48 protein-coding genes and 2 pseudogenes (1 of these 50 cut by a window edge) are annotated in these 57163 nt (G+C 68.1%); 17 read left to right on the top strand and 33 right to left on the bottom strand.

Translation table 11 applies throughout. The annotated features are described in order from the left end of the window. Positions 1-209: the end of a GFA family protein gene (locus tag C7416_RS00245; protein WP_111516584.1), read on the top strand. 280 nt of this gene lie to the left of the window's left edge; only the last 209 of its 489 coding nucleotides appear in the window; its start codon lies off the left edge, out of view; its stop codon occupies positions 207-209. A gap of 61 nt (positions 210-270) precedes the next feature. Here the strand turns inward: C7416_RS00245 and cysK are convergent, their stop codons facing one another. Next, complete coding sequence (cysK, locus tag C7416_RS00240; RefSeq protein WP_012356944.1) at positions 271-1188, bottom strand: cysteine synthase A; 918 nt, start codon at positions 1186-1188, stop codon at positions 271-273. A gap of 179 nt (positions 1189-1367) precedes the next feature. Here cysK and C7416_RS00235 point away from each other — a divergent pair, with 179 nt between their 5' ends. Continuing rightward, a complete protein-coding gene (locus C7416_RS00235; RefSeq protein WP_111516583.1) occupies positions 1368-2132 on the top strand; it encodes a sulfite exporter TauE/SafE family protein in 765 nt (254 codons plus the stop codon). A gap of 44 nt (positions 2133-2176) precedes the next feature. On the opposite strand, the gene C7416_RS00230 is transcribed toward C7416_RS00235, so the two are convergent. The 3 genes from C7416_RS00230 to C7416_RS00220 all read right to left on the bottom strand — a co-directional run bounded on the left by C7416_RS00230 (position 2177) and on the right by C7416_RS00220 (position 6629). Next, complete coding sequence (locus C7416_RS00230) at positions 2177-2794, bottom strand: DUF938 domain-containing protein (RefSeq protein WP_111516582.1); 618 nt, start codon at positions 2792-2794, stop codon at positions 2177-2179. A 99-nt stretch (positions 2795-2893) separates the two neighbouring features. Beyond that, positions 2894-4354, bottom strand: a complete 1461-nt coding sequence (locus tag C7416_RS00225; RefSeq protein WP_111516581.1) for an alpha/beta hydrolase family protein — start codon at positions 4352-4354, stop codon at positions 2894-2896. A gap of 280 nt (positions 4355-4634) precedes the next feature. Then, positions 4635-6629, bottom strand: a complete 1995-nt coding sequence (locus tag C7416_RS00220; RefSeq protein ID WP_111516580.1) for a PhoX family protein — start codon at positions 6627-6629, stop codon at positions 4635-4637. A 268-nt stretch (positions 6630-6897) separates the two neighbouring features. Between C7416_RS00220 and C7416_RS00215 the strand changes: the two genes are divergently transcribed. Next, positions 6898-7515, top strand: coding sequence for an IMPACT family protein (locus tag C7416_RS00215; RefSeq protein ID WP_111517432.1), 618 nt, complete (start codon positions 6898-6900; stop codon positions 7513-7515). Beyond that, a complete protein-coding gene (locus C7416_RS00210; protein ID WP_111516579.1) occupies positions 7508-7816 on the top strand; it encodes a 2Fe-2S iron-sulfur cluster-binding protein in 309 nt (102 codons plus the stop codon). The genes C7416_RS00215 and C7416_RS00210 overlap by 8 nt, the downstream gene beginning before the upstream one ends. A gap of 6 nt (positions 7817-7822) precedes the next feature. Here C7416_RS00210 and C7416_RS00205 read toward each other — a convergent pair whose 3' ends face one another. The 3 genes from C7416_RS00205 to C7416_RS00195 all read right to left on the bottom strand — a co-directional run bounded on the left by C7416_RS00205 (position 7823) and on the right by C7416_RS00195 (position 9617). Then, entirely contained in the window at positions 7823-8209 is a 387-nt protein-coding gene (locus C7416_RS00205; protein ID WP_111516578.1) for a type II toxin-antitoxin system VapC family toxin, read from the bottom strand. Continuing rightward, positions 8206-8451: a type II toxin-antitoxin system Phd/YefM family antitoxin gene (locus C7416_RS00200; RefSeq protein WP_012356952.1), complete on the bottom strand. Its 246-nt coding sequence runs from the start codon at positions 8449-8451 to the stop codon at positions 8206-8208. The genes C7416_RS00205 and C7416_RS00200 overlap by 4 nt, the downstream gene beginning before the upstream one ends. A gap of 68 nt (positions 8452-8519) precedes the next feature. After that, positions 8520-9617: an extracellular catalytic domain type 1 short-chain-length polyhydroxyalkanoate depolymerase gene (locus tag C7416_RS00195; protein WP_111516577.1), complete on the bottom strand. Its 1098-nt coding sequence runs from the start codon at positions 9615-9617 to the stop codon at positions 8520-8522. A gap of 132 nt (positions 9618-9749) precedes the next feature. On the opposite strand from C7416_RS00195, the gene C7416_RS00190 reads away from it, so the two are divergent. Continuing rightward, positions 9750-9947 (top strand): DUF3606 domain-containing protein, encoded by a 198-nt coding sequence (locus C7416_RS00190; RefSeq protein WP_111516576.1) that lies wholly within the window; start codon positions 9750-9752, stop codon positions 9945-9947. Positions 9948-10001: 54 nt separating this feature from the next. Here the strand turns inward: C7416_RS00190 and C7416_RS00185 are convergent, their stop codons facing one another. Next, positions 10002-12515: an esterase-like activity of phytase family protein gene (locus C7416_RS00185; RefSeq protein WP_111516575.1), complete on the bottom strand. Its 2514-nt coding sequence runs from the start codon at positions 12513-12515 to the stop codon at positions 10002-10004. 286 nt (positions 12516-12801) lie between these two features. On the opposite strand from C7416_RS00185, the gene C7416_RS00180 reads away from it, so the two are divergent. After that, positions 12802-13551 (top strand): carbonic anhydrase, encoded by a 750-nt coding sequence (locus C7416_RS00180; protein ID WP_111516574.1) that lies wholly within the window; start codon positions 12802-12804, stop codon positions 13549-13551. 220 nt (positions 13552-13771) lie between these two features. Here C7416_RS00180 and C7416_RS00175 read toward each other — a convergent pair whose 3' ends face one another. From C7416_RS00175 to C7416_RS00165, 3 genes are read right to left on the bottom strand one after another with little or no spacing between them, the layout of a single operon-like run. Then, positions 13772-14527 carry a sulfite exporter TauE/SafE family protein gene (locus C7416_RS00175; protein ID WP_111516573.1) on the bottom strand — a complete coding sequence of 252 codons (756 nt, stop codon included), beginning with the start codon at positions 14525-14527 and terminating at the stop codon, positions 13772-13774. A gap of 10 nt (positions 14528-14537) precedes the next feature. Continuing rightward, positions 14538-14894 carry an antibiotic biosynthesis monooxygenase family protein gene (locus tag C7416_RS00170; protein ID WP_111516572.1) on the bottom strand — a complete coding sequence of 119 codons (357 nt, stop codon included), beginning with the start codon at positions 14892-14894 and terminating at the stop codon, positions 14538-14540. A 16-nt stretch (positions 14895-14910) separates the two neighbouring features. After that, positions 14911-16065, bottom strand: a complete 1155-nt coding sequence (locus C7416_RS00165; protein ID WP_111516571.1) for a cytochrome P450 family protein — start codon at positions 16063-16065, stop codon at positions 14911-14913. Between the two features lie 206 nt (positions 16066-16271). Between C7416_RS00165 and C7416_RS00160 the strand changes: the two genes are divergently transcribed. Continuing rightward, the gene (locus C7416_RS00160) at positions 16272-16691 is read left to right on the top strand and encodes an META domain-containing protein (RefSeq protein ID WP_111516570.1); all 420 of its coding nucleotides are present in this window, start codon (positions 16272-16274) and stop codon (positions 16689-16691) included. A 14-nt stretch (positions 16692-16705) separates the two neighbouring features. On the opposite strand, the gene C7416_RS00155 is transcribed toward C7416_RS00160, so the two are convergent. The 4 genes from C7416_RS00155 to czcI form a co-directional block, all read right to left on the bottom strand. Next, a complete protein-coding gene (locus C7416_RS00155) occupies positions 16706-19876 on the bottom strand; it encodes a CusA/CzcA family heavy metal efflux RND transporter (RefSeq protein ID WP_111516569.1) in 3171 nt (1056 codons plus the stop codon). 13 nt (positions 19877-19889) lie between these two features. After that, positions 19890-21176: an efflux RND transporter periplasmic adaptor subunit gene (locus C7416_RS00150; protein WP_111516568.1), complete on the bottom strand. Its 1287-nt coding sequence runs from the start codon at positions 21174-21176 to the stop codon at positions 19890-19892. Between the two features lie 16 nt (positions 21177-21192). Next, complete coding sequence (locus tag C7416_RS00145; protein WP_111516567.1) at positions 21193-22458, bottom strand: TolC family protein; 1266 nt, start codon at positions 22456-22458, stop codon at positions 21193-21195. 115 nt (positions 22459-22573) lie between these two features. Next, positions 22574-22948 carry a cation efflux protein, CzcI family gene (czcI, locus tag C7416_RS00140; RefSeq protein ID WP_111516566.1) on the bottom strand — a complete coding sequence of 125 codons (375 nt, stop codon included), beginning with the start codon at positions 22946-22948 and terminating at the stop codon, positions 22574-22576. A 268-nt stretch (positions 22949-23216) separates the two neighbouring features. Between czcI and C7416_RS00135 the strand changes: the two genes are divergently transcribed. Continuing rightward, positions 23217-23597, top strand: coding sequence for a hypothetical protein (locus C7416_RS00135; protein ID WP_111516565.1), 381 nt, complete (start codon positions 23217-23219; stop codon positions 23595-23597). A gap of 66 nt (positions 23598-23663) precedes the next feature. Here the strand turns inward: C7416_RS00135 and C7416_RS00130 are convergent, their stop codons facing one another. The 11 genes from C7416_RS00130 to C7416_RS00080 form a co-directional block, all read right to left on the bottom strand. Further along, positions 23664-23879, bottom strand: a complete 216-nt coding sequence (locus C7416_RS00130) for a zf-HC2 domain-containing protein (protein ID WP_092314587.1) — start codon at positions 23877-23879, stop codon at positions 23664-23666. Between the two features lie 41 nt (positions 23880-23920). Beyond that, positions 23921-24514, bottom strand: coding sequence for a sigma-70 family RNA polymerase sigma factor (locus tag C7416_RS00125; protein WP_111516564.1), 594 nt, complete (start codon positions 24512-24514; stop codon positions 23921-23923). A gap of 77 nt (positions 24515-24591) precedes the next feature. Then, a complete protein-coding gene (locus C7416_RS00120) occupies positions 24592-26214 on the bottom strand; it encodes an ATP-binding protein (protein ID WP_111516563.1) in 1623 nt (540 codons plus the stop codon). Between the two features lie 52 nt (positions 26215-26266). After that, entirely contained in the window at positions 26267-26941 is a 675-nt protein-coding gene (locus C7416_RS00115) for an alpha/beta hydrolase (protein ID WP_111516562.1), read from the bottom strand. Positions 26942-27057: 116 nt separating this feature from the next. Continuing rightward, on the bottom strand, positions 27058-27861 hold the full coding sequence (locus C7416_RS00110; RefSeq protein ID WP_111516561.1) for an IclR family transcriptional regulator: 804 nt from the start codon (positions 27859-27861) through the stop codon (positions 27058-27060). 126 nt (positions 27862-27987) lie between these two features. Further along, positions 27988-29322, bottom strand: coding sequence for an MmgE/PrpD family protein (locus C7416_RS00105; RefSeq protein WP_111516560.1), 1335 nt, complete (start codon positions 29320-29322; stop codon positions 27988-27990). 12 nt (positions 29323-29334) lie between these two features. Further along, on the bottom strand, positions 29335-30198 hold the full coding sequence (locus tag C7416_RS00100) for an alpha/beta fold hydrolase (protein ID WP_240988228.1): 864 nt from the start codon (positions 30196-30198) through the stop codon (positions 29335-29337). Next, the gene (locus tag C7416_RS00095) at positions 30195-32297 is read right to left on the bottom strand and encodes an acetate--CoA ligase family protein (protein WP_111516558.1); all 2103 of its coding nucleotides are present in this window, start codon (positions 32295-32297) and stop codon (positions 30195-30197) included. Before C7416_RS00095 ends, C7416_RS00100 begins: the two co-directional genes overlap by 4 nt. A gap of 4 nt (positions 32298-32301) precedes the next feature. Beyond that, positions 32302-33096 carry an enoyl-CoA hydratase/isomerase family protein gene (locus C7416_RS00090; RefSeq protein ID WP_111516557.1) on the bottom strand — a complete coding sequence of 265 codons (795 nt, stop codon included), beginning with the start codon at positions 33094-33096 and terminating at the stop codon, positions 32302-32304. A gap of 48 nt (positions 33097-33144) precedes the next feature. After that, positions 33145-34140 (bottom strand): tripartite tricarboxylate transporter substrate binding protein, encoded by a 996-nt coding sequence (locus C7416_RS00085; protein ID WP_111516556.1) that lies wholly within the window; start codon positions 34138-34140, stop codon positions 33145-33147. Positions 34141-34386: 246 nt separating this feature from the next. Beyond that, the gene (locus C7416_RS00080; protein WP_111516555.1) at positions 34387-35382 is read right to left on the bottom strand and encodes a Bug family tripartite tricarboxylate transporter substrate binding protein; all 996 of its coding nucleotides are present in this window, start codon (positions 35380-35382) and stop codon (positions 34387-34389) included. Positions 35383-35626: 244 nt separating this feature from the next. Here C7416_RS00080 and C7416_RS00075 point away from each other — a divergent pair, with 244 nt between their 5' ends. The 3 genes from C7416_RS00075 to C7416_RS00065 all read left to right on the top strand — a co-directional run bounded on the left by C7416_RS00075 (position 35627) and on the right by C7416_RS00065 (position 42165). Beyond that, complete coding sequence (locus C7416_RS00075; protein ID WP_111516554.1) at positions 35627-40846, top strand: trifunctional serine/threonine-protein kinase/ATP-binding protein/sensor histidine kinase; 5220 nt, start codon at positions 35627-35629, stop codon at positions 40844-40846. Between the two features lie 96 nt (positions 40847-40942). After that, complete coding sequence (locus C7416_RS00070; protein ID WP_111516553.1) at positions 40943-41632, top strand: ArsR/SmtB family transcription factor; 690 nt, start codon at positions 40943-40945, stop codon at positions 41630-41632. A 26-nt stretch (positions 41633-41658) separates the two neighbouring features. Next, positions 41659-42165 (top strand): DUF6630 family protein, encoded by a 507-nt coding sequence (locus C7416_RS00065; protein ID WP_111516552.1) that lies wholly within the window; start codon positions 41659-41661, stop codon positions 42163-42165. A 63-nt stretch (positions 42166-42228) separates the two neighbouring features. On the opposite strand, the gene C7416_RS00060 is transcribed toward C7416_RS00065, so the two are convergent. After that, positions 42229-43314 (bottom strand): Zn-dependent alcohol dehydrogenase, encoded by a 1086-nt coding sequence (locus C7416_RS00060; protein ID WP_111516551.1) that lies wholly within the window; start codon positions 43312-43314, stop codon positions 42229-42231. A 90-nt stretch (positions 43315-43404) separates the two neighbouring features. After that, entirely contained in the window at positions 43405-45081 is a 1677-nt protein-coding gene (locus C7416_RS00055) for a phospholipase D family protein (protein ID WP_111516550.1), read from the bottom strand. 483 nt (positions 45082-45564) lie between these two features. On the opposite strand from C7416_RS00055, the gene C7416_RS00050 reads away from it, so the two are divergent. Both C7416_RS00050 and C7416_RS00045 read left to right on the top strand, forming a co-directional pair. After that, positions 45565-47097, top strand: a complete 1533-nt coding sequence (locus C7416_RS00050) for an amino acid permease (protein ID WP_111516549.1) — start codon at positions 45565-45567, stop codon at positions 47095-47097. 68 nt (positions 47098-47165) lie between these two features. Further along, positions 47166-48842: an amidohydrolase gene (locus C7416_RS00045; RefSeq protein WP_111516548.1), complete on the top strand. Its 1677-nt coding sequence runs from the start codon at positions 47166-47168 to the stop codon at positions 48840-48842. Positions 48843-48939: 97 nt separating this feature from the next. Here the strand turns inward: C7416_RS00045 and C7416_RS00040 are convergent, their stop codons facing one another. The 5 genes and pseudogenes from C7416_RS00040 to C7416_RS28810 all read right to left on the bottom strand — a co-directional run bounded on the left by C7416_RS00040 (position 48940) and on the right by C7416_RS28810 (position 51673). Further along, complete coding sequence (locus C7416_RS00040) at positions 48940-49365, bottom strand: cupin domain-containing protein (protein ID WP_111516547.1); 426 nt, start codon at positions 49363-49365, stop codon at positions 48940-48942. A 48-nt stretch (positions 49366-49413) separates the two neighbouring features. After that, positions 49414-49626: pseudogene (locus C7416_RS00035) on the bottom strand (AraC family ligand binding domain-containing protein); the annotation flags it as partial. A 169-nt stretch (positions 49627-49795) separates the two neighbouring features. Continuing rightward, entirely contained in the window at positions 49796-50716 is a 921-nt protein-coding gene (locus C7416_RS00030; RefSeq protein WP_111516546.1) for a dioxygenase family protein, read from the bottom strand. Between the two features lie 126 nt (positions 50717-50842). Continuing rightward, complete coding sequence (locus C7416_RS00025) at positions 50843-51397, bottom strand: cupin domain-containing protein (protein ID WP_111516545.1); 555 nt, start codon at positions 51395-51397, stop codon at positions 50843-50845. Positions 51398-51487: 90 nt separating this feature from the next. Beyond that, positions 51488-51673, bottom strand: coding sequence for a hypothetical protein (locus tag C7416_RS28810; RefSeq protein ID WP_146604235.1), 186 nt, complete (start codon positions 51671-51673; stop codon positions 51488-51490). Positions 51674-51753: 80 nt separating this feature from the next. Here C7416_RS28810 and C7416_RS00020 point away from each other — a divergent pair, with 80 nt between their 5' ends. The 4 genes and pseudogenes from C7416_RS00020 to C7416_RS29260 all read left to right on the top strand — a co-directional run. Further along, positions 51754-53916 carry a TonB-dependent siderophore receptor gene (locus C7416_RS00020; RefSeq protein ID WP_111516544.1) on the top strand — a complete coding sequence of 721 codons (2163 nt, stop codon included), beginning with the start codon at positions 51754-51756 and terminating at the stop codon, positions 53914-53916. Positions 53917-54684: 768 nt separating this feature from the next. Next, positions 54685-56208, top strand: coding sequence for an NCS1 family nucleobase:cation symporter-1 (locus C7416_RS00015; RefSeq protein ID WP_111516543.1), 1524 nt, complete (start codon positions 54685-54687; stop codon positions 56206-56208). A 57-nt stretch (positions 56209-56265) separates the two neighbouring features. After that, a complete protein-coding gene (locus tag C7416_RS00010; RefSeq protein ID WP_018005616.1) occupies positions 56266-57000 on the top strand; it encodes an aspartate/glutamate racemase family protein in 735 nt (244 codons plus the stop codon). Positions 57001-57038: 38 nt separating this feature from the next. Continuing rightward, positions 57039-57163 (top strand): annotated as a pseudogene (locus tag C7416_RS29260) (allantoinase); the annotation flags it as partial.

Raw genomic sequence — 57163 nt, 5'->3', positions numbered from 1 at the left:
GGGATCCGCGCTGGCCCGAGCTGCTGTATCCCCATGCCTCGGCCATCGACACGCCGCTGCCGCGCCCGCCCGAGGTGGTGGAGGCCTCGCTGGACTCCGTCGCGCCGTGGGTCGACGTGCCGCGCGGCAAGGGCCATGTCCGCTGCGACACATGGCCGGAGGAATCGCTGGCCGACTGGCACAAGCGGCACGGCCTGCTGTCGCGCTGAATGGCGGGCGGGCGCGACAGGAACGGTTTCGTTCAAGCCGCGCGCACGCCGCCGACGTCCCTCAGGCGGGCAGGAAACCTTCCACCGTCAGGTAGCGCTCGCCGGTGTCGTAGTTGAAGCCCAGCACGCGCGCGTTGGCCGGCAGCTCCGGCAGCTTCTGCGCGATCGCCGCCAGCGTGGCGCCCGACGAGATCCCGACCAGGATGCCTTCCTCGCGCGCGCAGCGGCGCGCCATCTCGCGCGCGGGCTCGGCGTCGACCTGGATCACGCCGTCGAGCAGCGCGGTGTCGAGGTTCTTCGGGATAAAGCCCGCGCCGATGCCCTGGATCGGATGCGGCGCCGGCGCGCCGCCGGAGATCACCGGCGAGGCCACCGGCTCGACCCCGAACACCTTCAGCTGCGGCCATTTTTCCTTCAGCACCCGGGCGCAACCGGTCAGGTGGCCACCGGTGCCGACGCCGGTGATCAGCGCGTCGAGCCCCTCGGGGAAATCGTTCAGGATTTCCTGCGCGGTGGTGCGCGCATGCACGTCGGCGTTGGCGGGGTTCTCGAACTGCTGCGGCATCCACGCGCCCGGGGTGGCGGCAACCAGTTCCTCGGCGCGCGCGATCGCGCCCTTCATGCCCTTCTCGCGCGGGGTCAGGTCGAAGGTGGCGCCATAGGCCAGCATCAGGCGGCGGCGCTCGACCGACATGCTGTCCGGCATTACCAGCACCAGCTTGTAGCCCTTGACCGCGGCCACCATCGCCAGGCCGATGCCGGTGTTGCCCGAGGTCGGCTCGATGATGGTGCCGCCGGGCTTGAGCACGCCGCGGCGTTCGGCGTCTTCCACCATCGCCAGCGCGATGCGGTCCTTGATCGAAGCGCCCGGGTTGCTGCGTTCAGACTTGATCCAGACCTCGTGGCCATTGCCGAACAGCCGGTTGATGCGGATATGCGGGGTATTGCCGATCGTCTGCAGGATGTTCTGGACCTTCATCGTGTTCTCCGTGGCGGGTGCGATGCAGCGAGCCAGGGGCCGCGCAACGCAGGATCGAATGACCCCGCCGATTTTAGTGCAAAGCGCCGGGCCCGCTCGCGTATGATTGAGGCCGCCGCGCCCTGCCCCCGCTTTCCCCGGAATCCGGCCTCAAATCCCCGCATTGCCCCCTTGCACCGATGCCTGACCACCTGCTGGTGTCCTCCCTGCTGATCTTCGGACTTGGTGGTTTGCTCGGCGCGGTGGGCGGGCTGTTCGGCATCGGCGGCGGGCTGATCGCGATTCCGGCGCTGGGGCTGCTGTTCGGCATGGACCAGCAGCTGGCGCAGGGCACCGCGCTGGTGATGATCGCGCCCAACGTGCTGATCGGCTTCTGGCAATACCGCAAGCGCGCCGACATTGCGCTGCGCACGGCAGTGGTGCTGGGCTTGTCCGCGGTGCTGGCGACCTGGCTGTCGGCGCGCGCGGCCACGGCGATGGACGCGCAGCTGCTGCGGCGGATCTTCGCGCTGTTCATGATCGGCATGGCGCTGTACTTCCTGTGGCGGCTGCTGCCGGGGCGCGCGGTGACGGCGCCGCAGGCGCGTGTGTCGGCGCGCTGGATTCCGCTGGTGGGCGTGGTCGGTGGCTTGTTCTCCGGCTTCTTCAGCGTGGGCGGCGGTGTGGTCGCCGCGCCGGCGCTGGTCGGCCTGTTCGGGCTGCGCCAGGCCGCCGCGCAAGGCCTGGCGCTGGCGCTGGTGACGCCCGGCGCGGTGGTGGCGCTGGCCACCTATGCCCATGCCGGCCAGGTCGACTGGGCCAGCGGCATTCCGCTGTCGCTGGGCGGCATGCTGACCATCTCGTGGGGCGTGGCGCTGGCGCACCGGATGCCCGAGCGCCGCCTGCGCGCATTGTTTGCGGTGTGCCTGATCGCCACCGCGGTAGTGATGCTGGTGCGCGGCTGAATCCGGCGAATCGTGCGAATGCCGCGCATCCCGCGCACGGCGCCCTACTTGCGCAGCACCAGGCAGAAGTTGTTGGCCGGCATCGGCACCGGCTCGTCGCAGCGCAAACCCTGCGCCGCGCCCAGTGCGATCACGGCCTCCATGTCGCGCACGCCCCAGTCGGGGTCGGCGGCGCGCAGCTGCGCGTCGAAGGCGGCGTTGCTGGGCGCGGTATGCGCGCCGCCGCGACGGTAAGGACCGTACAGGAACAGCACGCCACCGGGCCCCAGCAGCTTGCCGGCGCCCGCGAACAGCGCCTCGGCCGCGGCCCACGGGGCAATATGGATCATGTTGATGCAAACCACCGCAGCCGCGGCGTCGATGCCCCACGGCTGGTGGCAGACGTCCAGCGCCAGCGGCGCGCGCACATTGGCCAGGCCCGCGTGCGCGGTCCATGCCGCGATCGACGCGCGCGCGGCGGCGTCCGGATCGCTCGGCTGCCAGGTGATGCCAGGCAGCGCCGCGGCAAAGTGGACGGCGTGCTGGCCGGTGCCGCTGGCGATTTCCAGCACGGTGCCGGTGGCTGGCAGTACCTGGCGCAGCACGGCGAGGATGGGCTCGCGGTTGCGTTCGGTGGCGGGCGCCATGCGGCGCGCGTCGGGGTCGTGGGTCGGGCCGGTCATGATGGCATGCGCAGGCGGTAGCTGGGGAATGCGGCTAGCGTAGCAGAATTGGCGCGCGGGCCCGCCGCGCGCCACTGCGCTACGCTGCCAACCCGCCGCTCAGCCCGGCGCGCACGGGAACGCCTGCGCCACCGACGGCCGCAGCGCCGCCGTGGTCTGGTTTTCCTCGCCGCTCGCCAGCGTGTTATCGGTGAACTTGCAGCCGTAGGACGGGCTGGCCACGGTGGCGGCGTCCAGGACCTCGTCGCCGGCCGGCTTCACGCCGTTCTGTTCCCAGTTGACCATGTCGTCGAAGGCCCTGGCCTCTTCCGCCACGGTGAAGTCGCAATGGCTGACGCCGCGGATGGCGCGCTGCACCAGCCATTGCGCGGTGCCGTTGGCATCGGCGCGACGCTTGTAGATCTGCTCCATGCTGAACGGCACGTACATGTCGCCCAGCGTATGCAGCGTCACCACCGGCACGCCGATGCGCGCATTGGTCCTGGGAATCCAGCGCAAGCCGTCGCTGCGCGCGCGGTTGGCTTCGGCGCTGCCGCTAACGCGGAAGATGCCCGCGTTGAACGACTGCTCCGCCGCCGACTGCGCCGGGTCGTTGTCGAACTGGAAGGTGATGCCGGTGGTGTTGACCACGTTCTGCGTCAGGATGCCGTTGACCGAGCCGTCCTGGCCGAAGGTGCTCCACACCGCGTCCTGCAGCCCCTGCGCGCCCGGGCCGCCGAAGCCCCAGTCGAACAGCGGCCGCTGCCCGCCGGTCAGGTTGCGCACGATCGCCTTGAGGGTATCGCCCTGCGCCGTGGTCTGGCCCGGATACGTGGTGAACAGCGCCGCGCGCACCGCCGGCGCGATCTGCGCCCAGTTGGCCGCCGGCCATGCCGTTACCGGATAGCCGGCCAACTGCTGCGCGGCGGTCTGGTAGGCGCCGAAGTAGTTGAACAGCTCGGTATCGCCGAGCACGCCGCACATCGGCACCGCGCCGTGGTAGCGCACCTTGTGGTTGGCGGCCTGGATGTTCTCTTCATCGACCGCAGCGGCCGAGATATGGCCGCCCATCGAATGGCCGATGATGTAGAGGCGCGCCGGTGCCGCCAGCGTGCGCCCGTTCTGCGCGGCAATGCGCGTGAAGGCCAGCGCCAGGGCATTGGTGTCTTCCACGCCGGCGCGCACGTCATAGTAGTTCTTGGCATAGCTGGACGCGGCCCAGGCGTAGCCGTTGGCCAGCAGGTGCCGGCGGATCCTGGGCGGGGTCACCGACAGGGCCGCGCCGGTGCCGGCATAGCCATGGGCATACATCACCAGCCGGCCGTTCCAGTTCTTCGGCACCTCGATGCGGTAGCCGGCGCCGTCCTGCACGCCCCACCAGCGGTCGGCCTCGGGCGCACCGGCCAGCGCCGCAAACGGCAGCGTGGCGGCATCCATGCTGAAGGTGCGGTCGTCCTGCGGGCGCTTCTCCTCGGCCTGCGGCGGCGGGGTCTGCGCCGGTTCGTCGTCATCGCCGCCGCAGCCGTATAGCAGCGTGGCGGCGAGGCACAGCATCGCGGCTTTCCCGACAACTCGTTTCATGCCTGGTCTCCTTGTTATGCGGTTCTTGTTGTCCTGGCGGATGGCGCGCCGGCGGCGAAGTGCCGTGCCCGGCGCCCCCACCACTGTAGGACACGGCAGCGCAAGCCGCATGGAGGCCATCCTCGACACGCTGGGGCCGTTGCAACGGATGCGGGTTAGCCCCGGCTCGCCTGAACCAGTGCCGCGTGTTAGCGGACCACGGACGCATGATCGCCGGCCGCGACCCAATGCAAACGGCGGGCCGAAGCCCGCCGTGGTCATGGCCGCACGTTGCCGCGCGTCAGGCCTTGCCCAGCCTGACGCCGGTCGGGTCGCCGGTCAGGTAGCCGACCGCCGCACCGAAACGGTCCTTGTAGTTGGCGCGCACCAGCGGATCGAGTTGCGCCTTGACCTTGTCGTGCAGCGGGGACTCCCAGTCGCCGACATGCTGGAAGTTGCTCATCACGTAGGTCCAGCCGTTGATCTCGTCCACCGCATGCAGGCCGGTGGATTCGGCGCCGGCCGGGCACGACAGCACGCGGCTGAGCACCCTGGTGTCGACGTTGTACGCCCACAGGAAGTTGTTGACGTGGGTGTTGCTGTCCTCGCCGACGAACAGCGTGCGCAGCTTTTCCGAGAACTTCAGGTTGTCCGGCGTGGCCACCTTGTCGGGGTTGGCGAAGTTGCCCAGCGCATCCTGCTGCTTCATCTTGCCGCCGCCGAGGTCTTCGCTGATCAGCGCCGGCACCGCGGCCATGTCGACCGGCACCCATTCGCTCGCCATCGCCGTGCCGCTCTTGTCGGCCTGGCCGCCCTTCAGGTTCAGTTCATAGACCGCGCCGGAGTACGGGCCTTCCACCTGGATGTCGCCGGCATTGGCGGCATTGCCCGCCAGCATGCTGGATTCGATGCGCGACATCGCCGAATAGGCCTTCTTGTCCTTGATGTTGACGGTGGTGCCTTCCATCTTGGTAAAGCCCAGGCTGCCGCCGACCAGCGCGGCATAGCGGTGCGTTTCCAGGAACGCCGCGGCCTTTTCCATGCCCGGCACCAGCTTTACCCAGTTGGGCTTGCCGTTGTAGAGGATGCGGGTGTAGCTCGCGTCGGCCGGGTCGGCGGTCTTCACGTCCATGATGTCGGCCAGCCGGATGCCCCCGTCGACCAGCGCGCGGATCTCTGCGCTGGTGGCGTGGCCCAGGCGGATCCACGACAGCGTGGCGCTGCCCGGGCCGGTGCCCGAGGTCTGGTGCCACTTGGCCACGTACAGCGTGCCGGCGGACAGGTCGCGTGCCTGGTCGGCGATAAACAGGAACAGGCCGCCGTTGGTGGCATCGTCGCCCATCAGCACGGTGCGCTCGTCCGGCATGACCTGCACCAGCTCGTGCGAGATGCGGCCCAGGCAATAGTGCTTCTTGATGGTGCCGGTGCCGTCCGGGTGCACCGTGACTTCCGGCAGGTGGCCGTAGTTGTAGGCGTTGGCGCGTGCCGGGTCGCCGTACAAATTGCGGCTGTAGCCCTGCAGCTGCGTGACCGCGTTGGCGTCCATCAGGTCGGTCTCGTATTCCTCGCTCGACAGGTGCGTGTTCCACGGCGACAGGCTGGCGCCGCAGGTGATCCACAGCCCATTGACGCCCGAGGTGTCGACATTGTGGTACCTGACCGGGGTCAGCTTGCCGGTGGCCGGGTCCTGGTCCAGCGTCAGCACCGCGATCGGCGACGGCAGCAGCCCGTACATGCTGGCATTGCCCTGGTTGCGCGTGGTGTATTCGAACTGCACCACGGCGAATACGGTGTTGCCCTTGACGCCCGGCACGGTGGGATTGGCCAGCGTCAGCAGCGAGCTGCCGTCCGGTGCATCGGAAAAGAACTGGCGTTCCTTGCCGGCGACCGAGGTATCGATGATCGGCTGGTTGTTGATGTCGTAGTAGCCGCCCGCCACGACGGTGCCGCCCTTGCCGTCGGGCAGCGTGTCGCCGGTGACGAAGAAGGGCTGGTAGGCCAGCTTGTAGGTCTGGCTGCTGCCGTCGCTGAAGGAGACCTTGAGGCTGGAGCCGACCGTGGTGGTCGCCATGGCTTCGGGCGTGGCCAGCGTCGGCGCGCTCATCGGCACGAACTCGGCGCTGGTGAAGGTGGCGGCCGGGCCGGGTGCCGGCGCCGGGGCCGGCGCCGGCGCGGCGTCATCGCCGCCGCCACAGCCTGCCAGCAGGCTGGTGGAGGCGAAGCCGAGCGGCAACATGGGCGCGCCGGCCAATAGCTTCAGGGCCTTGCGACGGCCAGCATTGGGTTGTTCAAGCATGTTTTTGATCCGGGGAAAGGAAAGGGATGGTTCACTGCATGTTTGCGCCAGTCCCGGGGGCGGGACCAGGCACCTGTTGCACAGGCGGCGGCGGGCGTCATCGCGCACGTCCGGGGCGGATCGTAGGCGCCGTTTGTGACAGCAAGTTGACGATGCAACACAAAGCGTTGCCGGCTTCGGGCCAGCACGGTCCACTGCGGTACACTGCCGCCTTGCTTCCGCGGCCCGGCCGGCGCGGATTTCCGTCCCAGTTCCGCGCCGCTTGCCCGTGCCCACCTACACGCTAGCCAACCCCGTCCACGCCGAGATCGAGATCCGCAAGAGCCGCTTCCTGGCGCTGGCGCTGCCGGTTGCCGACCGCGACGCCGCCATGGCCGCGTTGCAGGCGCTGCGCGCCGAACACCCCACCGCCACCCACGTGTGCTGGGCGCTGCTGGCCGGTGGCGCCTCGGGCATGTCCGACGATGGCGAGCCTTCCGGCACGGCCGGCCGGCCGATCCTGGAAGTGCTGCGCCACCACGACCTCGACGGCGTGCTGGCGGCGGTGGTGCGCTACTACGGTGGCGTCAAGCTGGGGGCCGGCGGGTTGGTGCGCGCTTACACCGACGCCATCGCCTCGGCCCTGAAATGCGCCGAACGGGTCGAGCGCATCGCCTACGGCACGCTGGCCGTCGCGGTCGACTATGCCGACGAGCCGCGCGTGCGCCGCTGGCTGGACTACGAGGCGCCCGCTGGCTGCACGCTGGCCGAGACCGGCTACGGCGCGCTCGCCACGCTGGTGCTGCGCATGCCCGCGACGCAGCTCGATGCCGCCCGCGATGCCTTGCGCGACGCCACCCATGGCCGCGCCCAGTTCCCGCAGGCGGAGGACGACGGCCATGGCTGACATGGAGCGCGCGGACGAAAGCGCCGAATTCACCGCACAGGTGCTGCCCGGCCCGGCCCGCTTCACCGCGCCGGCGGCGCTGAGCCTGCTGGAGGCGGCCTTGCTCGAAGGCGTGGCGCTGCCAAATTCGTGCCGTAACGGCACTTGCCGCGCCTGCGCCAGCCGGCTGCACGCCGGGACGATCCGTTACCGGGTCGAGTGGCCGGGGTTGAGTCCGGACGAAAAGGACGAGGGGCTGATATTGCCCTGCGTGGCTTGTCCGGAGAGTGATGTGGTGTTTGAGCCGGTCAGTCTCGGCTAGCTGCGATCAGACCAGCCGAATGGGCCCAGGGTATTGGCCAACAAGCGGGTCCGAGGTCAGCAGCGTCAGGCCTTCCACGGTTGCCTGGGCGACGAGAAGCCGGTCAAACGGGTCCTTGTGAATCGGCGGAAGGCAATCAATCGCCACCGCATGATCACTTCGGATCGGCAGCTCACTGTAGCCGTTATCAAGCAAGCCTCTGCGAAAGACCCGGGCGTTGATCTGGAAGTCCGCACGGCCAAGCCCTTGCTTGATGGCGATCTCCCACAGGCTGGCGGCGCTGAAAACCAGCACCGTGTCGTCGGCATTCAATAGCGCATGCGCGTCTGGCGAGATGCGCTCAGGCGTCAGAGCCATCCACAGCAGCAGGTGCGTATCCAGCAAGAGTTTCATGACTCGCCGCCAAACATGGCTTCAATCTCGCGCTGGCCCATGCGATCGAAATCATCGGGCACCTGCCCCTGTCCGGCCATGAATCCCAACCGCTTGACCTGCGCTTTCTCCGGCACATGCAGCGCCACGACTTTCACAAGGGGCTTGCCTGCCTTGGCGATCACAAAAGGCTCGCCGTTGGCCGCCTGATCGACCAGCCGCGAGAGATGGGTCTTGGCCTCGTGGATGTTGATGGTTTGCATGACGCGCCTCACTAAACTAAGTCTACTTAGTTTAGTCCATTCATCATCCTGCGGCAATCGCCGTTCCTCTAAACCCCAACCGCCAGAAAAAACCGCAACGCCAGCTTCAACCCATCCGGCCCCGCCGGGTCCGAGAATGCATGCCCGCCGGCGCCGCCGCTCCACGCGTGGCCGAGGCCTTCCACGCGCACCAGCCGCAGGTAGGGCGAGTTGCCCTCGTACCAGTCGAACACATCGATGGCGTGGCGCATGCCGCGCTGGATGCGCCGCGACGGCACGCCGGCCAGCGGCGGAGTGCCTTCGGGCTGCAGGTGCATCCACATGCCGGCGGCGGCGGTGGCATTGCCGAAGTCGACCACGTGGTCGGCACCGCCATGCAGCAGCAGCAACGGCGGCGGCCGGCGTCCCGCCAGGCCGAAGCGCAGCGCCTGCATGGTCTTGGCATCGGGACCGCGCTGCCCGCGCATGGCGCGCGTGGCCTGCGCGGCATTGGCCGCACTCCACGGCACGGCGCCCGAGTGCGAGCCCACCGCGGCGAAGCGCGACGGATAGCGCAGCCCCAGCATCAGCGCCATCGCCCCGCCAGCGGACAGGCCCAGCACGCTGATGCGGTCCGCCGCCACCGGATGGCGGCGGCAGGCCTGGTCGATCAGCGTCATCAGCAGCCCGGCTTCCACGGCGCCCTGCGCCGCGGGCCGGAACCAGTTCCAGCAACGCTGCGCATTGGCCTGCGAGCTCTGCTCGGGCAGCAGCACCACCCAGCCGGATTCGCGCGCCACCGCGGCGGCGCGCGTGACCGCGGCAAAGCTGGCGGCGTCCTGGCCGCAGCCGTGCAGCAGCACCAGCATCGGCGCACGGCGCGACGCGGTGGCGCCGGCCGGGACAAAAATGCGGTAGCGACGCGGCGCCAGCGGCGCGCCCCAGCTGCCCTCTTCCCAGCGTCCGCTGCCACGGCTCTGCGGCGCCGCCACCGGCGACACCACGCCGGACAAGGCGCGCTGCGTCGCGGCCGTGACTGCAGCGGATTGCTTCACCGCGTTGCGCACGATGGCCTCGGTCATCGGCTTGGTCAGGTTCTTGTTGACGGCGCGCTGCATCTGGCGCGCATGGCGGGACGCGGTCTTGTTCAGCGTGGACCAGAGTTTCGCGCCGGGTGAGCGGGGCATGCGGCTTCCTGTGCAAGGGATCACCGCCACATGATATGCGCTGCGGCCGTCGCAACTTGCATGCAACGCGCGGCTGATGTCTGCCTACAATGCAAGGACCGTGTCGCCCCCAGACACGAACCGGAGGCAAGCATGAGCGATGTGAGCGAGTTCAGGCCCCTGGATCCGGGCCGTATCAACCTGATGGATCCGCTCGAAGTGCAGTACTGGTGCAGGGAGCTCGGCTGCAGCACCAGTGACCTGGAAAACGCCGTCGACCAGGCCGGCGATCATATCTCGGCGGTGCGCGCGCAGCTGGAACAGCAGCACGCGGGCGCCCGCTCCGGCTGACATCCCCACCCTGGCGGGGATGCCAGCACGCAGCGTCTTGCGCAGCCTGGCGTCCTAGCCGCCCAGGTTGAGCGCCTTGGGCAGCCGGATCTGGATGAACTCGCTGTCATCCGGCATCTTGCTGCCGACATGCCGCCCCACGCTGAACGGGAAGTTGTTGTCGTCGATCACCAGCAGCGTGGTCGCGTCCAGCACCAGCACGTCTTCGATGGTATTGAACGGCATGCCGAACGGATCGCCCAGCGCCACGTCGCCCGGGACACCGCCGGCGCTGATGCCGGACGGGTCGCGCAGCGCCATCAGGTTGGCCAGTTCGGACTTGGCGACGTAGTCGCCCGGCTTGCCCAGCGTCACCTGGAACAGCTTCTTGAAGCCGTTCAGGTCGCCCTGCGAGCCGTCGCGCTCGATGACAATGCCCTCGCCGGCATTGAACAGGATGAAGTCGCCGATATTGGTGCCCTTGTCGTCGAGCCGGTACTTGTATTGCACCCCGGTGTACCGGCGCGTGGCGATATCGAACTCCGAGATCAGCAGCGTCTTGCCGTCGTGGCCGGCCAGCGGCAGTTCCAGCAGCGGATAGAGCTTGTTGCCGTCCGGGCTGATCGCCATGCCCTCGAAGCCGCCCGAGCGCTTCGCGCGCATGGGGTTCGACGTCACGGTGACGCGGTACGGCCAGTACAGGCCCGCCATCCACGGCGTGTTGGCGCCGGCCTCGTCCTGCATGTTGGTGCCGTCGTCGCTGTTGGCCGCGTCGCCATAGATCGGGAAGTCGCCGAACAGGTACACCGTGCGGATCGCCGGGAACTTCTCCTGCACGCGCAGCAGCGTGCGGAAATCGAAGCTCTGGATATCGGCGCGCTGGGCCATGCCGGCGGCACTGATCACTCGCGCCAGCGTGTCGGCCATCGGCTCGGCGCCGACGGTGCGGTCCTTGTAGACGTTGCCCTTGCCGTCCTTGTCGCTGCGCGGGTTGAGCTTGGTCTCCAGGTTGAAGCGCACCGCCTGCGCGTTCTTCGCGCGCTGCGCCGCCTGCGGATGGCCCTGCCCCGCGCCGGTGCTGTAGTACGCGACATAGGCGCTGACCAGGTCGAACACATCCTGCGCGCGCGGTACCACGTACGGGCTGGCGTAGCCCTTGCCGGCCGCCACCGCCGCCGACACCGGCGACAGCGCGGCATCGTTGCGCTGGCTCGGGCCGCGGAACAGCTTGTCGCAGATGTAGGTGGACTGGATCTGCGCCGCGGTCAGGTTCTTGATCAGCACTTCGTCGGCGGTGCCGTAGGGCGCGCCGTCGGCGCGGCGGCACTTGACCGATTCGATATAGGGATCGTGCTTGAGCACCGCGACGCCGTCGGCGGTGATGCCGACATCGGTCTCCAGCGTGGTCATCAGGTTGTCCAGCGCGGCTTCCATCGCCGGCAGGGTGTTCTCCGGGCGCAGGTCGCGCGCGCCCCGGTGGCCCTGCGCGTCGAACCTGGCGGCATCGATCAGGCCGTCGGCGGTCAGGTAGTCGCCGGCCTTGCCGTCGCCGTTGGCATCGTAGGCGGCGACGGCCGCGTAGAGCAGGTCGGGCCGGTCCGAGATGATGCCGTTGACGCCGGCCTTCAGCAGCTCGGTCATCCTGGCGCTGTCGTTGACGGTCCAGGTCACCACGCTGTAGCCGGCGGCCTTGACCGAGGCCACGTCGAGCGTGTCGGACACTGCCGGCACCAGCCCCGGCTGCGGGTTGCCGCCGCGCGCGTAGTGCGCGTCGGGGCTCGACTTGGCGCCGTTCACGTCGTACTTGAGCTGCACGTGGTACGGCGCGAACACCGGCGCGCGCGTGCCGCCATGCGCGAAGGCATGCGCGCGCACCGCGTTCATGATGCGCACCGTCGTGGCCTCTTCGTTGAACGGGTTCTGCGGCGAGCGGATCTCCTTGCCGGCGTTCTCGAAATCCGGCAGCGGGATCGGCGCTTCCAGCAGCACGCCGTTGGCATCGGTATGCAGCAGGAACGGGCCGAACTCATCGCCGAACCACAGCGTGCCGTCGCTGGCGCGCTGCATGCTCTCGATATCGAAGTCAGCGCCGGTCAGCACGCGCTCGCTGGTGAACTGGTTTGCGATCGCGAACTTGACATGCCGGTTCGGATCCTTCAGCTCGATAAAGCTGCGCACCGCCACGCTGCCCGCGCCGCCGGCCGCAGTCTTGAACGTGGGCGCCACCGTGTAGACGCGCAGGTTGAAGTCAGCCGAGTTCTCCAGCGAGCCATAGCCGTTGTCGGCCATCACCATGAAGCTGCCGTCCGGGTTGCGCAGCACCGCCGAGAAGCCCTGCACCGGCTGCGACGCGAACGGCGCAGTCTGCCCGTTGAGATCGCCGGTGACATAACGCCCCGACTGCGGCCCGCTGGCAAAAGTAGCGGCGGGCAGCACGGCGCGGCCCACCAGCGTGGGCGCGCTGACCGTAGGCGTGCCGTTGCCGCTGTCGTTATCGTCGCCGCCGCATGCCGCCAGCAGCGATGCCGCCACCGCGGCGCTGGCCAGTGCCGCGCGGGTCCGGCGCGAAGGGAAGACGCTCAGGCGCATTGCAGGTTCCTGGAGTTGGGCAATGCGCCATGGTGGTGTGCCGATATGTCGGCTTGATGTCGCTTGCGTGACAGCATGAGCGGCACGCATCAATCGCGCAGCGGCATGCAGCCCTTACTCGCGTTAAGCGCAGTGCAGACCGGAATTCAGCAATGCCTTATTCGCCGCGCGGCAGTTTTGCTGCATGATTTCCGGCCCGGGCCCGGACCGGCACTCAAGACTGGGACAGATCGATAACACCACGTCGGAAAACAAGGGGTTTATCAACACGAGGACGCATCGACACATGAACACCAAGCTGCCGCTTTTCACCCTCTGCGCCGCCTTGCTCGCACCGGCCGCATGGGCCGGCAACGAACCGCACTGGAGCTACACCGGCCCCACCGGCACCAGCCACTGGGCCGAGCTGGACCAGGCCTACCAGACCTGCGCGCTGGGCAAGCACCAATCGCCGATCGACATCCGCACCGGCAAGGCGCGCCCCGCAGACCTGAAGCCGATCGGCTTCGGCTACGCCGCGGCGCCCGGCACCGTGGTCAACAACGGCCATACCGTGCAGGTCAACCTGCCGGCGGCTGGGCAGATCGAACTGGACGGCGTGCCGTACAAGCTGTTGCAGTTCCACTTCCATACGCCCAGCGAAGAGAAGGTCAACGGCAAGACCTATCCGCTGGTGGCGCACCTGGTGCACCAGAACGCCGAAGGCAAGCTGGCGGTGGTGGCCGTGCTGTTCAAGTCCGGACGCGAGAATGCAGCGCTCAAGCCGGTGTTCGCCAGCCTGCCGGCCAAGGCCGGCGAATCGCGTGAACTGGCTGCGCCGCTGGACGTTGCGGCGCTGCTGCCGGCGCAGCAGGCCTATTGGTCCTTCACCGGTTCGCTGACGACGCCGCCATGCAGCGAGGACGTGCGCTGGCAGGTGCTGAAGACCCCGGTGGAAGTGTCGCCGGCACAATTGGCGGCGTTCCGAAAGCTCTATCCGATGAACGCGCGGCCGGTGCAGCCGCTGAATGGCAGGACGGTGCAGGCGAGCCGCTGAGGGACTACGGCCTAACGCAACACCAACGTGTTTCCAAAACCTGTTGGCGTACTCCCTCTCCCGCAAGCGGGAGAGGGTTGGGGAGAGGGCCAGAGCATCCACGCAGTGCGAACGCCTCGTGCTTGCCACAGGCCGGCCCTCTCCCCCGCCCCTCTCCCGCAAGCGGGAGAGGGGAGCAAACCCTCAGCTTGCGAACACCCCGGTAGCGACCCTTCATCCCTCACCCCACTCCCCGCATCGCCAACTCCCCACCCAACACCAGCAACCCGCAAAAAAACAATTTGCGAAAGCGCTCCGCACTAATCCTGTGGCGCAGCCACTGCCCCAGGAACATCCCGCCCAGCGCAGGCACCAGCGCCAGCGCCGACGCCCCAAGCACCGGCGTATGCAGCAGCGCTCCGCCCAGCGCCAGGCTGACCGCCAGCGCAATGGTCGACACCGTGAACGACAGGCCCAGCGCCTGCACCAGGCTCTCCTTGTCCAGACCCAGCCCCTGCAGGTAGGGCACGGCCGGAATCACGAACACGCCCGTGACCGCGGTAATGCCGCCGGTGACCAGCCCGACCAGCGGCCCGAGCCAGCGCTCGGCGCCGGCCGGCACCGTCAGCTTTACCGCCGCCAGCCCCACCACCGCGTACAGCACCAGCGCCACGCCCAGCGCGGACGTCGCGTGCGTCATCATGCCGGCCGGCACCAGTGCCGCGCACAGCCAGGTGCCGGCGCAGATCGCCGCCAGCATCGGCCACAGTCGCCGCACCAGCTGGCCGAAGCGCGGGCCGCTGAACAGCTGCACCACGTTGGTCACCATCGACGGCGCCACCAGCAGCGCCGCGGCCTGCGCGGGCGGCATCACCAGCCCCAGCATGCCCACCGCCACCGTGGGCAGGCCCAGCCCGACCACGCCCTTGACGAAACCCGCCAGCAGGAAGGTCAGGCCGATAAACGCGGCCTGCGTGCCGATCGACTCCATCGTCATCGCCGCGCCCTCAGCCCGCGTCGCGGTCGTGCACCGCGCGGCTGTCCGCCGGCGCCTGCTCGCGTGCATCGAGCCCGTAGTCGCGCAGCACCTGCGCCACGCGCAGCCGGTAGCCGGCAAACACGCCGCCGCGCCCGGCGGCCTGCGCCTGGCGATGCGCCAGCGTATTGCGCCACGCGATCACCGCGGCCTCGTCGCGGAAGAACGACAGCGACAGCAGCTTGCCGGGGTTGGTCAGGCTCTGGAAGCGCTCCACCGAGATAAAGCCATCGATGGCCTCGAGCTGCGGGCGCAGGTGCGCGGCGATGTCGAGGTAGGTGTCCTGCCGGCCCGGCGCGGGCTCGACTTCGAAGATGACGGCGATCATGGTTGTCTCCGTGAGATCAAAGGAAATGCGGAATGCGCGCGTTCAGCGACGGACGATAGCGGAATGCGCGCGCCAGCGCATCGGGATCGGCGCCGCGCGCACGCAGCGCCGACACCGTCGCCGCAGCCAGCGCTTGCGCCAGCCGGTCGCCGGGACAAGCATGGCGGCCGTGGCCGAAGGTCCATGCGCGCGCATCGTCGGCAAGGCCGCTGGTCGAAGCCGCGGCCAGCAGCACCAGCACCGTGTCGCCGGCCTTGACGGCGTGGCCGCAAAGCTCGGTATCGGCAGCAAGAAAACGGCGCGTGTTCTGCACCGGCGGGTCGTCCTGCGCGACGCGCGCCACCACGCCCTGCAACGGCATCCCGCCGGCCGATGGATTGCGCCCCAGCCACAGCAGAGTATTGCCCGCGAGCCCGGCAGTCGCTTCGCAGGCCTGGACCAGCAGGCCGATGATATTGGCGGCAACCGCCTGCGCCTCGATGCCGGCGGCCTGTGCCGCGCGTTGCAGTGCCGGCAGCGGGCCGTCAGCCGCTATGCTGCTGGCGAGCGACGAGGCCAACCACGTGCCCAGCCACCGCGCCGCCTCGGCGCCGGCGTGCACGGTGTCCGCGTCCGCCAGCGGCGACTGGGCGGCGGCGAAGGCGGCAACCTGCTGCGCGACCTCGTCCGCCGTATCGCGGTCGCGCGCCACCGGCAGGCCTAGCACGGACGCCACCGCGACGACCGGCAAGGCGAAAAGCCAGCGGTTGACCGATGCGGCCGTCATCGCAGCGTGCGCGTCCTCGCCCGTATCCATCATTCGCGCGATTGCGGCGGCGTGTTGCGCCGCGACGCCCGGATCCACGGCCGCCAGCATCGGCATCAGTAGCGCCTTGAGCGGCGCATGCGCGGCGCCATCGTTCATCCGTATCAGCCGGCCGAACAGGTCACCGGCGGCGGTGCCTGCCAGCGCGGGCGGCACCGGCTGCGCGGGCGGACGCACGCGGCAGTCGGGATGGGCCAGCACGGCTGCCACTTCGCGCGGCCCGGCGGCCACCCACAGCCCCAGGCCTTGCTCGCGGAAGAAGGGCCGGGTAGCGGCCAGTTCACGGTAGTAGGGGTAGGGATCGGGATGCGTGACGGCGCTGAGCGGGTCGATCCCGGCGAAGTTGGCGGTGATGGTCTCTGGCATGGCGGCGCGAATCGCATGTGTTGGCTGGCTGCGCCGCAAGTTCGGGCGCACATCGGCATCATGCCGCCGCGGCCGGGCGGGAAGCTTCACGGTGTCGTGAAGCGTCGAATGCACAGCGCTGCGGCCCGCCGATTGGTTGTATGCTTTGAGCACGGCGTGCCGGGCGCCTCGCGCGGCAACGCCATACCAAGTACGGCGGTGACGACATGAAGCGTGTTCACGCACTGGTTGTGGCCGGCCTCATGTTGACGGCATGTGTTTCCACCGGCGTCGACGTGAAGCCCGAGCACTTGTCGAACTTCCTGCCCGGCTTCTCCACGCTCGACGAGGTCACCACGCAGCTCGGCCCGCCCTCCTCGCAAGCGACGCTGCGCGACGGCTCGACCATACTGGTCTATTCGTTCGCCACCTCCCAGCCCCACCCCGAGAGTTTCATCCCCTTCATCGGGCCGCTGTTTGCCGGCGGCGCAATCCGCGCTTCGACGGTGCTGTTCGAGTTCGACCAGAACGGTGTCCTGATGAGCCAGCGCCGCACCACGTCGAGCGGGGTCTCGGGAATGAGCGTGCTGACGCCGGGCGCGCTGCCCGGCACGCCGCCTGGCACGCCGCGCAGCACGCCGCAATAGGCCCCGGGCGCGCGTCACGTCTCCATCGTCGTCACCTGCCCGTCGGCGCGCGCCGCCGCCGGCGCATCGTCGCGATGCGCCAGCCGGTACAGCACCGGCAGCACCAGCAGCGTCAGCGCCGTCGACGACAGGATGCCGCCGATCACCACCGTCGCCAGCGGCCGCTGCACCTCGGCGCCGGTGCCGGTGGCCAGCGCCATCGGAACGAAGCCGAGCGAGGCCACCAGCGCTGTCATCAGCACCGGGCGCAGCCGCGTCAGCGCGCCTTCGCGGATGGCATGGTCGAGCCCATGTCCGGCCTCGCGCAGCGAGCGGATGAACGACAGCATCACCAGCCCGTTGAGCACCGCGACCCCGCACAGCGCGATAAAGCCCACCGCCGCCGAGATCGACAACGGGATGCCGCGCAGCCACAGCGCCAGGATGCCGCCGGTCAGCGCGAACGGAATGCCGGTGAAGACCAGCAGCCCGTCCTTGACGTTGCCGAACATGGCGAACAGCAGCACGAACACCAGCCCAAGCGCCAGCGGCACTACCACGCGCAGCCGCGCTGTGGCGGACTGCAATTGCTCGAAGGTGCCGCCCCAGCTGGTCCAGTAGCCGGCGGGAATCGCCACGCGCGCGCGGATGGCGGCCTCGGCCTCGGGCACGAAGCTGCCGATATCGCGCCCGCGCACATTGGCGCTGACCACGATGCGGCGCTTGCCGTTCTCGCGCGAGACCTGGTTGGGGCCCGGCGCCATCTCCACGCTGGCGACTTCGCTCAGCGGGATATAGCTGGTGCGCGCGCCGGCATCCTTTGGCAGCGGCACCGGCAGGCGCCGCAGCGCGTCGACGTCGGCACGCACCGACTCGGGCAGGCGCACCGCGATATCGAAGCGCCGGTCGCCGCTGAAGAAGGTGCCCGAGACCTTGCCGCCGATGCCGATCGACACCGCGTCCTGGATATCGCTCAGGTTCAGCCCGTAGCGCGCAGCCTGGTTGCGGTCGATCTGCACCGTCAGCATCGGCAGCCCGGTGGTCTGCTCGACCTTGACCTCGGCCGCGCCGGGAATGCCCTGCAGCACCGCGGCGATGCGGTTGGCGGTCTGCTCCAGCACGGCGTTGTCGTCGCCGAACACCTTGACCGCCACGTCCGAGCGCACGCCCGAGATCAGCTCGTTGAAGCGCAGCTGGATCGGTTGCGAGAACTCGTAGTTGTTGCCCGGCAGCTTGCCTACCTCGACGCGGATCGCGGCGATCAGCGCGTCGCGCGTGCGGCGCGGCTCGGGCCATTGCGATTCGGGCTTGAGCATGATGTAGCCGTCGGAGATATTCGGCGGCATCGGGTCCGAGGCAATCTCCGCGGTGCCGGTGCGGGCAAAGATGCGCTCGATCTCCGGGAATTTGGCCTTGAGCGCGGTTTCCACCTGCTGCTGCATCGCCACCGATTGCGTCAGGCTGGTGCCCGGTATGCGCAGCGCCTGCACCGCGAGGTCGCCCTCGTTGAGGCTGGGCACGAACTCGCTGCCCAGACGCGTGGCAATCGCCAGGCACAACACCACGGCGACACCGGCGCCGGCCAGCACCACCGGCGTCGACGCCAGCACGCGCTCCAGCAGCACCGCGTAGCGGCGGCGCGCCCACGCCATCAACCGGTTGTCGCGCTCGGCCACGCGGTTGCCGATAAACTGCGCCACCGCCGCGGGCACGAAGGTTACCGACAGCACCATCGCCCCCAGCAGCGCCAGCACCACGGTAAAGGCCATCGGATGGAACATCTTGCCCTCGACCCCGGTAAGCGCAAAGATCGGCAGGTACACCACCATGATGATCAGCTGGCCGTACAGCAGCGGCCGGCGCGCCTCGCGCGCGGCGGCAAAGACTTCCTGCAGGCGTTCGTCGCGCGTCAGCGCGCGGCCCCGGCTGGCCTGTGCATGCGCCAGCCGGCGCACGCAGTTCTCGACGATCACCACCGCGCCGTCGACGATGATGCCGAAGTCCAGCGCGCCCAGGCTCATCAGGTTGGCGCTGATGCGGTAGTGGACCATGCCGGTGAAGGTGAACAGCATCGACAGCGGGATCACCAGCGCGGTGATCAGCGCCGCGCGCAGGTTGCCCAAAAACAGGAACAGGATGGCGATCACCAGCACCGCGCCTTCCAGCAGGTTCTTCTTGACCGTGGCAATGGCCTTGTCGACCAGCGTGGTGCGGTCGTACACGGTGACGGCCTTCACCCCCGCCGGCAGCGTGCGATTGATCTCGGCCATCTTGCGGTCGACCGCCTGCGACACCGCGCGGCTGTTCTCGCCGATCAGCATGAACACCGTGCCCAGCACCACCTCGCGGCCGTTCTCGGTGGCCGCGCCGGTGCGCAGCTCGCCGCCGGTCTGCACCGTGGCCACGTCGCGCACGCGGATCGGCTGGCCCTGCGCGCTGCCGACGATCACGTCGCCGATTTCTGCGAGCGAGCGCACCTGGCCCGGCACGCGCACCAGGTACTGCTCGCCGCGGCGCTCGATATAGCCCGCGCCGACGTTGTCGTTGTTCTTCTCCAGCGCGCCCACCACATCGGCCAGCGCCAGCCCGTACGAGGCCATGCGTGCCAGGTCGGGCGCCACCACGTAGGCGCGCGCATGGCCGCCGATGGCGTTGACCTCGGTCACGCCCGGCACGTTGCGCAGCTGCGGCCGGATTACCCAGTCCTGGATCTCGCGCAGGTCGGACAGCGTGTAGGCGGTGCCATCGGGCTTGCGCGCGCCGGGGTCGGCTTCGACCGTCCACAGGTAGATCTCGCCCAGCCCGGTCGAGATCGGGCCCATCGCCGGCGTGATGCCGGACGGCAGCTGGTCGCGCGCTTCCTGGATGCGCTGGTTGACCAGCTGGCGCGCAAAGTGGATGTCGGTGCCGTCGCGGAAGATCACCGTCACCTGCGACAGCCCGTAGCGCGACAGCGAGCGGGTCTGCTCCAGCCCGGGCAGGCCCGCCATCACGGTCTCGACGGGATACGTGATGCGCTGCTCGGTCTCCAGCGGCGAATAGCCCGGCGCGGCAGTGTTGATCTGCACCTGCACGTTGGTGATGTCGGGCACCGCGTCGATCGGCAGCCGGGTGTAGCTGTACAGGCCCAGCGCGGCCATGCCCAGCACCGCCAGCAGCACCAGCCAGCGTTGCGCAATGGCAAAGCGGATCAGGCGTTCGAACATGCGCGCCTCCCGCTCAGTGCTCATGCCCGGCGCTGGCTTTGCCCAGCTCGGACTTGAGGATGAAGCTGTTGGCCGCGGCGTAGCGCGCGCCGGCCTGCAGGCCCCGGGTCACCTCGACCAGCTTGCCGTCGGTGCGCCCGGTCTGGACCGGCTGCACCGCAAACCCGTCCGGCATCGCAACGAACACCACGCTCTGGCCATCGACCTGCTGCACCGCGTCGGCCGCCACCGTCACCGGCACCTGCACCGGCGCGCCCAGCACGCTGACCGTGACGAACAGCCCGGGGCGCCACGCCGTGCCCGGGTTGGCCAGCGTCACGCGCGCCTTGGCGGTGCGGGTCTGCTCGCCCAGCAAGGCGCCGACATAGGACACCTTGCCTTCGGCCTGCGTGGCGGAGGCGCTGGAGCGCACCGTGACCGCCTCGCCCACGCGCACCCGGTCCAGGTCGCGCGCGGACACCACGAACTCGGCCCATACCGAACTCAGGTCCGAGACCGTGAAGACGCTGGCGTCTTCCTTGACCGCTTCGCCCAGTGACAGGTGCTTCTCGACCACGATGCCGTCGAACGGCGCGCGCAGCGCGAACTGGTTCAGCGCGCCGCCGCGCTCGGCGGCGCCGATCGCGGTAAGCTTCTGGCGCGCGTTCTGCACCGCGATCTGCGCCTCTTCCAGCGCGGTGCGCGCCTGCTGGTAGTCCTGCTCGGCCGAGATCTTCTCCTGCCACAGCGTCTTCTCGCGCGCGTAGGTGGCCCGCGCCAGCGCCTCGCGCTTCTGCGCGGCCAGCAGCTCGCTGCGCTGCTCCGCCACCGTGGTGCTGGCAATCAGCGCCAGCACCTCGCCCTTGCGCACCGCCTGGCCCAGGTTGGCCGGCACCGCCTGCGCCACGCCTGCAACGCGCGGCACCACGTGCGCGGTGCGGTCATCGTTGAAGCGGATTTCGCCGGGGAAATCGACGCTGCTGCGCAGCGCCGCGGCCGCGGCGGTGGCCATGCCGATGCCAGCCTGCTCGATCTGCGCCGGCGTCAGCGCGATCACGTGCGGCTTGCCCTCGGCTTGCGGCTGCGCCGCGGGCGCGCTCGCGCCGGCATGTGCAGCGGCCTTGTCCCCTGCCTTGTTCTCCGCCTTCTTGCCGTCCTTGTCGTGCTCGTGCCCATGCTCGTCGCCATGTTCGGCATGCCCGTGCGCGGCCTCGCCGCTGGTGTTGCCGCCCTTGCCGGTGAACAGGATCGCCGCGCCGCCCAAAAGCCCAGCGACCAGGATGGCCACCACGGCGGCCCGTTGTTGCTTGCTCATTGCCATGTCTGCAGCTTCCGTATCAGTGTCCGAGGATGCGGTCGATGCTGGCGGCCGCGTCATAGGTGCGGGCCAGCACGTCCAGGTAGCGGATGCGCGCCTGGAACAGCGTGCGCTGGGCATCCAGCACGTCGAGGAAATTGAACTTGCCGGCCTCGAAGCCGCGCGAGGCGGCGGCGTAGGCCTGCTCGGCCGCGGGCAGCACCGAGGCCTGCAGCGTCTGCGCCGCGGCGCGCGACACCGACAGCTGCGTCGACGCCTGCTGCAGTTCGCCCTGCAGGCGCACGCGCGTGGCGGCGTGGGTGTCCTGCGCGCCGTCGGCACGGCGCAGCGCCGCGTACAGGTTGCCCTGGTTGCGATCGAACAGCGGCAGCGGAATCGCCACGCCCAGCACCGCCATGTTGCGGTTGGCCTCGTTGTCGCGCTTGGCGCCCAGGCTCACGGTCACGTCGGGATACTGGCGGCTGCGCTGCACCGCCACTTCGGCACGACTGCGCTCCGCCGCCAGGCGGCTGGCTTCGAGCAGCGGCGAGTCTTCCAGCGCCGCCTGCAACGCGGCCGGCGCGGGCCGCGACGGCAACGCATCGAGATCGCCCTGCGCCTGGTCGAAGCGGGGCACGCTGTCGCCCCACAGCGCCGCCAGCGACTGGCGCGCGGACTGCAGCGCGCCGGTGGCCTCGGCCAGCTCCAGCTCGGCGTTGGCCTGCTCCACCCTGGCGCGCGTGGCTTCCAGCGGCGCCACCTTGCCCGCGGCCACGCGCCGGCCAGCGGCGTCTGCGGCCCGGCTGGCGATACCGACCGAGCCCTCGGCCAGGCGGACGCGCTCCTGCGCCACCAGCACGCCGAAGAAGCGCGCGATCACCGTCGCGCGCAGCCCGGCGCGGGCGCTGCCCAGCTCGGCCTGCGCCAGCTCGCGCCCGCGCTCGGCCAGGCCGATGCGCGCGGCACGCTTGCCGCCGAGTTCGATCGGCAGGTTGACCTGCCCGGTGGTCGAGCGCGAGGCCTTGCGCGTGTCTTCCATCGACACCGCCAGTTCCGGATTGGGGATCACGCGCGACTGGACCAGGTCGCCTTCGGTGGCGTCGAGCTCCTTGCCGGCGGCGGACAGCGTGAAGCTGCCGGCTTCAGCCAGCGCCAGCGCGGCATCGAGGGTCAGGGTCTGGGCCGGTGCGCCGGCCGGCGCGGCAGACGGTGGCAGCGCCACGGCAGGGGGCGGCGTCTGCGCGACGCCAGGGAAAGGGCTGGATAGCACGGCCGCCAGCCCGAGCGGCAGCAAGAGTCTTCGCATCGAATTGCACCAGGAGAAAACCGGGGAAATTCGGCGAGACGGCTGGCGTCATGCGGTCATGACGTCAGCAAGCGATCAAACGGGATCGGATTGCGCAAAAGCGTCGTCTCGCCGGCTAAGCGAGACGCGGCCACTGCGGGCGGTCAGGGGCACGCGCGCTGTGCGAGGAGAAGCGCGGTTGCGGTACCGGCGGCGCCTGCTCAACCCGGCGCAGCGCGGGTACGTCCTGCGCATCGGCCGGCGCGAAGGGCAGCGAGGCGATATGGCAGACGCCGCAGTCGGGATCGGCCAGGTTCAGCTTGGCCTTCTCCTGCGCGGGATCGGCCGCCTGCTCCGGCTGGCCGCTGCCGGCCTGGTGCCGGTGCTCATGGTGCCCGAAATGGGCCTTGGCGGCCGCGGCGACCTCGTGCCCGCAATACGCCGCGGCTCCCGCCCAGGCGAACTGGAGCGGAAGGACGAGCGCAAGGAGAACGAGGAGCAGGCGTTGCATGAGTGGTGAGGGCGGTGCTGACCGACAGTGGCCGGCAGCGAGCGGCAAGTTTAACCGACGCACCGAGGTCAGTCAGGCAACGGGGTCATTACATTTGCGTCATGGCCGCGGCGCCAAGAGCCTTTCGCACAAATTCAATATTTTTGAATAATTCATCCGGCAAAGCGCCCGCTTGGCTGCCGGCTGGACTCCTATAGTTCCGTACATGAACGGCACGCACACAAAGCAACGCCTTCTGACAAATTCAACAAACTAACGGAGAACCACCATGACCAAGACCACCCGCCTCGCTTCCGCCCTGCTCCTGACCCTGGCCGCGCTGGGCGCCGCCCAGGCCGCCACCGCCGCCGAAGCCCTGCCCGGCGACAAGTACGGCTACAGCTTCCGCAGCACCGTGCCGGGCGACAAGTATGGTTATGAATTCCGCAGCCACGACGCCTTCACCGACGGTGCCCGCGCCGGCAAGGCTGATCCGTTCACCGACGGCGCCCGCACCGGCAAGGCCGACCCCTTCACCGACGGCGCCCGCACCGTCGCCGGCCTGGACCGCAGCGGCGTGTCGGCATCGCCTGCCCGCAGCTTCGACACCTTTACCGAAGGCAGCCGCAGCGGCAAGTTCGACCCCTACGGCGAAGGCGCCCGCGCCTGAGCGGCCAACGCCTCACGCCAGCGATAGAAAACCAGCAAGAAGGCCAGCGCCAGCGCTGGCCTTTTGTCATTCGTCGCGCCCAAGCCTGTGCATGGCCTCGCGCAGCGTGCGCATCTGCGCGCTGAAGCGGGTGCAGGCATCACAGATCGCCAAGTGCGAGCGCACGCGCAGCCGCTCCGTCCAGGACAGCGGCAGGTCCAGGCTTTTCATGGTCAGGTGGTGGACCTCTTCGCAGTCCGGCAGCAGCCGGCGCGGCGGGCGGGAGGGAGGGGTTTCCGGCATGTTGATCGGTGGCGGTTCGCTGGCGTGGACGCGTTGCGGGCTCAACCCGCCTTGCCGGGCCGGCCGCGCTGGCCGAACCAGTGCAGTTCCAGGCATTCGCGCAGGCGCATGCGGGCCCGGTAGAGCATCGCCCAGGCATTGGTCGCGCTGATCTGCAAATGCTGACAGATTTCTTCGGTGTCCAGCTCCAGCCATTCCCGCATCATGAAGATGCGGCCGGTGCGCGCCGGCAGGCGGTCCACGCAAAGCTGCAGGATCTCGAAGAACTCGCGGCGCTCGAACGCGCGCTCCGGATCGCCCCAGTCGGAGGGCGGATCCCGGTAGTGGCCGTTGCGCGTGAACAGGGCGTCGAAGGCGTCGTCATCGGACTGCGGCTGGCCATCGCCGTCGGTGGCCAGCGCCAGCCTGACCTCGCGCCTGCCGCTGCGCAGCGCGTCGATGATCTTGTGCTTGAGAATGCCGACCAGGTAGGTGCGCAGCGCCGACTGGCCGGCAAAGCGCTCCGGATGCTCGAGCGCGGCCAGCAGCGTTTCGGAGACGGCATCCTCGGCCACCGCCTCGTCGCGCAGCTGCAGGCGCGCGAAGCGCAACAGGTAGGGGCGTAGCGCCTGCAATTCGGCGGGGTCGAGGCTCATCGGGGATCAGGGGCGGGTTGCCTGGACGGATGCGCCATCATACCCGCGCCCTCCCACTTGCCGGTATGCCGCAGTGGTCAGCCGATCCCGCGGAATTGCCCGCACAGGCGGAACACGTCCATCGACAGCGGAATCTCCTTGGCCTTGCCGTAGCGCGTTGCCAGCTTCAGCAGTTCCTTGATGTCGCGCCCGCTCGCGGTGGGGTAGGCGTCGGTCAGCGCATCGATCAGCGCATCGTCCAGTTCCGCGCCGAACTGCGCCGCCTGCAGCCGCCACAGCCGCACGGCATCCTCGCGGCACGGCGTGGTGTAGTGGATAGTGGCGATGCAGCGCGACAGGATGGCATCGTCGACATCGCCGATGCGGTTGGTGGTCATGAACAGCAGGCCGCTGAAGTACTCCAGCGTGCGCAGGAACTCGGCGACGATGGCATTGTGCTCGAGGTCGTTGTCGCGGCGGCGGATATAGACGTCGGCCTCGTCCAGCAGCAGGATCGCGTTCCAGCGCATGGCGCGGCGCAGGATGGTCATCAGCGTCGCTCCCACCGACGCCGCGGTGGTGCCCAGCTGCCCCGAGTGCACGCGGTACAGCGGCTTGCCGACCACCTCGGCATAGACCTCGGCGGTCAGCGTCTTGCCCAGTCCGGGCGCGCCCTGGCACAGGATGGTGGTGCCGCCCGACTTGCCCGGCACGAAGTCCGGCGCCAGCATGTCCATGTGCGAGGTCAGGATGTCGATCAGGTCGCGGTGGTGCGCGGGCAGCACCAGCTTGTCGCGCAGCGCGGGCTGGTAGCGGTACTCGGCCAGGTGCTGCACGTGGACCCAGATATTGCGGTGCCACTCCAGGTGGAACAGGTGCACGTAGCCGTGCAGCGGCACGCGCTCGAAGCCTTCCATGATGCCCGCCTCACGCCAGAACGACGGATCGCATGTCATCTCGAAACGGCGCTCCAGCCGCTCCTCGTCGTTCACGCAGCGCGCGCCGGCGACATCGGCAATCGGGATCAGCTCCGCCGCCCCCTTGGCATCGACCGAGAACGCCGCGCGCGTCGCCACGAACTGCGCGCCGAAGCCGCGCTGGAAGCGCACGAAGCGCTGCGCGTGCTGTTCATATTCCTGGCGGAATTCCGCGCACTCCTTGTAGAAGCCGAATTCGGCCAGCAACTCCGGGATGGTGCGGTTGGCGATATCGTCGCGCGTGATCACCATCGACGTGGTCATGCCCGAGCGGCGCAGGTGATGGTCGGTCAGCGCCGAGTTGGCCGACTGCATCGTATTGGCGAGCAGGTCCACCACCACGTAGGCCATGCCCTGCTCGGGCAAGACATAACGCATGCGGCGCACCAGCCAGGGCAGCAGCACGCCGTCGCGGTTGCGCTGGTACAGCCAGCCGTCGATCGCATCGCGCGACAGGTAGGCGGCCAGCCCCGCCACCAGCTGGTCCAGCCCCGGAATCACGCGTGCCTGCGGCGCGTTGTAGATGTTGTCCAGCGCCAGCATCTGGAACATCAGCGCGCGCTCGTTCTGGGTCTTGCTGAGCGTATAGAGCGAACTGAGCGCGTGCGCGTCGAACAGCTTGCTCGACACCAGCATATTGCCGTGGCACACGCCATGCTGCTGCAGCTGCCGGGCCAGCGGCGAACCGGTTTCGATCATCGCCAGCAGGGGATGGATCAGCGCCTCCGGAATCTCGAAATCCATGTACCGCACTCCCGTTCAATGGCGTGGCCGCGCCCGGCCAGCGGCCAGGGTTTCACTGCAGGAAGAAATCGATCGCGCGCTCGACCACCGGCGCATGGATGACATGCGGCCCGTCGAACTCGACGTACTCCACGTCATAGCCCGCGGCGCGCAGCTTGGCCGCATGCGCGCGCCCGCTGGCAATCGGCAATTGTTCATCCGCCAGCCCATGCGCGACGAACACCTTGGGAATGCCGGTCTGCATGAACACCGACATGAAGCCGCCGGAAAACGCGATCACATGGCTGGCGATGTCGCCATTGGTAAGGCCCAGCGACAGCGCATAGCTGGCGCCATCCGAGAATCCGGCAAAGGCCAGCCGCTGCGGATCGATCCGGTAGCGCGATGTCACCGTGCCCAGGGCCTGGTGCAGCCGCTGCAGGTCCGGCCCGTTGCCGCCGATGACGATGTCCCAGGTCGGATAGAGCGAATGCGGCGCCAGCACCAGGAAGCGGTGCCGCTGCGCATGGGCTTCGAGATGCGGGAGGACTTTTTCGGGGAAGCCGCCGGCGCCGTGGAACATGACCATCAGGGGCACCGGCGCCTGGGCTGGCAGTCCGTCCGGGACGAACAGCACGGCATCGCGTTCCTCGACTACGCCAAGCCGGTGCCGGCCGGCGGGCAGCGGCCCGGCATGCGGCGTCGCGGCGGCAAAGGACATGCGGCCGAACAGGGACGGGTCGAGCATGGCGTCTCCGGCGGGCGGCTTCGTGGCCGCGCACTGATATGGTGATATTTTGTATATTACATACAAACATCGCTCGGCGCTAGCCGATCGCCGCAGGGCACACAGGGATCGATGCCCTACGCTTCCCGCGCCACCCGCGCCTGTATCGCAGCGGCAAGCTTCATCAGCGGCGCCGCCAGCGTGGCCTCGACCGCGGCAGGCTCCTGCGGCGTGGCGATGCTTACGTTCAGCACATGGACCGCATAGCCATCGAAGCGCATCGGTGCCGCGATGGCCACGACCTGAGGCTGCCATGACGCGACGCAGTAGCCCTTGTCATGCACCGAGGCCACCGCGGCCTCGATCTGCCGTCGCAGTTCACCCCAGCCCCGGCCGCGGTTCTTGTCCGCCAGGATCCGCATCATTGCGCTGAAGGCTTCGGGGGACAGCGTGGCAAGATGCGCGCGGCCGAGGGAGGTCAGCGCCATCGGGATGCGCTGTCCGCTCACCACCGTGCGCAGCGACTGGCGCCGGTTGTAGCGGAACGATTCCAGGTAGACCATCTCGTCGGCCTCGGCCACCGCCAGCCCGACATTGATGCGGTGCTGCATGGCGACCTCGACCATCATCGGCGTGGCCGCCTTGAGGACCTGCGAGCTGTCTCGCATCGCGTGCGCCATGCAGAGGACCGGCACACCCAGGCGGTAGGCGCGGGATGCCGGGATGTACTCGAGCATGCCGGTCTCGACCAGCGATTGCGTCAGGCGGCTGACCGTCGAGCGCGACAGCCCGGTACGCTCGGCGATCTCGCCATTGCCGAGCACGGAGGAGCCGGCACGGAAGGCTCGCAGCACGGCAATGCCACGTTCGAGCGAGCGGTTGGGCGTGGCCTTGCCCTTGCCGGGCTTGATCCGTTCGGTGTTGACGATGCTGTTTGCCATGACCCGGAGTTGCTGCTTGCCATCATACGGTTGGAAGGCGGCATCCAGCGCCCGGCGCGACTGTGCGTGCCGGCGGCCTGCCGCATCGCAGGCACCGTAGCATATCCGCGCAGCTTGTCCTGTCCACTAGCCAAACAGCGTGACCGCCGGCGCCGTCTCGACGCTCCAGATCTGCTGCGCCAGCCGGCGCGCGCCATCTGCGCCGATCACCGGCGACGCCAGTTCCATCAGCTTGCCGTCGAGGTCGGCGTCGGTCAACGGATCCTCCGGATCGCCCTTGCGGTTGGGCTGCAGGTAGTCCGCCGTGGCTCCGTCCGCGGTTTCGAACTCGATCCTTGCCGCGCGCTTGCCAGGAAACCAGCCGTCGATGACGGGGTCGACCTCGACCGTCATGCAGTCCATCAGCCGGCGCGTCTCGCGGTCCCGCAACCGTTCCGGTGTATAAGCCGACAGTCGCACGCTGCCATGCACCAGCGCGGCGGCGACGATGAACCTGAGGCTGAACCTGGCTTCGTTTTCGTTCCGGGGATCCAGATAGCAGGCGATATCCAGCGCCGGACGATAGGTGGCGACGCGGATGCGGCGGATCTGGGCGGTTTCGATGCCGAGCTGCGCTTTCAGCGCCAGCGCGCCGTCGATGGCCGCGAAGGTATGGCCGCAGCCAATGTGGTTCTTGAAGGTCAGCCGGCAAATATGGAAGTCCTGCCCGAGCGTCGAGGCCAGCCCGTTCCAGTCGGGGCCATCCGACATCGCCCGCCCCATGCCGGTCTCACCGTCGAGCACATCGAGCGAACCGGTGATGCCGGCAACGGCGGCGCGGGCGGCAAGCAGCCCGCCCTCCGCGGCGCGGCCCGCGTGCAGCGGCTTGGACATCGAGTCCATGCGGAACGCCTGCTGCAGTCCGGCGGCAAAGGTCGCCGCGGTGGCCAGCGCATGGGCCAGCTGCGCCTCGCTTGCGCCATAAAGGAAGGCCGCAGCCGCCGCCGCGCCGAAGGTGCCGACGGTGGCGGTGCTGTGCCAGAAGCGATAGTGGGCCCGGCCCAGCACCACGCCGATGCGCGTCGATACCTCGTAGCCCACCACGATGGCCTTGAGCAGCGTCTCGCCGCTGGCGCCCACGTCCTGCGCGGCTGCCATGGCGGCGGCGATGGTCGCTGCACCGGGGTGATACATCGCGTCACGGAAACTGTCGTCGATCTCCGCCGCGTGGGCGGCAGCGCCATTGAGCAGCGCCGCGGCTCGCGCGGTGGCGCGTTTCCTCATCGGCAGCATGGCGTTGCCGCGGCCAAGCTCTTCTGCCAGCACGCCCTGCAGGCGCTGGACCGGGTCGGTGCCGATGCCGGGGAACAGTGCCGCGTGCCAGTCGACCAGCGCGCGCTTCGCATGATGCAGCACCTCGGGGGCTAGCGGCCCTGCCTTGATCGTACTGAAGAAGGGCCCGAAGGCTTCGGTTGCGTGCAAGATGGATTCTCCTCAGCCGGCCTGCGCCGGCATGCCTGCGGATTGCTGCAGCCAGGGCTGCAGCAGTGCGTTGACTTGCGCATGGGCCTCGTACTGGACCCAATGCCCGGCGCCGGGCACCACGCTGACACGGACCTGCGGTGCATCGGCCGATGCACCGCGCGAGTCGCGGGCGATCGCGGCAAGCGCTTCCGGCGACATGGTGACATCGGCTTCGCCCCAGATCATCCATACCGGGCCGGGAAAGCGCGCCAGCGCCTGCTGCAATCCGCCCGCGCGCGAGATCGACTTGCTGTGGAAGCGCGTCGCGCGACAGGCCCGCGTGTGGATGGTCACCGCTTCGCTGTCGATGGCGGCGGGGTCGTTGATCATGAAGGCTGCCAGGTTGTGGCGCATGGCCTCTGCAAGCGCCTGCGGATCCGGACAGCGGCGCCAGTCGCGCAACTCCCGCGCCATCCGGCGCGGACCGCCGTGGCCTGCCGGCCCGAGCAACGCCAGCCGGCCGACTTCGGCATCGCCAGTGCCATCGCCGGTGGCGAGATGCGCCGCCACCAGCGCGCCGAAGGAAAATCCCACCACGTCGATACGGCCAAGCGACAGCTGCGCCAGCGACCGGGCCAGCACCTCGACCAGTCCCGGCAGGTCGGCGCGCGGCGCCGCACCCGATTCGCCAAAGCCTGGCATGTCCGGCACCAGCAGCCGGCGGGTGCGGGACCACGGCCCGATATTGCGCGCCCAGTGCTGCCAGTTGCCATGGCCGCCATGCAGCAGCACGGTTGCCGGGCCTTCGCCAAAGCTGCGCCAGACGACGTCGCAGCCATCGACCGAAGTCACCAGCACATCCTTGCGCGCGCTGCACATGTCCGTACCCGTCAATGCTTGTCGTCGCCGGCCAGCACCGCCACGCCGTCGGCGGCCACCACGCCCTGCCCTGCGGGCAGCACGAAGACGGGATTGATCTCCGCCTCGACCAGCTGCTCGCCCAGCGTGGCGACCATGCGCGAGAACGCGACGATGGCATCGGCCAGCGCCTCCACATCGGCCTGCGGGCGGCCACGGAAGCCCTGCAGCAGCGGTGCGGTCGTCAGGCGCCCGATCATCGCCAGCGCAGCCTGCCGAGTCAATCCACGCGCGCCCGGCAGCAGCCGCAAGGTGGTATCGCCGAACAGCTCGGCGGTCACGCCGCCCATGCCGAGCAGGATCGCGGTGCCGAGCGCGTCGCGGTGCATGCCTAGAATCACTTCGACGCCGCCCTTGACCATTTCCTGCACCAGGAAGCGCCGCGGCGCGATTCCCGTGGCCGCCTGCACATCGCCTGCCATCCTCGTCAGCCGGCTCGCCACCTCCGCCGGTGCGACATTGACGGCCACGCCGCCGACATCGCTCTTGTGCGTGATCTCGGCCGACAGGATCTTCAACACGACATTGCCGCCGAAAGCCTGTGCCGCCGCCGTGGCCTCGTCGCCATCGGCCACCACCACTTCCCTTGCGACCGGCACGCCGAAGCCGGCAAACAGGCGCTTGGCCGCGGCCTCGTCGAGCGAGCCGGTGCCATAGGCCGCGAGGTCGGGCAACGGCAGCGTGGGCGTGCCCGCATCGTCGACCCCGCCGAGCCTCCCCGCGCGCAGCATCGCGTCGATCGCCACCGTACACGCCTCCGGTGCCGAAAACGCCGGCACGCCACGACGGTTGAGCAGCGATGTCACTTCCGGCGCATGCGGGCTCACGTACGCGATCACCGGCTTGTCGCTGCCGGGCAGGCAGTCCCGGATGGCATTGGCCATCAGGTCCGGCATGGCCAGGCTGGACGAGCCCACGATCACCGCCACCGCGTCATAGCTCGGGCTGTCGAGCAGGATGCGGATCGCGGCGCGCAACAGCTCGGGCTGCAGGCCGGCGAGGGTCACATCGATCGGATTGCGGTCGAGCGCCGCGTGCTCGCCCTGCTGCAGCGCGCGCAGCTTTGCCGCGGTGGCTTCGTCCGGTGCCGGTGTCTCGAAGCCGGCCACGCCCAGGCTGTCGGAGACCAGCGTGCCGGCGCCGCCGGTCGAGGTCAGGATCGCGACACGGTTGCCGCGCAGCTTGCGCCCGGTCGCCAGTGCGACGGGCATGTCGAGCAGATCGGCGAAGGTCTGCGCGCGCATCACGCCAACTTGTTCGAACAGCGCGTCATACATGCGGTCCGCACCGGCCAGCGCACCGGTATGCGACACCGCGGCGCGCGCGCCGCTTTCGGAGCGGCCGATCTTGAACGCCACCACCGGCTTGCCCGCGCGCGCCGCCTTCAGCGCGGCGCGGCGGAAGGCTTCCGGGTTGCGCACGCTCTCGACATACAGCGCGATCACGCGGGTGGCCTCGTCATCGGCGAGGTAGTCGATAAAGTCGGCCAGATCCAGGTCGACCTCATTGCTGGTCGACACCAGCTTGGACAGGCCGATGCCGCGCGCCGCGGCACGCGACAGCAAGGCGCCGAGGATGCCTCCGCTTTGCGACACCACGCCGATGCTACCGGCCGGGAACTGGTCCATCTCCAGCGCGCCGCTGGCCGACAGCGGGATGTTGTCGGTCAGGTTGACCAGGCCGATGGTATTGGGCCCGAGCAGGCGCATGCCGCCGGCCGCCTCGATCAGCTGGGCCTGGCGCCGCGCGCCCTCGGCGCCGGTCTCGGTATAGCCGCTCGCCAGCACGATCGCCGCGCCCGCGCCGCGCGCCGCCAGGTCGCGCACCGCGAGGTGGGCCCGTTCAGCGCCCAGCAGCACGATGCCGACGTCCGGCACTTCGGGGAGCGAGGCAATGTCGGGATAGCAGCGCAGCCCGTCGATCGACTCGACCTTGGGGTTGACCGGGTAGATCGCCCCGCTGAAGCCGTGCTTGCGCAGGTAGGAAACCGGGCGGCCGGCGGTCTTGGCGGGATCGGCGGAAGCGCCGATCACGGCAACGCTGCGCGGCGTGACAAGTCGTTGGATCGCATTCATGGTGTCAGGCTCGGGCCGCGCTCTGGTTCAGGAAAGCCAGCACGGATTCGCGGTGCGCCGTGCTGGTATAGCAGATGCCCTGCGCTTGGCTGCCCTGGGCAAAGACCTGGTCGGCAGGCAGTTCGAACGACTGGTTCATGATGCTCTTGCCGAGCGCGATCGCGGTGGCCGAGCCCCGGCTCAGCTCCGCCGCCCAGGCCAGCGCATCGCCAATCAGCGCGTCGGGCTCGCTAAGGCGGTCGGCAATGCCAAGCGCCTTGGCCTCCTGCGCCTCCACCTTGCGGCCCGTGAAGACCAGTTCCTTGGCGGTCGACAGCCCCACGCGGCGCGGCAGGAAGTACATGCCACCACCGTCCGGGATCAGGCCCCGATGGATATAGGACCACGAGAACGACGCCGCCTCGGACGCCAGCACGAAATCGCAGCAAAGCGCGGTATCGGCACCGAGCCCCGCCGCGGCACCGTTGACCGCGGCGATGGTCGGCTTGGGCATGGTGTGGAGCAGCTTGACGGTGTGATGGACGCGCTGCTGGCGGCTCCAGCCATTGAAGCCTACCTCGCCCTGCGGCGCCTCCATGCGGCGCTGCATGCCGGCGACGTCGCCGCCGGCGCAGAAGCCCTTGCCGTTGCCGGTAAGCACCAGCGCGCGGATGGCCCGGTCCGCCGCCACGCGCTCGAGCGCGTCGATGAACTCCGAGCGCATGTCGTCGCTGATGGCATTGCGCTTGTCGGGGCGGTTGAAGGCAAGCAGCGCGATGCCGGCTTCGATCTTCAGTTCAATCAGGGAATAGTTGTTCATGGTCGTGTCGGTTCGGTGTGTGCAATCGGTTCCGCACTAGTGCCGCGTTCAGTCGGCGGTGATGTTGGCTTCCTGGATCACCTTGCTCCAGCGCACGCTCTCGGCCTTGACGTAGCGGCCGAACTCGTCCGGCGTGCCGCCACCGATGGCAAGCCCCTCCTGCTCGGCGCGCTTGCGGAACGCCTCGGTATGCACGGCTTTCCTGGCCGCGGCGTTCAACCGCGTGATCACCGCGGGCGGCGTGCCCGCGGGCACGAACAGGCCATACCAGCTATCCGCCGCGTAGTTCGGCACACCGCTTTCCGCGATCGTCGGCACCTGGCTCAATGCCGGCGCCTGCGAGCGCTGCGCGGTCGTCACCGCCACCGCGCGCAGCTTGCCGCTGTGCAGGTGCGGTGCGACCGCTGCGGCGGTGGCGAACATCACATCGACCTGCCCGCCAAGCAGGTCAGTGATCGCCGGGCCGGCGCCACGGTAAGGAATGTGGTTCATCTCGACCCTGGCCATCTTCTTGAACAACTCGCCGGCCAGGTGCGCCGAGGTGCCGGGGCCTTGCGAGGCATAGTTCAGCTTGCCCGGACTGGCCTTGGCAGCCTTGACCAGGTCCTGCACGTTCTTGATGGGGCTATCCGGCTTCACCACCAGCACGTTGGGCGAGCGGCCCACCAGCATCACCGGCGCGAACGCCTTCTCCGTATCGAACGGCAGCTTCTTGTGCAGGCTGGGGTTGACCGCGTGCGCCATGGTCGCCATCACCAGCGTGTAGCCGTCGGGCGGACTCTTGGCCACCGCATCGGTGCCGATGATGGTGCCGCCGCCGGGCTTGTTCTCGACGACGACGGGCTGGCCCAGCTCCTCGCCCATGGTGACGCCCATCGCCCGCGCCACCAGGTCCGTGCCGCCGCCGGCGGCGAACGGCACCACCAGGCGGATGGGCTTGTCGGGGAAGGCGGCGAGTGCGGGCAAGGGCGCGGCCGCGGCGATGAGGGATGGGATGGCTGCCGTGGCAAGCCAGCGGAAGAGCCCGGTACGGGACGGGTGCATGCTGTGTCTCCTGGAACAAGTCGGAACGCCGCAAGCATCGGACTGCATGCAACGGGCGCGTTTCTTTGTTACAGGGAGCTTAGGCTGTGGCGGGCGGTTGCACAGCCCTGCAATTCCATTGCATGGAATTGTTGTTGCATTCGCATGCGGCAGGACGAAGACAGCTTGCGCACGCTGATGCCAGTGGGACGAATCAGGTTGTTCGACCGGATTTACCTCGCACCCCGGTCGGCGGGGATCCCATTTTCACCGTCGAAGATTACCGGCGACTCCCGCCTTGCCACTGTCTGTCTCGTCCGCAACCAGGTTGCGGTCAGCGACCAGCCTGCTCCAGCGAGCCAGTTCCTGTCGAATAAACCCTTGGAAATCCGCAGGGCCCGCGTGCACGACCTTGAAACCGTAACCTGAAAGTACCTCGTTCTTCGACAAATCGGACAGGACATGCTTCACCGCCAGATCGAGTTTCTCGATTCTTTCCCGCGCGGTGCCCTTGGGAGCCAGAACGCCATACCACCCGGTGACCAGCATGTTCCGCAACCCTGCCTCCGCAAAGGTGGGCGTCTCGGGCGCGATTGGCAGACGCGTGTCGTTCGCAATCGCCAGTGCCCGCAACTTCCCGGATTTGACGTGCCTGAGACTATCGGCGCCCGCGAACACCGCGTCCACGTCACCGCTGATCGCTGCCATGACCGCCTGGACGCCGCCGTGGTACGGCACATGGGTCACTCGAATCGAGGCGGATTGCGAGAGCAACTCAATGGCGAGATGGCTGGTATTTCCGTATCCGGACGATGCCACGGTCACCGGGCGGGACTTCGCGCGCACGATCAGGTCGGATACAGAAGTGATTTCCGAAGTGGCGCCCACATACAGAACCAATGGTTGCTTTGCCAGCAGAGAAACCGGCTGGAAATCACTGACTGGGTCGTAGCCGGCCGACCGGCTCACGAGTGGCCCGATGGCGTAGGCAGCCAGGGCGAGCACGAGGGTATAGCCATCGTTCCTGGCGCGTTGTACATGGCGCAAGGCGATCTGTCCGCCCGCGCCTGGCTTGTATTGAAGCACCACAGGCACGCCCAGCGCGGTCTGCAGTCCGTCGCCGAGCGGGCGCGCCATCAGATCCGCCGGCCCTCCCGGAGGATAAGGCACGACGATGGTGATGGGTTGGTCCGGGTAGCCGGCCCACGCTGGCTGGGCCGACGCGATCGTTCCTGCCACCACGAACCATGCGCCGGATCGCATTATTGCTGCGAGTGTTTGCACAATCAAAAAAGGTGAGAAATTAAGCCATTGTCGCAAGGCAGGTATTTAAGTATTTACTAAGGGAGTCACAAAAGACTGACATGCGATCAGTCCAACACCGCAGGGGCACATCAGCGGCTGTCGATTATGTGTCGACATGGGCGATTTGGTAAGATGCGGCCTCCCGGCGGCGCCTGCAAGCTAGCCGTTTTTTTGCACATTGGTCCCGAAAACGGTGCTTTCCATGTTTTTTCCGCAGGCGGGCGTACGCCTAGGCTTTGATTCCACATGGGAGGCAGGCGACCGGCTGTTCGGGCGCGGCTGGCTGATGCAGGATGATGATTCCAAGGTGTCCGTGCTCGGTGTCTGGCCTGCCAACGATCCCTCCTACCCGGCCGCGCTTGACCGGCTCGGTCACGAATATGCGCTTCGTGACACCATCGATGCGACCTGGGCCGCCCGCCCGCTAAGGCTCCTGTGCGAGCGCGACACGGCAGTGCTGCTGCTCGATGATCCCGGCGGTGAGCCACTCGCCCACCTGGTGGGTGGGCCGATGGACCCGGCGATGTTTCTCGACATTGCCGTGGCGGTAACCATGGCGGTCAGCCATCTCCACCAGCGCGGCCTGATCCACAAGGATTTGAAGCCCGCCCATGTTTTGGTGGCGCCGGACCGGCGCCAGGTCTGGTTGACGGGCTTCGGCATCGCGTCGCGAGTGCCGCGCGGCGCCCAGGCACGTGCGGACATCAGTGACATCTCCGGTACGCTGCCCTATATGGCGCCAGAACAGACGGGCCGGATGAATCGCGCTATCGACGCACGCAGCGACCTGTATGCCCTGGGTGTTACCTTTTACCAGATGCTCACTGGTGTGCTGCCCTTCGTCGCCAGTGAACCCCTGGACTGGGTTCATGCACACCTGGCGCGGTCGCCGAGGCCGCCGGCAGAACGCAACGCCGCCGTGCCCGGGATGCTGTCGGCACTTGTCATGAAGCTGCTGGCGAAAGCTCCCGAGGAACGCTACCAGACGGCCGCAGACCTGGTGCGCGACCTGCAGCACTGCCGCCGCGCGTTGTCGGCGCAGGGGCAGATTGCAGCCTTCGAACTGGGGCAGCGCGATCTTTCAGAGGTCTGGGTCATGCCCGACCGACTCTATGGCCGCGAGCAAGCCATGGCGACGCTGGTGGAAGCGTACGAGCGCGTGGCCTCCACCGGGCGCAGCGAAATCGTGATGGTTTCCGGCCATTCTGGCGTAGGCAAGACCTCGCTGATGCGGTCGTTTGCTGGCGCGGTTGCCGGGCGCGGCGGGATCCATGCCGCCGGCAAGGCCGACGCGCCGGGTGACGTAGCGGCAGAGGCGCCCGTCGATGCGGGCGTACGGCTGCCCTATGCAACGCTCGCGCGAGCCCTCAGCGGCCTGTTGCGAATCGGACTGGCAGATCACGCGGCCGACATGGCTCCCTGGCGCACCGTCATTGCGCAGGCGCTGGGACCGAACGCCGGTGCGCTGGTGCCCTTGCTGCCCGAACTTAAGACGCTGCTCGGTCCGGTACCGTGGATGCACGAAACGCCGTCGCGCGAAACCGGGCCGCAAGTGCGGCTTGCGCTGCGCAACCTCGTGGCCGCTCTCGCGAGAACCGCGCGGCCGCTGACGCTGTGCCTCGACGACATCCAGTGGCTCGACGACGAAAGTGTCACGCTGCTGCACCAGATGCTGACTGATCCGGGCACGCCAGACCTGCTGGTGGTCTGCACCTGTCGCAGCCACGAAGGCGCAGACGACCAGAGCGCGATCCACGGTGTCGATGCGTTACGCGCAGACGGCGCCGCCGTGGTCCATGTCGAGCTGGGTTGTCTTGGCGAATCCGATCTGCGGCAGCTCGTCGCCGACGCGCTCCATTGCAATACCGACGCGAGTGCGCCGCTTGCGCGACTGGTGATGGAGAAGACGGCAGGCAATGCGTTCTTCGCCACGCAGTTCATCAGTGAGCTGTCTCGCGAGGGGTTGCTGCACTTCGATCACGGCGCGGCACGCTGGACCTGGGACCTCGACCAGCTCGCCGCAAAGGCGCTGACCGACAACGTGGTAGCGCTGATGGTGGGACGGATCGACCGGCTGGCGGCCGGCACGCGATCGGCGCTGGCCCTGCTTGCCTGCCTTGGCAACGACACCACGGTCGACACGCTGGCGCGCGGGTGGACCGGCGACGCCCGCGAACTGGAGCCCGCGATCCGGGAAGCCGTGCACGCGGGGCTGGTCTCGTGCAGGGAGAACGTGCTGCGCTTCTCCCACGATCGCGTGCGCGAAGCGGCCTATTCGCGCATCGCCGAGCCAGCGCGGCAGGCATTCCACTTGCGTGTCGGCCGGCTGCTGCTCGAGCGCACGCCGTCCGACGAGATCGAGGCGAACGTCTTTACCATCGTCGGACAGTTGAATCGCGCGACCGAGAACCTCGAGGCGCAGGAAGAGCGCGACAGGCTCGCGGAACTCAACCTGGCTGCCGCCTTGCGCGCCAAGTCCGCATGCGCCAACACCGCGGCGCTGCACTATCTGTCGATCGGACTCGCGCTGCTGGGCGATCACGGCTTCGCGCGGCACCAGGCCCTCGCCTTCGCCTTGACGCTGCACATGGCGGAATGCGAGTTTCTCACCGGGGATTCGGCGCGCGCCGAGCATCGTTTGGAGTCACTGGCCGCGCGGACCTCGTCGATCACCGCGCTGGCAGTCCTCACGCAACTCCAGCTGGGCCTTCTGATGACCGGCGGGCGCCGTGCCGAAGCGGTCACGGTCGGGCTGGCCTACCTTCAGCGTGCCGGGGTCGAATGGGCATCGCATCCGACTGCTACGGCATTGGCGCACGAGGAGGCGCTGTTCGCTCGCCACCTCGGCAAGCGCGAGATCGCCGAACTGGCTTCGCTGCCCCCGATGACGGACCACGGTGCGCTCGCGACGATGCGGGTGCTGATTGCGCTGGTGCAGCCAGCCTGGTACACCGACGATCTGTTGCGCCGGCTTGTGGTGCTACGCATGGTCAACCTGAGCCTGGCGCATGGCAACAGCGACGAATCGGCGCTGGCCTATGCATGGGTAGCCATGCTGCACGTGGCCGCCTCCACCGATGAGCCGGCCGGCGTCGCATTCGAGCGGCTGTCGATCGAGGTTGCGGAACGGCGGGGCATCGATCGGATACGCGCACGCGTATATCAAGTCGTCGGCGGGAATCTTCAGCACTGGTCCAAGCCGCTGCGCGTCGCGCGCGGCCTCGTGCGCCAGGCATTGGCGTTGACGCAGCAGATCGGCGACCTCACCTATGCCGCCTACATCCGCAGCAACCTGATGACGCATGCGCTGGCGATCGGAGATCCGCTCGGCAGCGTGCAACGCGATGCGGACTCGGGCAGCGTTTTCGCATGGGGGCCGCGCTTCACGCTGGTAGCAGACCGCCTTGCGCCCCAACGCCAGCTCGTCCGTACGCTGCGCGGATTGACGCCGGTCTTCGGCCGCTTCGACGCCAAGGATTTCAGCGAAGCCGCATTCGAAGCCCGGTTGCGCGGCGACGTGGGCCTGCTGCTGGTGTCATGCTGGTACTGGATCCGCAAGCTTCAGGCTCGCTATCTGGCTGGCGCCGGGGCCGAGGCACTGGATGCGGCCGAGCAGGCGCGCCCGCTCCTGTGGACCTCGCCGGCTTATTTCGAGCAGGCCGAGTACCATTTTTACGCGGCGCTGGCCCGCGCGGCCTGCTGCAATCCGGCCGTCGAAGGTGAACTCACCGCGCACCTTCCCGCCCTGGCCGGGCACCACTGGCAGTTGGCGCAATGGGCACGGCGCTGTCCGGCGACGTTTGCGCACCGGGCCACGCTGGTGCAGGCGGAGATTGCCCGGCTCGAAGGACGCGACATCGACGCGATGCGCGGCTACGAGTCGGCTATCGCCTCGGCACGCGAAAGCGACCTGATCCACATTCAGGCGCTGGCAAACGAACTGGCGGCGCGCTTTTATCTGGATCGCCGGCTCGATAACGTCGCGCTGGTGTACTTGCGCCAGGCGCGTCACGGTTACATGCGCTGGGGTGCAGACGCCAAGGTCTGGCAGCTCGATATGCAATATCCCGCGCTGGCAGCCGAGGCGGGAGCCGCCCTTGCCTCAACGCCGTCGATGGGCACGATCGGCGCGCCGCTCCAGCATCTGGACCTGGCCACGGTGATCGCGATTTCGGAGGCGATTTCAGGCGAGAGCGGGCTGGAACCGCTGCTGGCGACGCTGATCCGCACCGCCATCGAACAGGCCGGCGCGACCCGTGGCCTGGTTATCTTGCCCGACGGCGCCGAACATTACGTGGCAGCCGAGGCTGCCGTGCGGGAGGAAACGGTCATGGTGACATTGTCCGTGCGGCCGCTCGATGCGGCCGATATGCCGTTGGCGATGATCGAGCACGTGCTGGATTCTCGCGAGCACGTGGTCATGAACGATGGATCCGCCAGCGGGGCCTTTTCCGCCGACCCCTTTGTTTGCCGACGCCGGGCACGTTCGATGCTGTGCCTGCCGCTGCTGAATCAAGGCAGGCTGACCGGCGTGCTTTATCTTGAGAACGCACTTGCGCCAGGTGTGTTCGTTCCGGCACGGATCGAGGTGATCAAGCTGCTGGCGTTCCAGGCGGCCAGTGCCATCGAGAACAGCCGGCTTTCCGAGCACCGGCGGCGCGCAGATGAATCTCTGCGTCAGGCCCATGCAGAGCTGGCTCACGCCAGCCGCGTCACGACACTCAACGCCCTGACAGCGTCAATCGCCCATGAGGTGAGCCAGCCAATCGCGGCATTGACCATCGAGGCACGCGCCGCGCTGCGGTGGCTCAATCGCAAGCAACCGGTCGTCGAACAGGCGGTCGCAGCCCTGGACGCGATTGTCGAGCAAGGGGAACGTGCTGGCAGCGTTATCGCGGGCATGCGCGCGATGCTGCGCAAAGCCGGGCCGCAAGCGCAGCGCATCAATCTCAACGAGATGATCGCCGAGACGCTGCCGCTCTTTGCCGGCGAACTGGATCGCACCCAGGTCATCCTGAAAACGGAACTGCTGCCCGCGCTACCCCTGGTGTGGGCTGACAAGATCCAGCTGCAGCAAGTGTTGCTGAATCTGGTGATCAATGCCGTCGAGGCAATGCGCGAGATCCTCGAGCATTCACGCGAACTCACTGTACGCACCGCAGTCAGCCCGGCGCGTGAAGTTGTGGTCACGGTGCACGACGTCGGTGTCGGCCTGCCTGCCGATACGGAGCAGGTTTTCCAGCCTTTCTACACGACCAAGGCCGAAGGCCTGGGCATGGGCCTGTCGATCTGTCGCGCCATCCTCGAGGCGCACGGCGGGCGCCTGCACGCGTGGCCGAACCGGCCACGGGGCGCCGTATTCGAGTTCACATTGCAGGCCACCGAAACCGCGCCCGAAGGGAACTGCGGCGTTCCATCGTAATGGAAGGGGGAGGGTGTGCGGAACCTGATTTGCATTGGCCACCCTTGCCAGCCCCGTCCTATACTCCGCATCACACCCTTCACCCAAACCCAAACCATGGATTACACCCCCGGCATCAGCCACCTCGCCAGCCTGCTCGCCGATCCCGGCCGTGCCGCCATGCTATGGGCGCTGATGGACGGCAGCGCCCGGCCCGCCGGCGAGCTGGCGTTGATCGCCGGCCTGTCGGCATCTTCCACCAGCGGGCACCTGGCGCGCTTGTCCGAAGGCGGCCTGCTGGTGGCGGAAACGCGCGGGCGCAACCGCTATTACCGGCTGGCGGCGCCGGAGATCGGCGTGGCGATCGAGGCGCTGGCGTCGGCGTCGCTGGCGAGCCAGCCGCCGCGGCTGCGCGCGGTGCCGGTGTCGCGCACGGCGCCGCCGGCGCTGCGCCAGGCGCGCACCTGCTATGACCACCTGGCGGGCGAGCTGGCGGTGGGGCTGTTCGAGCGCATGACGCAGTCGCGCTGGCTGATGCTGGAGGGGGCGCGCGTCGAGCTCAGCGGCGATGGCGCGCAGGCGCTGGCACGGCTGGGCGTGGATGTGGATGCGGCGCGCCGCAAGCGGCGGCAGTTTGCCTGCACCTGTCCGGACTGGAGCGAGCGCAAGCCGCACCTGGGCGGCGCGCTGGGCGCGGCGCTGCTGGGCAGCCTGCTGGCGCGAGGCTGGGTCGAGCCCACGCGCACCTCGCGCGCGCTGCGGGTGACACCGGCGGGCCAACGCGAGATCATCCGCATCGCGGCCTAGCGCGCCGCGGCAACAGGAGAACAAAGATGGCCACACCGCTGGACGACGACACGCAGGGCGCGATCGCGCGTTTCTTCGCCCTGATCAACCTTGGCGACAGCGCCCAGACCTCGGCCCAGATGGCGATGTTCGAGGATGCCCTGCTCGATGCCGAGGACGACGACACCGAGGGGCCGGAACTGCTGTGGGTGATCCGCGAGGTGATCGACTGGCAGTCCGGGTTCTTTGTCGACTGGAAGGACGCGCAGTCCTTTATCGGCTGCCTGACCCAGCTGTGCGAGCGCATGGACCTGGAGCTCGACTGGGGCACCGACGACCCCGAGGACGAAGCCTTTTTGGAGGGCACCAGCGTGCCGGAACTGATGGAGCTGGTACACAACCAGCTGCGCGTGGCCGGCTATACGCTGTGGAACTGGGATACCGGCGGCGATGCCTACGCCGGCTGGATCACGCGCAGCGAGGATGACGAAGAGATGCTGGACCTGGCAGAGATCCTGCGCTTCGAGGTGAGGCCGGCGGACCAGCCTTATTGAACGCCGGCCGGTGGGGTCACCGGCCCCGCGGCCCCACGGCCGCGCTCGGGCCCGGCTATGCGCCTAGTCGAACAGGATCACCGAGCGCGCCAGTTCGCCGCGGCGCAGTTCGTCGAAGGCGTCGTTGATGCGGTCCAGCGGCAGCCGCTGCGCGATCAGCGCGTCCAGGTGCAGGCGGCCCGCCATGTAGAAATCGACCATGCGCGGCATGTCCACCGGGAAGCGGTTGGAGCCCATCAGCGAGCCCTGGATGCGCTTCTCGCCCAGGAAATCGCTGCCCTTCAGCTCGATCTTGACGCCCGGCGCGATCATGCCGATGACCGTGGCGGTACCGCCGCGGCGCAGCATGGCAAAGGCCTGTTCGGTGGTTTCCTTCAGGCCGATAGCCTCGAAGGCATGGTGCACGCCGCCGCCGGTGAGCGCGCGCACCGCGTCCGGCACATTGCCCTCGCTGGCGTCGACCACGTCGGTTGCGCCGAACTTGCGGGCAAGCTCGAGCTTGCCGGGAACCCGGTCGATGGCGATGATGCGGCCCGCGCCGGCGATGGCGGCGCTGTTGACCGTGGCCAGCCCGATGCCGCCGCAGCCGATCACGGCGACGGTCTCGCCCGGCTGCACCCTGGCGGTATGGATCACGGCGCCCATGCCGGTGGTCACCGCGCAGCCGATCAGCGCGGCGCGGTCCAGCGGCATGTCGCGCCGGATCGCCACCAGCGCGTGCTCATGGATCAGCATCTGCTCGGCGAAGGCCGACAGGTTCAGGAACTGGTGCATGGCGTTGCCATGGGCGCCTTGCAGCCGCGGTTCCTCCTCCTCGCGGCGTCTGGTATCGGGCTCGGTGCATAGCGACAGGTGGCCGGTCAGGCAATGCTCGCAATGGCCGCAGTAGGCTGACAGGCAGGTGATCACGTGGTCGCCGGGCCTGACCGTGCGGACTTCCGCGCCGACCTGCTCGACCACGCCCGCGGCCTCGTGGCCCGGGATGGTGGGAACGGGATGCGGGTAGGCGCCGTCCACAAAGTGCAGGTCTGAATGGCACACGCCGACGGCGGCGGTGCGCACCAGCACTTCGCGCGGTCCGGGCTTGCCGATGGCCACGTCTTCGATCACCAGCGGCGTCCTGGGTTGATGCAGCACTGCAGCTTTCATGGGTTTTCCTCCGGAGGGAAGCTACGGTGCCGGAAAAAATACCCCCAAACAGAGGTTCAGGAAAGCCGCGGCCGACCTGCGGGGACCGCTTTAAAGCTCTTCCTTGATCGGGAGCACACGCAGCACGCCGATCCCCAGATGTTGCAGCGGGCCCATGCCGGGCTCGCGGTCGTAGACCACCAGCTGTCCCTTCTCGCGCGTGGTCCAGGTCAGGCGCGGATTGCCGCCGTCGCCATCGGTCTGCAGCCCGACGCGGTAGGCCATGTCGAGCAGGCCGTCCTCGGTGGACCGGGTCATGCGCTCGGCCAGCGTCGGACTGTCGAGCACCACGCCCATCTCGGTATTCAGCTTGGCCGAGCGCGGGTCCATATTGAGCGAGCCGATAAAGACCAGGCGCCGGTCGACGATGTAGTTCTTGGCGTGCAGGCTGGCCCGGCTGGACGACAGCCAGGCGCGCGAGCGCGAGCCGCGTGCTGCCTTGCCGCGGTTGGCCAGCTCGGCGTAGGCGCTGGGCTTGAGCTCGTACAGCTCCACGCCGGCGGCGACCAGCGCCCGGCGGTGCGGCGCGTAGCCCGCGTGCACCGGGCTGACGTCGGTGGCTGCGAACGAGTTGGTCAGGATGCGTACGCGGATGCCGCGCCGCGCCAGCGCGATCAGCCAGGCCTCGCCGTCGTCGTCGGGCACGAAGTAGGGCGAGATCAGCAGCACCTCCTTCTGCGCGCTGCTGATCATCTTCTCCAGCCGGGCGGTGGCGTGACCCGGGTCGTCGTGGGTCTGGTGGGTGATCTTGGCCGCCTTGTCGGAGACCACCACGGCCTTGCCGTAGTAGCCGGGCATATGGCCGCTCTCGATCCCCTTGGCCAGGCCTGAATCCAGCAACTCCTGCACGTAGGGGCTGGCCACGGCCTGGTCGCCGCGCGCCTCCAGCCGCTTGCGCAGGCTACGCATTTCCACCGGTGCTTCCTTGCCGGCGGGGATCAGCGCCACCACGGGATAGGAAGACGCGTCGTTCCAGTATTCGTCGAACACCGCGGACACCTGCGGCACCGCCGGCCCTGCCACCAGCACGTCGAGATCGCTGAAGTCCATGTCGGTGCGCGCGGAGAAATACGCGTCGCCGACATTGCGCCCGCCCAGCAGCGTGATCTGGTTGTCCACCGTCATCGACTTGTTGTGCATGCGCCGGTCCAGACGGTTAAAGCTGACGAGCATTTCCAGCCAGCGCACGCTGCGGTTGGCAAACGGGTTGAACAGGCGCACTTCGATATTGGGATGCGAATCGATCGCCGACAGGACCTTGTCCAGACCGCCGGTATGCAGGTCGTCGAGCAGCATGCGCACGCGCACGCCGCGGTCGGCCGCGTCCAGGATGTCGCCCAGCACCGCCGCGCCGGTGCCGGTGGGCTCGAAGATATAGGTCTGCAGGTCCAGGCTGCGCTGCGCCGCGCGCGCCATCGCCAGCCGCGCGGCGAGCGCGTCGGGTCCGGACTGCAGCGGGTAGAACAGCGACTCGCCCGGGCGCTTGGCCAGGCGCGGCGCCAGTACCTTGCCGAGCGGCGTGTCGCTGGTATTGGCCGGGGCGGTCGACGGGGTGCGCTCCGCCTGCGCCGGCAGGCTGGCGCAGCCGCCCAGCACCGCGGTGCCGATCAGGCCGGCCAGCGCGATCGCGGCCAGCCGGGACGCGCGCCGGCACCAGCCGGCGCCGGCACGCGCCGCGGCGACCGGCCGCCGGGCGTCGAACGGAACCTCGCTGTGCGTCTGGAACATCCGTCAGTCTCCCTGCGCCGCTGAATGAAGGAACGGGGATGGGCTGGTGGCCGGGTCCTCGCACCGGCCGGCGTGCAGCGCCTGCTACCTCGCAAGATATACCCCGCGCGCCGGCCCCGGCAGCGGTGCCATTCCTGTCCGCGCCGGGAGTTTGTCCTACACCGCAACGTGCCAACGGGCGGGCCGGCGGGCAGGCCGACATTTGGCGGCGAGTGCGGCACTTGACGCAGGACGCCCATGCCCCGGCAGGCGGCAGCGGCTTTCCCTGCACAGCGATTTCTCTTATGATGCCGCCCAATATACCGGCCGGTAGCACCGGGAGGAGGCCCTGCGGCATGTGTCGCCGCCCGCGCGGCTGGCGGCCAGGCGCAGCTTGCGGCCGCCCGGCGATGCCGGCATAGTTGCGCGCCTTCGCGCCTTTTTGCGCCTCTTTGCGTCCCTTCGTGGCTTGTCCCGCACGGCGCGCGCCCAGACCGGATTCCGATGTCGACACAACCCTCCCAGCCTTCCTCCGCCGGCGCCTCCGCGCCCACGCTGCGCCGCACCCTGCGCGCCCGCCATCTCACCATGATCGCCATCGGCGGCTCGATCGGCACCGGACTGTTCGTGGCCTCGGGCGCCACCATCGCGCAGGCCGGGCCCGGCGGCGCGCTGGCCGCCTACATCCTGATCGGCGCGATGGTCTATTTCCTGATGACGAGCCTGGGCGAGCTGGCGGCCTATATGCCGGTATCGGGCTCGTTCGCCACCTATGGCGCGCGCTATGTCGACGAGGGCTTCGGCTTCGCGCTGGGCTGGAACTACTGGTACAACTGGGCGGTGACCATCGCGGTGGAGCTGGCCGCGGCGCAGCTGGTGATGCAGTACTGGTTCCCGGACACGCCAGGCGTGCTGTGGAGCGCGTTGTTCCTGGGCCTGATGTTCGCGCTCAATGCGATCTCGGTGCGCGGCTTCGGCGAGGCCGAATACTGGTGCGCGCTGGTCAAGGTGGTGACGGTGGTGGCCTTTATCGGCATCGGCACGCTGATGATCTTCGGCATCCTGCGCGGCGACATGGCGGCCAGCCACGGCCTGGCCAACCTGACCACCGGCGATGCGCCCTTCGTCGGCGGGCTGCCCGCGCTAATCGGCGTGGCCATGATTGCCGGCTTCTCGTTCCAGGGCACCGAGTTGATCGGCGTCGCCGCCGGCGAATCGGCCGATCCGGCCAAAAACATCCCGCGCGCCGTGCGCCAGGTGTTCTGGCGCATCTTGCTGTTCTATGTGCTGGCGATCCTGATCATCGGCATCCTGATTCCCTACACCGACCCAAGCCTGCTCAAAAGCGACGTGCAGACCGTGGGCGTAAGCCCGTTCACGCTGGTGTTCCGCCATGCGGGGCTGGCCTTTGCCGCCGGCGTGATGAACGCGGTGATCCTGACCGCGGTGCTGTCGGCCGGCAACTCCGGCATGTATGCATCGACCCGCATGCTGTACAACCTGGCCACCGAGGGCCGCGCGCCGCGCGTATTTGCGCGGCTGACACGCAACGGCGTGCCGCTGGTGGCGCTGCTCGCCACCACCGCGGTCGGCGCGCTGTGCTTTTTGACCTCGCTGTTCGAAAGCAAGTCGGTGTACCTGTGGCTGCTGAACCTGTCGGGCATGACCGGCTTCATTGCCTGGCTCGGCATCGCCGTCAGCCATTACCGCTTCCGCAAGGGCTTTGTCGCCCAGGGGCATGACCTGGAGCGCCTGCCCTATCGCTCGCCGTTCTTTCCCTACGGGCCGATCTTTGCCTTCGGGCTGTGCCTGGTCGTGACGCTGGGCCAGAACTACCAGGCCTTTACCAGCGGCAAGATCGACTGGGTCAGCGTGGCCGCCACCTATATCGGCATTCCGATCTTCCTGCTGATCTGGCTGGGCTACCGCATCGCGCGCAAGACGCGCTTCGTGCCCTATGCCGAGATGGAATTCCCCGCGCTGCCGGCCCGCGATGCCGCCGTAACGCGCTCCGCCGTGCCGGCGGCCGGTGAATAGGCGCCGATCCCGGGCGCCTGGCAATCCGCAGTCACAAGCAAAAAAGCACAACAACAAGGAGCATCGCTTTGAAGAAAGCAATCCGCATCAGCCTGCTGGCGCTTGGCGCCGGCATGGCCATGGGCCTGCCCGCGCACGCCGCGCCCACCCTGGTGGAATCGGTGCAGGGCTATACCCTGCAGCAGGACAAGGTCACCCGCTTCACCGGGCTGGTATTCGACCAGGGCAAGGTGCTGGCCACCGGCGACGCCACCGCCCTGCGCGCGCAGTTTCCGGACGCGCAGCGCATCGACGGCCAGGGCAAGACCCTGCTGCCGGGCCTGATCGATGCCCACGGCCACGTGTTCCGCCTGGGCTTCAAGACCACCGAGATCTCGCTGTCGGGCACGCGCACGCTGGCCGAGGCGCAGGGCATGATCCGCGCCTATGGCGACAAGAACCCGCAGCGCAAGTGGCTGCTGGGCTATGGCTGGAACCAGGTGAACTGGAAGCTGGGCCGCTTTCCGACCGCCGCCGAGCTCGACGCCGCGGTGTCGGACCGCCCGGTGCGGCTGGTGCGCGTCGATGGCCACGCCGCGTGGCTGAACACCAAGGCGCTGCAGGCCGCCGGCATCACGCGCGACACCAGGGATCCGGCCGGCGGGCGCATCGAGCGCGATGCCAGCGGCAACCCCACCGGCGTGCTGGTCGACAAGGCCATGGCGCTGGTCAACAACGTGATCCCGCCGTACAGCGACGACGACCGCCGCGCAGCGCTGGCCGCCGCGCTGGCGCACATGAACGCGCTCGGCCTGACCGCCGCGGGCGATGCCGGCGTGACCGCCGCCGAAGACCGCATCTACCGCGAGTTCGCCGACCAGGGCAAGCTGACCACCCGCATCTACGGCATGATCCGCGACACCGGCGACGACTTCAAGGCGCTGTCGGCCAAGGGACCGCTGTCGGGCTACGGCAACGACCGCTACTACCTGCGCGCGGTCAAGCTGTACGGCGACGGCGCGCTCGGCAGCCGCGGCGCGGCGCTAATGGCACCGTACTCGGACGACCACGTGCACAGCGGCCTGCTGTTCATGAGCGATGCCGCGATGCAGGCCGCGGTCAAGACCGCGATCAAGGCCGGCTACCAGGTCAACATCCACGCCATCGGCGACGCCACCAACCACCAGGTGCTGGACGCCATGGAAGCGGCGTACAAGGACGTGGGCGGGCGCGAGCTGCGCAACCGCGTCGAGCACGCACAGGTGATCGCGCTGCCGGACATCCCGCGCTTCAAGTCGCTCGACCTGATCGCGTCGATGCAGCCCACCCACGCGACCAGCGACATGAACATGGCCGAAGACCGCGTCGGCAAGGACCGCATCAAGGGCGCCTACGCCTGGCAGACGCTGCTCAGGCAAGGCACCGTGATCGCGGGCGGTTCGGACTTCCCGGTGGAATCGGCCAACCCGTTCTACGGCCTGCACGCGGCGGTCACCCGCACCGACCATGAAGGCCGCCCGATCAAGGGCTGGCATGCGGAGGAAGCCATGACCCTGCCGCAGGCCTTCCGCGCCTTCACGCTGGACGCGGCCTACGCCCAGCACCAGGAGAAGACGCTGGGCTCGCTCGAGCCGGGCAAGTGGGCCGACTTTATCCTGGTCGACCAGGACGTGTTCAAGGTCAAGCCTGCCGATATCTGGAAGACGCAGGTGCTGCAGACGTGGGTGGCCGGCGAGCGCGTGTACGCGAAGGACGGCAAGCGGTAATCACGCGGTAGTGCACCGGTGGCCTGCCCGTACGGGCAGGCTGCGGCGTGACAAGCGCGGCACCGTAAGGGTGCCGCATTTTTTTTTGGAGCGCCCCTCAGATCCACTGGTCGTTTTCGACCGTACGGTCGCCCGCCGGACCGTCGCCCGTGTTGACCACGCCGCGGGGCTCGATCAGCAGCAGCTTCACTTCCGCGTTGGCACGGGGCTTGTGCTCGACGCCCTTCGGCACCACCGCCATCTGGCCGGGCCGCAGCACGATCGAACCGTCGCCCGCGGGCCCCTGCCGGAAATCGATGTGCAACTCGCCTTCGAGGACGATGAAGGTTTCGTCGGTGTCGGCATGCCGGTGCCACTCGAACTCGCCTTCGACCTTCACCACCTTGAACTGGTAGTCGTTCATTTCCGCGACGACGCGCGGTTGCCAGTGTCCGTCGATTTGCGCGATCTTGCCGACCAGGTCAATGCTCTGGCACTGGCCGCGGCCGGCCGGTGCGCGGGAATGGCTGGCGGATTGGGACATGGTTCTCTCCGTTCAGAAGTTGACGGTTGAGGATACGCATGCGCATTGCAGCACGATGGTGTTGCCCGGCAAGCTGTCTCGCTGGCTGCGCCGATAGCTGAAACGCTGCACACCGGCAAGCGTGCGGCCGATCGCGTAAGTGTCGTGGCGATGCATCGCATACGCCTTGCCGTGAAACCACGCTTCGATACGCTCGACGCCAGCCATCGGCCTGGCGTGCCGCACCCAGTCGGAGCGAGGGAGGGGGGCTGGTCGGTTCATGGTGTAGGGCGAGGGTCGCTTGCGGGTCCGCGCTGCGGCACGGTCGTTGTGTGCGGTGCGAGGTCGCCTGGGCCATTGTCGCACGGCACATGGGGCGAGCCGGCAACGTCGATGCCCCTCCCCCGTCACCGCTTTGTCAGCAGTCCTGCCCCGTCCGAAAATACCGCCCTCACGGCAGCGGCGGCTTGGGCAGGCGCGTCTCGCCCGGCTCCAGCTTCATTTCGACATCGAGGCGGAAGCCGCCATTGCCGTCCGGCTCGAAATCGCGCAGCAGCGAGCCGACCGCACCGAACGCCGCGTCGCTGAAGGCATAAGGATCGAGCGCATCGAAGATCTGCGTGGTCAGCACCTTGTGCCCCGGCGCGATGGCGATGAAGTGCAGGTGTGCAGGACGCATGTGGTCGCGGTTCTGCAGCTTCAGCAGTTCGCCGCAGGGGCCGTCGATCGGCACGCCATAGCCCGACGGCCGCACGCTCTCGAACCAGAAGCGCCCTTCGGCGTCAGTCTCGAACACGGCACGCAGGTTCATGTCTTCCTGGTGTTCGTCCTGGTTCTCGTAGAGGCCGCTGGGCGCGGCCTGCCAGGTCTCGATGCGCGCGCCGGCAATCGGCGTGCCGTCGATCGACACCACGCGTCCCTGCACGAACAGCGGGTCGCCGGTGGTGTCAGGGGTGGCGATATGCGCGCCGTTGGGCCGCACCGGCTGGTTCGCGCGCCAGAACGGGCCGATCAGCGCGGGCTCGGTGCCGCCGGCGGCGAGCACGGCCTTGGCGTCCATCAGCAGCACCAGCGTGGCCAGCCCGAGGATATCCGCCAGCAGGATGCCCTCGTGCTTCTTGGGGCCGGTGGCCTGGCCGATGCGGATCATGAAGTCCAGGCCGGCGTGGAGTTCTTCATAGGTCAGCTGCACCTCCGACGCGAACGCGTGCGCGTGCCGGATCAGCGTATCGAGAATGGTGCGGGTACGCGCGTCGGCGGTGCCGGCATTGGCCTTGAGCACGGCTTCCAGCAGCGCCTCGGGGGTGGCGGGAATCGATTGGGAAGCCGCCGCGGAGGCGGCGCTTGCGCGGGCTACGGAAGCAGAAGTCATAGTGTGGTCAGCTCCTGGGGGAAGTGGGGATGGAGTCTGGCGCGGAGCGGGGCGTCGACGTGACGCCCCGCTGCATGCCGCAGGCGCCTGCTCGTTGACCACGCGTCCGGGTCGCCGTGGACGTCGTCAGCCTTCGGCTCGCGGCTGCGCCGGGTCCGACCCGCTTTCCTTGATGTAGCCGTCGTCGCCATAGACCAGGCCGGTGGACTCGGCCGCCTTGACCACGTCCGGGTGCCAGGCGATGCGGCCGCATTCCTCGTCGGTGCCACCCACCACGGAGTAGACCACCAGCGCGTGGTCGTTGGGGTTGCGGAAGCCACGCATCACGCCGATCGGGCAGGAGATCACGTCCCACTGGTTCAGCATCAGCGAATACTGGCCCTTCTCGCCCCAGATCACTTCCATCTGGCCATTCAGCGGGCAGAACACTTCCTCGGTCTTGTGCGCGTGCAGGCTGGCGCCCTGGCCGACCGGGATCTCGATGAAGGTCACGCCGAAGCGGTGGTTGCCGGGGATCGCGGGCTCGACGCCTTTGTTCTCGAGCACGCCGCGATTCATGATCTTGTAGATGTTCTTCTTCATCCCGGGCAGGCGGCTTTCGATGAAGGTCTCGCCGTAAGGCTTGACCTTGCCCCAGCGCGCGATGCGGGTGGCTTCCATTTCCTGTGGGGTCGGATCCATATTGCTCCTCGGTGTCATGAAGTTGGGGAAACGAGAGGCGTTCGCCTCGGTTCGTGCAACTTTATGAACCGCTCACAGGCAAGTCCAACATCATTTTTCGCCGGGCGCCATAACAATCCGGTATCGGGTTTTGCGCCGGGCCGCCGCCTGCGCCGGGCCGGAATTCCGGCCTTTCAACGGGCCATGCTTGCCGCTGAAGCCGCACCGCGCGCCGTTGCTTTCACCACGAAGCCCAAACCTTGCGCCTTGACGCCGCAGCCACGGGATAGGCATCATTCGGTCTTTTCCTAAATGCGAATTATTCGCATTTGTATTGACATTTACATACAGGCCCGCCTGTCTTCCTGCTGTTCCATATGAGCCGCCAAGTCCTTCGCGCCGCGCGTGCGCGCGCACCCCAACTCCGCCATCTCGCCATGCTGGCGCAACTTGCCGTGCTCGTCGGCTTTCCGGCGACGGCCGCGCTGGCGCAGCAAGCGGCGGCGCCGGCCGATGCGGCGTCGCTGCCGGCGGTGACGGTAAGCGCGTCGGCGGTGGACGATTCCGGCCTGCAGCTTGAGAAAAAGGCCAGCACCGGCGCGCTGGGTTCGCGCACGCAGCTGGACACGCCCTACTCCACCACCATCGTCACCGGCGAAGACCTGGCCGAGCGCCAGGTGGCCAAGCTCGGCGACGTGTTCACCATGGACGCGTCGGTCAGCGACAACGGCAACGGCTACAACAGCTGGTCCAGCTACCTGAGCGTGCGCGGCCTGCAGATCGACTGGCAGAACGGCTTCAAGATCAACGGCCTGCCGTTCGTGGCCTACGGCATCACGCTGCCGTACGAGCACATGGAGCAGGTGGAACTGCTCAAGGGCCTGCCGGGCTTCATGTACGGCTTCGCCACGCCGGGCGGCATCGTCAACTACGTCACCAAGAAGCCGACCGACACCTTCACGGCCTCGTTCGAGCTGGGCTACCGCGCCGCCAATGTCTGGAGCGAGCACGTCGACCTGGGCGGCCGCGCCGGCCCGGACAATATGTTCGGCTACCGCCTGAACGCGACGCATGAGGAAGGCACGCCCTACAACGCGCGCAACATCCGGCGCGACAGCGTGTCGCTGGGCCTGGACGCGCGCCTGACCAAGGACCTGACCTGGACTTTCGATTCTATCTACCAGGACCGCCGCGCCACCGGCCAGATGCCGTCGTTCAGCCTGTGGAGCTATGGCGATACGGTGCTGCCGGGCGCGGTGTCCGGGCGCATCCGCAACTTCGCCGGCGCCGACCAGCACCTGAACACCAACCTGCAGCTGTACAGCACCGGCCTGCGCTACCAGATCAACCCGGACTGGGCGGTCAGCACCAGCTACAGCTTCACCAAGGTCAACCGCAGCCGCAATGAAAGCACCTACAACCTGCTGAACCAGGCGGGCGACTACATCGACCAGCGCTACGACACCGCGCAGAACCAGCAGGTGGGGCAATGGCAGGCGATGCTGGAGGGCAAGTTCCGCACCGGCCCGTTCGGGCATCAATTGGTGGCGGGCCTGTCGTGGCAGAAGCAGATCGACCGTTATGACAACAACGGCTTCGGCGCGGTCATCGGCACCGGCAATATCTTCGCGCCCAACACCAACACGTATTACAGCTCGACCGCCTTCAACAAGGTACGCAACAGCGACATCACGCAGAAGTCGGTATTCGCCAGCGATACCGTGCAGCTGAGCGAGCGCTGGTCGGTGCTGGCCGGCCTGCGCGTGACCAACTTCGAGCAGAACGGCTATGTACCGGTCACCTCCAGCTACAGCAAGAACGGCGTGGTCACGCCGACGCTGGCGCTGATGTTCAAGCCGGTGCCCACGGCCACGGTCTATGCCAGCTATGTCGAGGCGCTGGAGCCAGGCTCGATCGTGCCGGACGGCTACACCAACGCGCGCCAGCTGCTCAGCCCGATCCGCAGCAAGCAGTATGAAATCGGCGTCAAGGCCGACCAGGCCGCGTGGAGCGCGACCGCCGCCGCCTTCCGCATCGAGCGCGGCGCCGAGTACGACAGCATCAGCGCCGGCGTGCCGACGCGCCAGCAGGATGGCACCTCGATCTACCAGGGCCTGGAACTGGCGGGCGTGTACCGCCTGAGCTCGCAATGGGAGTTCGGCGCCAGCGCGATGTATCTCGATTCGTACTACGACAAGGGCGTGGCCAACAGCGGCAACCGCGTCGCCGGCGCGCCCGGCTTCATCATGGCCGGCCGCGTCAGCTACCGCGTGCCGTTCGTGCCCGGCCTGCGCCTTGGCGTCGACGGCAAATACACCGGCAGCACCAAGCTCAATGCCGGCAATACGCTCGACGCCGGCGGCTACACGGTGTTCAACCTCGGCGCCAGCTACAGCACGCGGGTTGCGGGCAAGGACCTGACGCTGCGGGCTGCGCTGAACAACGTGACCAACAAGCGGTACTGGGGCTTCCAGTACGAGAACTACATCCAGCCGGCGGATCCGCGCAGCATCAGTTTGACGGCGAAGATCGCGTATTGAAGCTCGCCGCACGCGCACAACAGGACCCGCTCTTCGGAGCGGGTCTTTCTTTGGTACATCGAAAAATTTAGGCTCGTGGACGCGCCGGCCCTCTCCCCCGCCCCTCTCCCGCAAGCGGGAGAGGGGAGAGAACAAGCGGGCAATAAAAGCCAGAGAGATCGCCAGCGACAACGCGTGCGAGCGCAGCGATGCACTCCGTGCCAGAGCAGCAGACCTTAGATTGTGAGCGCGCGCAGCGCAGCCGAAGGCGTCCCACCAATAACGCAGTTAGAAGGCTGCCACCGACCTAAAGTCGGGTTCGTCCATCCGACCTCCAACGCCAGGCACATCCAGGTAGCGTCAGCAGGGTGGAGCCACCAAGCGCAGTGCCGCAAGTCACCACCGTTGGAACCACCAACGCCGCCTTGGCCAGCCGCCCAGGCGACGCGCTCTTTACCTCCTTCTGTCGCTCGGACAGAAAGGAGGTCGCCGGCTACGCCGGCGAAACAGCCACGCCCGCCAAGCACGACAACCAAACGAACCGCATTCGAAGAGTTCTTCGTTCGCGCGGCACGAAGTGCCTGTCACCCCCCAAGCCCCACCCCCCAACTTCAGGGAAAACGAATGTTGACAATCAAGAATCCGTGATCTACAACATCGTCTACACACTTAGTCAATTTTGTAGACAATTTAGTAGACACATAAACACCCTCCCCTGGCGCACCGCACAGAGCCCCGAAGGGCCGCGCGTCGCCTATCGTCAAGACACACATCTGCCAGGAGACTCAGATGATGCAAACCACCGCAACACCCGCCGACGCAGCGCAGGCGCAGGGCGGGCATGCCGCACACGGCAATGCCCTGATCAAGCCCAGCTATGACGAACGCCTGACCAATGAGGACCTGGCCCCGTTGCGCAAGCAGACCTGGGGCACCTACAACATCTTTGCGTTCTGGATGTCCGACGTGCACAGCGTCGGCGGCTATATCACCGCCGGCAGCCTGTTCGCGCTGGGTCTGACCAGCTGGCAGGTGCTGGTATCGCTACTGGTGGGCATCGTCATCGTGCAGTATTTCTGCAATCTGGTAGCCAAGCCCAGTCAGGTGACCCGCACGCCTTATCCGGTGATCTGCCGGGCCTCGTTCGGCGTGCTCGGCGCCAATATCCCGGCCATCATCCGCGGCCTGATCGCGGTGGCGTGGTACGGCATCCAGACCTATCTCGCCTCGAGCGCCTTCCTGGTGCTGGCGCTGCACTTCTTCCCGGCACTGGCGCCATATGCCGACGTCAAGCTGCATGGCTTCGCCGGCTTGTCGACGCTGGGCTGGGCCGCCTTCATGGTGCTGTGGGTGCTGCAGGCGCTGGTGTTCTGGACCGGCATGGAGACCATCCGCAAGTTCATCGACTGGGCCGGCCCCGCGGTGTACGTGGTGATGATCGCGCTGGCGATCTGGCTGGTGAACAAGGCCGGCTGGGAGAACGTCAACTTCACGCTGAGCTTCGTCAAGTACACCGGCTGGGAAGCGGTGCCGGTGATGCTGAGCGCGATCGCGCTGGTGGTGTCGTACTTCTCCGGCCCGATGCTGAACTTCGGCGACTTCTCGCGCTATGCCAAGGACTTCAAGTCGGTCAAGCGCGGCAACTTCTGGGGCCTGCCGGTCAACTTCCTGGGCTTCTCGCTGCTGACCGTGATCACTACCTCGGCCACGCTGCCGGTGTTCGGCAAGCTGATCACCGATCCGGTGGAGACCGTCAGCCATATCGACAGCACCTTCGCCATGCTGCTGGGCGCCTTTACCTTCATGACCGCGACCATCGGCATCAATATCGTGGCCAACTTCGTCTCGCCGGCGTTCGACTTCTCCAACGTGTCGCCCAAGCACATCAGCTGGCGCACCGGCGGCATGATCGCCGCAGTGGCTTCGATCTTCATCACGCCCTGGAACCTGTACAACAACCCGCAGGTGATCCACTACACGCTGGACGTGCTGGGCGCCTTCATCGGCCCGCTGTTCGGCATCCTGATTGCCGACTACTACCTGGTGCGGCGCCAGCATGTCGAGGTGGATGACCTGTACACGCTGAACCCGCGCGGCCGCTACTGGTACCGCAACGGCTTCAACCCGGCGGCGGTGGCCACCATGATTCCCGCGGCCATCATCCCGATCCTGTGCGTGGTGGTGCCGGCCTGGCAGGCGGCGGCCAACTACAGCTGGTTTATCGGCATGGGCATCGCGCTGGTGCTGTACCGGCAGCTGGCGCCGCGCATGATGCCTGGCCACCTGGGCAGCCGCGCCGCCACCCAGGCGTGATGCCGCCCATCCTTGAACCGACCCACGATTCCGACCGCACCGAACCGAGCCGTGTCCATGAAGCTGAAGATCATCAACCCCAATACCACCCAAAGCATGACCGACAAGATCGGGCAGTGCGCCGCCGCCGTGGCGGCGCCCGGCACGCGCATCAGCGCGGTCAGCCCGCGCATGGGCCCGGCTTCGATCGAAAGCCACTATGACGAGGCCCTGTCGGTGCCGGGCATCCTCGACGAGATCCTGGCCGGCGAGCAGGAAGGCGTGGATGGCTACGTCATCGCCTGCTTCGGCGACCCGGGCCTGTACGCCGCGCGCGAAGTCGCGCGCGGCCCGGTGATCGGCATCGCCGAGGCCGCCATGCACATGGCCAGCGTGGTCGGCAGCAGCTTCAGCGTGGTCACGACGCTGGCGCGCACCTGCAATATCGCCTGGCATTTGGCCGAGCGCTACGGCATGAAGCGCTTCTGCAACAACGTGCGCGCCTGCGACCTGCCGGTGCTGGAGCTGGAGCGCCCCGGCTCCGATGCGCGCCGCATCATCACCGAGGCCTGCCGGGTGGCTTTGGCCGAAGACCGCAGCGAGTGCATCGTGCTGGGCTGCGCCGGCATGACCGACCTGTGCGACGAGATCGCCGACGCCATCGGCGCGCCGGTGATCGACGGCGTGTCGTGCGCGGTCAAGCTGGCCGAGGCGCTGGTCTCTGTGCGCCTGGGCACCAGCAAGCGCGGCGACTGGGCGCGGCCGTTGCCCAAGGCCTATGCCGGCATGCTGGCCCCGTATGCCCTGAACTGAACCCCATGTCTTCCCGCACTTTCTCCGCTTCCACCACCATGCTCCAGTCCCGCTATCCCCGCGACCTGATCGGTTACGGCGCCCGCCCGCCGCATGCCCGCTGGCCGGGCGGCGCGCGCGTCGCGCTGCAGTTCGTGCTCAACTACGAAGAAGGCGGCGAGAA

Origin of the sequence: Cupriavidus phytorum (genome assembly GCF_003254285.1) — a bacterium.
GTDB lineage: Bacteria > Pseudomonadota > Gammaproteobacteria > Burkholderiales > Burkholderiaceae > Cupriavidus > Cupriavidus phytorum.
The sequence above is the reverse complement of the archived record's forward strand: the minus strand, read 5'-3'. Positions and strand labels throughout refer to the sequence as shown.

Coding starts and splice junctions, on each gene's coding strand:
- C7416_RS00130 (WP_092314587.1), bottom strand. CDS start 23,879: ATGCCGGAAACCCCTCCCTCCCGCCCGCCGCGCCGGCTGCTGCCGGAC.
- C7416_RS00015 (WP_111516543.1), top strand. CDS start 54,685: ATGATGCAAACCACCGCAACACCCGCCGACGCAGCGCAGGCGCAGGGC.
- C7416_RS00055 (WP_111516550.1), bottom strand. CDS start 45,081: ATGTTCCAGACGCACAGCGAGGTTCCGTTCGACGCCCGGCGGCCGGTC.
- C7416_RS00065 (WP_111516552.1), top strand. CDS start 41,659: ATGGCCACACCGCTGGACGACGACACGCAGGGCGCGATCGCGCGTTTC.
- C7416_RS00175 (WP_111516573.1), bottom strand. CDS start 14,527: ATGACGATGGAGTCGATCGGCACGCAGGCCGCGTTTATCGGCCTGACC.
- C7416_RS00020 (WP_111516544.1), top strand. CDS start 51,754: ATGAGCCGCCAAGTCCTTCGCGCCGCGCGTGCGCGCGCACCCCAACTC.
- czcI (WP_111516566.1), bottom strand. CDS start 22,948: ATGCAACGCCTGCTCCTCGTTCTCCTTGCGCTCGTCCTTCCGCTCCAG.
- C7416_RS00195 (WP_111516577.1), bottom strand. CDS start 9,617: ATGCCCCGCTCACCCGGCGCGAAACTCTGGTCCACGCTGAACAAGACC.
- C7416_RS00040 (WP_111516547.1), bottom strand. CDS start 49,365: ATGTCCCAATCCGCCAGCCATTCCCGCGCACCGGCCGGCCGCGGCCAG.
- C7416_RS00050 (WP_111516549.1), top strand. CDS start 45,565: ATGTCGACACAACCCTCCCAGCCTTCCTCCGCCGGCGCCTCCGCGCCC.
- C7416_RS00080 (WP_111516555.1), bottom strand. CDS start 35,382: ATGCGATCCGGCGCATGGTTCGTGGTGGCAGGAACGATCGCGTCGGCC.
- C7416_RS00210 (WP_111516579.1), top strand. CDS start 7,508: ATGGCTGACATGGAGCGCGCGGACGAAAGCGCCGAATTCACCGCACAG.
- C7416_RS00235 (WP_111516583.1), top strand. CDS start 1,368: ATGCCTGACCACCTGCTGGTGTCCTCCCTGCTGATCTTCGGACTTGGT.
- C7416_RS00110 (WP_111516561.1), bottom strand. CDS start 27,861: ATGGCAAACAGCATCGTCAACACCGAACGGATCAAGCCCGGCAAGGGC.
- C7416_RS00025 (WP_111516545.1), bottom strand. CDS start 51,397: ATGGATCCGACCCCACAGGAAATGGAAGCCACCCGCATCGCGCGCTGG.
- C7416_RS00165 (WP_111516571.1), bottom strand. CDS start 16,065: ATGCCAGAGACCATCACCGCCAACTTCGCCGGGATCGACCCGCTCAGC.
- C7416_RS00075 (WP_111516554.1), top strand. CDS start 35,627: ATGTTTTTTCCGCAGGCGGGCGTACGCCTAGGCTTTGATTCCACATGG.
- C7416_RS00170 (WP_111516572.1), bottom strand. CDS start 14,894: ATGATCGCCGTCATCTTCGAAGTCGAGCCCGCGCCGGGCCGGCAGGAC.
- C7416_RS00135 (WP_111516565.1), top strand. CDS start 23,217: ATGACCAAGACCACCCGCCTCGCTTCCGCCCTGCTCCTGACCCTGGCC.
- C7416_RS00160 (WP_111516570.1), top strand. CDS start 16,272: ATGAAGCGTGTTCACGCACTGGTTGTGGCCGGCCTCATGTTGACGGCA.
- C7416_RS28810 (WP_146604235.1), bottom strand. CDS start 51,673: ATGATGCCTATCCCGTGGCTGCGGCGTCAAGGCGCAAGGTTTGGGCTT.
- C7416_RS00070 (WP_111516553.1), top strand. CDS start 40,943: ATGGATTACACCCCCGGCATCAGCCACCTCGCCAGCCTGCTCGCCGAT.
- C7416_RS00060 (WP_111516551.1), bottom strand. CDS start 43,314: ATGAAAGCTGCAGTGCTGCATCAACCCAGGACGCCGCTGGTGATCGAA.
- C7416_RS00155 (WP_111516569.1), bottom strand. CDS start 19,876: ATGTTCGAACGCCTGATCCGCTTTGCCATTGCGCAACGCTGGCTGGTG.
- C7416_RS00115 (WP_111516562.1), bottom strand. CDS start 26,941: ATGCTCGACCCGTCCCTGTTCGGCCGCATGTCCTTTGCCGCCGCGACG.
- C7416_RS00205 (WP_111516578.1), bottom strand. CDS start 8,209: ATGAAACTCTTGCTGGATACGCACCTGCTGCTGTGGATGGCTCTGACG.
- C7416_RS00120 (WP_111516563.1), bottom strand. CDS start 26,214: ATGGATTTCGAGATTCCGGAGGCGCTGATCCATCCCCTGCTGGCGATG.
- C7416_RS00010 (WP_018005616.1), top strand. CDS start 56,266: ATGAAGCTGAAGATCATCAACCCCAATACCACCCAAAGCATGACCGAC.
- C7416_RS00180 (WP_111516574.1), top strand. CDS start 12,802: ATGAACACCAAGCTGCCGCTTTTCACCCTCTGCGCCGCCTTGCTCGCA.
- C7416_RS00030 (WP_111516546.1), bottom strand. CDS start 50,716: ATGACTTCTGCTTCCGTAGCCCGCGCAAGCGCCGCCTCCGCGGCGGCT.
- C7416_RS00230 (WP_111516582.1), bottom strand. CDS start 2,794: ATGACCGGCCCGACCCACGACCCCGACGCGCGCCGCATGGCGCCCGCC.
- cysK (WP_012356944.1), bottom strand. CDS start 1,188: ATGAAGGTCCAGAACATCCTGCAGACGATCGGCAATACCCCGCATATC.
- C7416_RS00150 (WP_111516568.1), bottom strand. CDS start 21,176: ATGGCAATGAGCAAGCAACAACGGGCCGCCGTGGTGGCCATCCTGGTC.
- C7416_RS00125 (WP_111516564.1), bottom strand. CDS start 24,514: ATGAGCCTCGACCCCGCCGAATTGCAGGCGCTACGCCCCTACCTGTTG.
- C7416_RS00220 (WP_111516580.1), bottom strand. CDS start 6,629: ATGCTTGAACAACCCAATGCTGGCCGTCGCAAGGCCCTGAAGCTATTG.
- C7416_RS00145 (WP_111516567.1), bottom strand. CDS start 22,458: ATGCGAAGACTCTTGCTGCCGCTCGGGCTGGCGGCCGTGCTATCCAGC.
- C7416_RS00090 (WP_111516557.1), bottom strand. CDS start 33,096: ATGAACAACTATTCCCTGATTGAACTGAAGATCGAAGCCGGCATCGCG.
- C7416_RS00200 (WP_012356952.1), bottom strand. CDS start 8,451: ATGCAAACCATCAACATCCACGAGGCCAAGACCCATCTCTCGCGGCTG.
- C7416_RS00190 (WP_111516576.1), top strand. CDS start 9,750: ATGAGCGATGTGAGCGAGTTCAGGCCCCTGGATCCGGGCCGTATCAAC.
- C7416_RS00225 (WP_111516581.1), bottom strand. CDS start 4,354: ATGAAACGAGTTGTCGGGAAAGCCGCGATGCTGTGCCTCGCCGCCACG.
- C7416_RS00095 (WP_111516558.1), bottom strand. CDS start 32,297: ATGAATGCGATCCAACGACTTGTCACGCCGCGCAGCGTTGCCGTGATC.
- C7416_RS00185 (WP_111516575.1), bottom strand. CDS start 12,515: ATGCGCCTGAGCGTCTTCCCTTCGCGCCGGACCCGCGCGGCACTGGCC.
- C7416_RS00085 (WP_111516556.1), bottom strand. CDS start 34,140: ATGCACCCGTCCCGTACCGGGCTCTTCCGCTGGCTTGCCACGGCAGCC.